General features: G+C 30.3%; 54 protein-coding genes and 3 tRNA genes (2 of these 57 cut by a window edge). 29 read left to right on the forward strand and 28 right to left on the reverse strand.

Going from position 1 to position 57,671, the window contains the following annotated elements; genetic code table 11:
* A protein-coding gene (locus CHB63_RS00315) for an acyl-CoA thioesterase (RefSeq protein WP_089376448.1) crosses the window boundary here: on the reverse strand, window positions 1–202 show its start. 206 nt of this gene lie to the left of the window's left edge; only the first 202 of its 408 coding nucleotides appear in the window; it begins with the start codon at window positions 200–202; its stop codon lies off the left edge, out of view.
* Between the two features lie 165 nt (window positions 203–367).
* Between CHB63_RS00315 and dnaA the strand changes: the two genes are divergently transcribed.
* From dnaA to CHB63_RS00330, 3 genes are read left to right on the forward strand one after another with little or no spacing between them, the layout of a single operon-like run.
* A complete protein-coding gene (gene dnaA, locus CHB63_RS00320) occupies window positions 368–1,795 on the forward strand; it encodes a chromosomal replication initiator protein DnaA (protein WP_089376449.1) in 1,428 nt (475 codons plus the stop codon).
* A 6-nt stretch (window positions 1,796–1,801) separates the two neighbouring features.
* Window positions 1,802–2,263, forward strand: a complete 462-nt coding sequence (locus tag CHB63_RS00325) for a low molecular weight protein-tyrosine-phosphatase (RefSeq protein ID WP_089376450.1) — start codon at window positions 1,802–1,804, stop codon at window positions 2,261–2,263.
* Entirely contained in the window at window positions 2,256–2,972 is a 717-nt protein-coding gene (locus tag CHB63_RS00330) for an SAM-dependent methyltransferase (protein WP_089376451.1), read from the forward strand. Before CHB63_RS00325 ends, CHB63_RS00330 begins: the two co-directional genes overlap by 8 nt.
* Before the next feature lie 54 nt (window positions 2,973–3,026).
* Here CHB63_RS00330 and CHB63_RS00335 read toward each other — a convergent pair whose 3' ends face one another.
* The 4 genes from CHB63_RS00335 to dapF form a co-directional block, all read right to left on the reverse strand.
* Window positions 3,027–3,644 (reverse strand): peptidoglycan-binding protein LysM, encoded by a 618-nt coding sequence (locus tag CHB63_RS00335; RefSeq protein ID WP_089376452.1) that lies wholly within the window; start codon window positions 3,642–3,644, stop codon window positions 3,027–3,029.
* Window positions 3,645–3,848: 204 nt separating this feature from the next.
* Window positions 3,849–4,883 carry an endolytic transglycosylase MltG gene (gene mltG, locus CHB63_RS00340; RefSeq protein ID WP_089376453.1) on the reverse strand — a complete coding sequence of 345 codons (1,035 nt, stop codon included), beginning with the start codon at window positions 4,881–4,883 and terminating at the stop codon, window positions 3,849–3,851.
* 4 nt (window positions 4,884–4,887) lie between these two features.
* On the reverse strand, window positions 4,888–5,406 hold the full coding sequence (locus CHB63_RS00345) for a GNAT family N-acetyltransferase (protein ID WP_089376454.1): 519 nt from the start codon (window positions 5,404–5,406) through the stop codon (window positions 4,888–4,890).
* Complete coding sequence (gene dapF, locus CHB63_RS00350; protein WP_089376455.1) at window positions 5,406–6,185, reverse strand: diaminopimelate epimerase; 780 nt, start codon at window positions 6,183–6,185, stop codon at window positions 5,406–5,408. The genes CHB63_RS00345 and dapF overlap by 1 nt, the downstream gene beginning before the upstream one ends.
* 166 nt (window positions 6,186–6,351) lie before the next feature.
* Between dapF and CHB63_RS00355 the strand changes: the two genes are divergently transcribed.
* Window positions 6,352–7,758, forward strand: coding sequence for a trypsin-like peptidase domain-containing protein (locus CHB63_RS00355; RefSeq protein ID WP_089376456.1), 1,407 nt, complete (start codon window positions 6,352–6,354; stop codon window positions 7,756–7,758).
* A 68-nt stretch (window positions 7,759–7,826) separates the two neighbouring features.
* Here CHB63_RS00355 and CHB63_RS00360 read toward each other — a convergent pair whose 3' ends face one another.
* The 3 genes from CHB63_RS00360 to sqr are packed head-to-tail and all read right to left on the reverse strand — an operon-like array spanning window position 7,827 to window position 9,978.
* A complete protein-coding gene (locus CHB63_RS00360; RefSeq protein WP_089376457.1) occupies window positions 7,827–8,327 on the reverse strand; it encodes a DsrE/DsrF/DrsH-like family protein in 501 nt (166 codons plus the stop codon).
* 43 nt (window positions 8,328–8,370) lie between these two features.
* A complete protein-coding gene (locus CHB63_RS00365) occupies window positions 8,371–8,682 on the reverse strand; it encodes a TusE/DsrC/DsvC family sulfur relay protein (protein ID WP_089376458.1) in 312 nt (103 codons plus the stop codon).
* Window positions 8,683–8,730: 48 nt separating this feature from the next.
* A complete protein-coding gene (sqr, locus tag CHB63_RS00370) occupies window positions 8,731–9,978 on the reverse strand; it encodes a type III sulfide quinone reductase, selenoprotein subtype (RefSeq protein WP_089376459.1) in 1,248 nt (415 codons plus the stop codon).
* A 190-nt stretch (window positions 9,979–10,168) separates the two neighbouring features.
* Here sqr and ligA point away from each other — a divergent pair, with 190 nt between their 5' ends.
* Window positions 10,169–12,202, forward strand: a complete 2,034-nt coding sequence (gene ligA, locus CHB63_RS00375) for an NAD-dependent DNA ligase LigA (protein WP_394335307.1) — start codon at window positions 10,169–10,171, stop codon at window positions 12,200–12,202.
* On the opposite strand, the gene CHB63_RS00380 is transcribed toward ligA, so the two are convergent.
* The 11 genes from CHB63_RS00380 to CHB63_RS00430 form a co-directional block, all read right to left on the reverse strand.
* Complete coding sequence (locus CHB63_RS00380) at window positions 12,199–12,852, reverse strand: Crp/Fnr family transcriptional regulator (protein WP_089376460.1); 654 nt, start codon at window positions 12,850–12,852, stop codon at window positions 12,199–12,201. The genes ligA and CHB63_RS00380 overlap by 4 nt on opposite strands.
* 101 nt (window positions 12,853–12,953) lie before the next feature.
* Entirely contained in the window at window positions 12,954–14,015 is a 1,062-nt protein-coding gene (locus tag CHB63_RS00385; RefSeq protein WP_089376461.1) for a porin, read from the reverse strand.
* A gap of 115 nt (window positions 14,016–14,130) precedes the next feature.
* Window positions 14,131–15,132 carry a rhodanese-like domain-containing protein gene (locus tag CHB63_RS00390; protein WP_089376462.1) on the reverse strand — a complete coding sequence of 334 codons (1,002 nt, stop codon included), beginning with the start codon at window positions 15,130–15,132 and terminating at the stop codon, window positions 14,131–14,133.
* 36 nt (window positions 15,133–15,168) lie between these two features.
* Window positions 15,169–16,158, reverse strand: a complete 990-nt coding sequence (locus CHB63_RS00395) for a rhodanese-like domain-containing protein (RefSeq protein WP_089376463.1) — start codon at window positions 16,156–16,158, stop codon at window positions 15,169–15,171.
* A 371-nt stretch (window positions 16,159–16,529) separates the two neighbouring features.
* Window positions 16,530–17,147, reverse strand: coding sequence for a rhodanese-like domain-containing protein (locus CHB63_RS00400; protein WP_089376464.1), 618 nt, complete (start codon window positions 17,145–17,147; stop codon window positions 16,530–16,532).
* A gap of 27 nt (window positions 17,148–17,174) precedes the next feature.
* Window positions 17,175–17,837, reverse strand: coding sequence for a rhodanese-like domain-containing protein (locus CHB63_RS00405; RefSeq protein ID WP_089376465.1), 663 nt, complete (start codon window positions 17,835–17,837; stop codon window positions 17,175–17,177).
* 17 nt (window positions 17,838–17,854) lie between these two features.
* Window positions 17,855–18,445: a YeeE/YedE thiosulfate transporter family protein gene (locus CHB63_RS00410; RefSeq protein ID WP_089376466.1), complete on the reverse strand. Its 591-nt coding sequence runs from the start codon at window positions 18,443–18,445 to the stop codon at window positions 17,855–17,857.
* Between the two features lie 20 nt (window positions 18,446–18,465).
* The gene (locus CHB63_RS00415) at window positions 18,466–18,996 is read right to left on the reverse strand and encodes a YeeE/YedE thiosulfate transporter family protein (protein ID WP_089377533.1); all 531 of its coding nucleotides are present in this window, start codon (window positions 18,994–18,996) and stop codon (window positions 18,466–18,468) included.
* A gap of 10 nt (window positions 18,997–19,006) precedes the next feature.
* Complete coding sequence (gene nrfD / locus CHB63_RS00420; RefSeq protein ID WP_089376467.1) at window positions 19,007–19,948, reverse strand: NrfD/PsrC family molybdoenzyme membrane anchor subunit; 942 nt, start codon at window positions 19,946–19,948, stop codon at window positions 19,007–19,009.
* A gap of 10 nt (window positions 19,949–19,958) precedes the next feature.
* Window positions 19,959–20,492: a 4Fe-4S dicluster domain-containing protein gene (locus tag CHB63_RS00425; protein WP_089376468.1), complete on the reverse strand. Its 534-nt coding sequence runs from the start codon at window positions 20,490–20,492 to the stop codon at window positions 19,959–19,961.
* Window positions 20,489–22,732, reverse strand: coding sequence for a molybdopterin-containing oxidoreductase family protein (locus tag CHB63_RS00430; RefSeq protein WP_089376469.1), 2,244 nt, complete (start codon window positions 22,730–22,732; stop codon window positions 20,489–20,491). The genes CHB63_RS00425 and CHB63_RS00430 overlap by 4 nt, the downstream gene beginning before the upstream one ends.
* Before the next feature lie 255 nt (window positions 22,733–22,987).
* On the opposite strand from CHB63_RS00430, the gene CHB63_RS00435 reads away from it, so the two are divergent.
* Entirely contained in the window at window positions 22,988–24,880 is a 1,893-nt protein-coding gene (locus tag CHB63_RS00435; RefSeq protein WP_089376470.1) for a hypothetical protein, read from the forward strand.
* Window positions 24,881–24,889: 9 nt separating this feature from the next.
* Complete coding sequence (locus tag CHB63_RS00440; protein ID WP_089376471.1) at window positions 24,890–25,543, forward strand: lysoplasmalogenase; 654 nt, start codon at window positions 24,890–24,892, stop codon at window positions 25,541–25,543.
* Here CHB63_RS00440 and CHB63_RS00445 read toward each other — a convergent pair.
* The 4 genes from CHB63_RS00445 to CHB63_RS00460 form a co-directional block, all read right to left on the reverse strand.
* On the reverse strand, window positions 25,540–25,923 hold the full coding sequence (locus tag CHB63_RS00445) for a DoxX family protein (RefSeq protein WP_089376472.1): 384 nt from the start codon (window positions 25,921–25,923) through the stop codon (window positions 25,540–25,542). The two genes, CHB63_RS00440 and CHB63_RS00445, sit on opposite strands and share 4 nt — an antisense overlap.
* Window positions 25,924–25,985: 62 nt before the next feature.
* Window positions 25,986–27,026 carry a GMP reductase gene (locus tag CHB63_RS00450; protein ID WP_089376473.1) on the reverse strand — a complete coding sequence of 347 codons (1,041 nt, stop codon included), beginning with the start codon at window positions 27,024–27,026 and terminating at the stop codon, window positions 25,986–25,988.
* A gap of 18 nt (window positions 27,027–27,044) precedes the next feature.
* Entirely contained in the window at window positions 27,045–27,959 is a 915-nt protein-coding gene (locus CHB63_RS00455; RefSeq protein ID WP_089376474.1) for a bifunctional metallophosphatase/5'-nucleotidase, read from the reverse strand.
* Window positions 27,960–27,965: 6 nt separating this feature from the next.
* Complete coding sequence (locus CHB63_RS00460) at window positions 27,966–28,718, reverse strand: 5'-nucleotidase C-terminal domain-containing protein (RefSeq protein ID WP_089376475.1); 753 nt, start codon at window positions 28,716–28,718, stop codon at window positions 27,966–27,968.
* Window positions 28,719–28,770: 52 nt separating this feature from the next.
* Between CHB63_RS00460 and CHB63_RS00465 the strand changes: the two genes are divergently transcribed.
* The 13 genes from CHB63_RS00465 to CHB63_RS00525 all read left to right on the forward strand — a co-directional run bounded on the left by CHB63_RS00465 (window position 28,771) and on the right by CHB63_RS00525 (window position 41,883).
* Window positions 28,771–29,292: a DUF6913 domain-containing protein gene (locus tag CHB63_RS00465; protein ID WP_089376476.1), complete on the forward strand. Its 522-nt coding sequence runs from the start codon at window positions 28,771–28,773 to the stop codon at window positions 29,290–29,292.
* On the forward strand, window positions 29,293–30,168 hold the full coding sequence (gene dapA, locus CHB63_RS00470) for a 4-hydroxy-tetrahydrodipicolinate synthase (RefSeq protein WP_089376477.1): 876 nt from the start codon (window positions 29,293–29,295) through the stop codon (window positions 30,166–30,168). It abuts the gene before it with no gap.
* Window positions 30,169–30,212: 44 nt separating this feature from the next.
* Entirely contained in the window at window positions 30,213–30,731 is a 519-nt protein-coding gene (locus CHB63_RS00475) for a ferritin (protein ID WP_089376478.1), read from the forward strand.
* 120 nt (window positions 30,732–30,851) lie between these two features.
* The gene (locus CHB63_RS00480; protein WP_089376479.1) at window positions 30,852–31,679 is read left to right on the forward strand and encodes an outer membrane protein assembly factor BamD; all 828 of its coding nucleotides are present in this window, start codon (window positions 30,852–30,854) and stop codon (window positions 31,677–31,679) included.
* Window positions 31,669–31,998 carry a DNA-directed RNA polymerase subunit omega gene (locus CHB63_RS00485; protein WP_089376480.1) on the forward strand — a complete coding sequence of 110 codons (330 nt, stop codon included), beginning with the start codon at window positions 31,669–31,671 and terminating at the stop codon, window positions 31,996–31,998. Before CHB63_RS00480 ends, CHB63_RS00485 begins: the two co-directional genes overlap by 11 nt.
* Before the next feature lies 1 nt (window position 31,999).
* Window positions 32,000–33,214 (forward strand): bifunctional phosphopantothenoylcysteine decarboxylase/phosphopantothenate--cysteine ligase CoaBC, encoded by a 1,215-nt coding sequence (gene coaBC, locus CHB63_RS00490; protein ID WP_089376481.1) that lies wholly within the window; start codon window positions 32,000–32,002, stop codon window positions 33,212–33,214.
* The gene (porD, locus tag CHB63_RS00495; RefSeq protein ID WP_089376482.1) at window positions 33,207–34,094 is read left to right on the forward strand and encodes a type IX secretion system protein PorD; all 888 of its coding nucleotides are present in this window, start codon (window positions 33,207–33,209) and stop codon (window positions 34,092–34,094) included. The genes coaBC and porD overlap by 8 nt, the downstream gene beginning before the upstream one ends.
* A 23-nt stretch (window positions 34,095–34,117) precedes the next feature.
* Window positions 34,118–35,770 (forward strand): DNA repair protein RecN, encoded by a 1,653-nt coding sequence (gene recN / locus CHB63_RS00500; RefSeq protein ID WP_089376483.1) that lies wholly within the window; start codon window positions 34,118–34,120, stop codon window positions 35,768–35,770.
* A gap of 53 nt (window positions 35,771–35,823) precedes the next feature.
* Entirely contained in the window at window positions 35,824–36,684 is an 861-nt protein-coding gene (locus CHB63_RS00505) for an enoyl-ACP reductase FabI (protein ID WP_089376484.1), read from the forward strand.
* A gap of 191 nt (window positions 36,685–36,875) precedes the next feature.
* Entirely contained in the window at window positions 36,876–37,751 is an 876-nt protein-coding gene (locus CHB63_RS00510) for an electron transfer flavoprotein subunit beta/FixA family protein (RefSeq protein WP_089376485.1), read from the forward strand.
* A gap of 24 nt (window positions 37,752–37,775) precedes the next feature.
* Window positions 37,776–38,795 carry an electron transfer flavoprotein subunit alpha/FixB family protein gene (locus CHB63_RS00515; RefSeq protein WP_089377534.1) on the forward strand — a complete coding sequence of 340 codons (1,020 nt, stop codon included), beginning with the start codon at window positions 37,776–37,778 and terminating at the stop codon, window positions 38,793–38,795.
* 54 nt (window positions 38,796–38,849) lie between these two features.
* Window positions 38,850–40,577: an acyl-CoA dehydrogenase family protein gene (locus tag CHB63_RS00520; RefSeq protein ID WP_089376486.1), complete on the forward strand. Its 1,728-nt coding sequence runs from the start codon at window positions 38,850–38,852 to the stop codon at window positions 40,575–40,577.
* A 331-nt stretch (window positions 40,578–40,908) separates the two neighbouring features.
* Window positions 40,909–41,883, forward strand: a complete 975-nt coding sequence (locus CHB63_RS00525) for a glycosyltransferase (RefSeq protein WP_245856721.1) — start codon at window positions 40,909–40,911, stop codon at window positions 41,881–41,883.
* Window positions 41,884–41,980: 97 nt separating this feature from the next.
* Here CHB63_RS00525 and CHB63_RS00530 read toward each other — a convergent pair whose 3' ends face one another.
* Window positions 41,981–42,346: a PLDc N-terminal domain-containing protein gene (locus CHB63_RS00530; protein ID WP_089376488.1), complete on the reverse strand. Its 366-nt coding sequence runs from the start codon at window positions 42,344–42,346 to the stop codon at window positions 41,981–41,983.
* 122 nt (window positions 42,347–42,468) lie between these two features.
* Window positions 42,469–45,006, reverse strand: a complete 2,538-nt coding sequence (locus tag CHB63_RS00535) for an ATP-dependent Clp protease ATP-binding subunit (protein ID WP_089376489.1) — start codon at window positions 45,004–45,006, stop codon at window positions 42,469–42,471.
* A gap of 258 nt (window positions 45,007–45,264) precedes the next feature.
* Here CHB63_RS00535 and gyrA point away from each other — a divergent pair, with 258 nt between their 5' ends.
* On the forward strand, window positions 45,265–47,778 hold the full coding sequence (gene gyrA, locus CHB63_RS00540) for a DNA gyrase subunit A (protein WP_089376490.1): 2,514 nt from the start codon (window positions 45,265–45,267) through the stop codon (window positions 47,776–47,778).
* A 21-nt stretch (window positions 47,779–47,799) separates the two neighbouring features.
* Window positions 47,800–49,077: a tetratricopeptide repeat protein gene (locus CHB63_RS00545; RefSeq protein ID WP_089376491.1), complete on the forward strand. Its 1,278-nt coding sequence runs from the start codon at window positions 47,800–47,802 to the stop codon at window positions 49,075–49,077.
* A 49-nt stretch (window positions 49,078–49,126) separates the two neighbouring features.
* Here CHB63_RS00545 and CHB63_RS00550 read toward each other — a convergent pair whose 3' ends face one another.
* Both CHB63_RS00550 and CHB63_RS00555 read right to left on the reverse strand, forming a co-directional pair.
* Window positions 49,127–49,897: a C40 family peptidase gene (locus CHB63_RS00550; protein WP_089376492.1), complete on the reverse strand. Its 771-nt coding sequence runs from the start codon at window positions 49,895–49,897 to the stop codon at window positions 49,127–49,129.
* Between the two features lie 9 nt (window positions 49,898–49,906).
* The gene (locus CHB63_RS00555; protein WP_089376493.1) at window positions 49,907–51,082 is read right to left on the reverse strand and encodes an acetyl-CoA C-acyltransferase; all 1,176 of its coding nucleotides are present in this window, start codon (window positions 51,080–51,082) and stop codon (window positions 49,907–49,909) included.
* Window positions 51,083–51,225: 143 nt separating this feature from the next.
* Between CHB63_RS00555 and CHB63_RS00560 the strand changes: the two genes are divergently transcribed.
* The 5 genes from CHB63_RS00560 (at window position 51,226) to CHB63_RS00580 (ending at window position 55,114) form a co-directional block, all read left to right on the forward strand.
* Window positions 51,226–52,602 (forward strand): hypothetical protein, encoded by a 1,377-nt coding sequence (locus CHB63_RS00560; protein WP_089376494.1) that lies wholly within the window; start codon window positions 51,226–51,228, stop codon window positions 52,600–52,602.
* A 61-nt stretch (window positions 52,603–52,663) separates the two neighbouring features.
* Window positions 52,664–54,718, forward strand: coding sequence for an HD family phosphohydrolase (locus CHB63_RS00565; protein ID WP_089376495.1), 2,055 nt, complete (start codon window positions 52,664–52,666; stop codon window positions 54,716–54,718).
* A 104-nt stretch (window positions 54,719–54,822) separates the two neighbouring features.
* Window positions 54,823–54,911 (forward strand) — tRNA-Ser (locus CHB63_RS00570).
* A 23-nt stretch (window positions 54,912–54,934) separates the two neighbouring features.
* Window positions 54,935–55,009 (forward strand) — tRNA-Pro (locus tag CHB63_RS00575).
* Window positions 55,010–55,040: 31 nt separating this feature from the next.
* Window positions 55,041–55,114 (forward strand) — tRNA-Arg (locus CHB63_RS00580).
* Between the two features lie 54 nt (window positions 55,115–55,168).
* Here CHB63_RS00580 and CHB63_RS00585 read toward each other — a convergent pair.
* Window positions 55,169–55,981 (reverse strand): SDR family oxidoreductase, encoded by an 813-nt coding sequence (locus CHB63_RS00585; protein WP_089376496.1) that lies wholly within the window; start codon window positions 55,979–55,981, stop codon window positions 55,169–55,171.
* Window positions 55,982–56,257: 276 nt separating this feature from the next.
* Here CHB63_RS00585 and kduI point away from each other — a divergent pair, with 276 nt between their 5' ends.
* Complete coding sequence (kduI, locus tag CHB63_RS00590; protein WP_089376497.1) at window positions 56,258–57,097, forward strand: 5-dehydro-4-deoxy-D-glucuronate isomerase; 840 nt, start codon at window positions 56,258–56,260, stop codon at window positions 57,095–57,097.
* 17 nt (window positions 57,098–57,114) lie between these two features.
* Window positions 57,115–57,671, forward strand: the 5' portion of a protein-coding gene (locus tag CHB63_RS00595) for a gluconate 5-dehydrogenase (protein WP_089376498.1). The gene runs 232 nt beyond the window's last position; only the first 557 of its 789 coding nucleotides appear in the window; its start codon is at window positions 57,115–57,117; the stop codon falls past the right edge of the window.

Consider the following 57,671-nt stretch of genomic DNA (forward strand, 5'->3'; position numbering starts at 1 on the left):
CAGGTTTAATGTAATTTGTATTTAGACTTATTACAGGTAACATGATACCTTCTTCCTCCATTTTTTTATAGGAAACGCCAAGTTTCCTTAACCATTCTGTACGGCCCATCTCAAAGTATGCAGCATAATTACCATGATATACATAGCTCATTTGATCTGTTTCGCCATAGCGAACTCTAAATTGTATTTTATCTGAAATCATTTTGTATATTTAGCATTGTTATTTACGCAAAAAAAAATTAATAATCAATAGATATTTTATTTTTTTATGAGAAAAAATATTCACATTTTTGTATAGCCAAAAAAGAGTAGAAGTTTTTCTATTTTTAATCGACTAATTATAACTTTTAATACTATTTAAACACAAATGACTAAAACTGCTTCATCAGTTTGGAAAGAATGTCTGTATTTTATACAAGATAATATTAAACAACAAGCTTACAAAACTTGGTTTGAGCCAATCAAACCTATAAAATTATCGGGTGAAGCGTTAACTATTCAAGTGCCAAGCAAATTTTTTTATGAATGGTTAGAAGAGCATTATATTAAATTATTAAGAGTTGCTTTGGTAAAGCAATTGGGTGAAGATGCTAAATTGATTTATGATGTAAGAATGGAAAATAATTACAGTAGTAATAATCCACATACTGTAAAATTCCCAAGCTCAAATAGAAACCCTATAAATCCACAAGGCGTAACTATGCCTTTAGATTTTAATAAACGAGAGTTGAAAAATCCGTTTGTTATCCCTGGTATTCAGAAAGTTAAAATCGAATCGCAATTAAACCCAAATTATAATTTTAAAAGTTTTATTGAAGGAGATTCAAACAGATTAGCACGTTCTGCGGGAATGGCAGTTGCTAATAAGCCTGGAGGAACTTCATTTAATCCATTATTAATTTATGGTGGAGTTGGTCTTGGTAAAACACATATAGCGCACGCTATTGGAGTTGAGATTAAGGATAAATATCCTGATAAAACAGTATTATATATTTCTTCGGAAAAATTCACACAACAATATATAGATTCTGTAAAAGGAAATACTAGAAATGATTTTATTCACTTTTATCAAATGATCGATGTGTTAATAATTGATGATGTTCAATTCTTGTCCGGTAAAACAGGGACACAGGATGTTTTCTTTCACATTTTCAACCATTTACATCAAAATGGAAAACAAGTGATTTTAACGTCAGATAAGGCGCCTGTAGATATGCAGGATATCGAGCAGCGTTTACTTTCTAGATTTAAATGGGGATTGTCTGCTGAGCTTCAAGCTCCGGATTATGAAACCAGAGTTTCTATATTAGAGAATAAGTTATATAGAGACGGTGTTGATATGCCTGCAGAAATTGTTGAGTATATTGCCAAACATATTAAATCAAACGTTCGTGAACTTGAAGGTGTGTTAATTTCAATGATTGCTCAGGCTTCTTTTAATAGAAAAGAGTTTACGCTTTCGTTAACAAAACAAATTGTAGATAAATTTGTTAAAAACACCAAAAGAGAAGTTTCTATAGACTACATTCAAAAAATTGTTTCAAATTATTTTGAATTGGATGTAGCTACCTTACAATCTAAAACACGAAAGCGCCATATTGTTCAAGCGCGTCAATTAGCAATGTATTTTGCTAAAAGAATGACAAAAGCTTCATTGGCAAGTATTGGTTCACAAATTGGTAAAAGAGACCATGCAACTGTATTACACGCTTGTAAAACTGTTGATAACTTAACAGAAACCGACAAGCAGTTTAGAAGATATGTTGATGATTTAACAAAAAAACTTACTTTTTAAATAACAATGACTAAAATACTAATGGTTTGTCTCGGCAATATCTGTCGTTCACCATTAGCAGAAGGTATATTGAAGTCTAAAGTATTTAGCTTTAAAACTTTTGTAGATTCTGCTGGAACTGGTGCATATCACGTTGGTGAAAAACCGGATAAGAGATCTATTGCAGTAGCAAAAGCAAACGGGATTGATATTTCTAGCCAAAAAGCAAGAAAATTTACAGTTGAAGATTATGATTTATTTGACATTATTTATGTGATGGATAATTCAAATTATTCAAATGTGATTTCTTTAGCTAGAAATGAAGCGGATAAATTAAAAGTTAAATTAATTTTAAATGAGGTTTTTCCAGATGAAAATTTGGATGTTCCAGATCCATATCATGGCGGTGATTTTGGCTTTAGAAATGTTTATAAAATGTTGGATGAGGCGTGTGATGTAATCGCAAAAAATATAAACCCAAATGGATAATCAAAAAGGTAAATTGTATTTAATTCCAACAACTTTAGGAGATAATGAACCTTTAGAGGTGCTTCCGTTATCTGTTAAAAAAGTAATTGAAGAACTAGATCATTTTATTGTAGAAAATGAGAAAACAGCCAGAAAGTTTATTAAACGAATAACTCCAAGAAAATCTCAACCATCGTTAATTATTTTAAAGTTAGATAAATATGCGGATCAATTAGAGGTGAGAACTTATTTAGATGTTTGTGAAACAGGAGTTTCGGTTGGATTGCTTTCTGAAGCAGGTGTTCCTGCAATTGCTGATCCAGGTGCTGAAATTGTTAAATTGGCTCATGAGAAAGGAATAAGAGTTGTGCCGTTGGTTGGACCATCTTCTATCATTTTAGCGATGATGGCTTCAGGGTTTAATGGTCAGCATTTTACATTTAATGGATATTTGCCAATTGATACTTCTGAAAGAAAAGCAGCAATAAAAAGCTTAGAAAGATTGTCTAAAGAAAAAAACCAGTCTCAAATTTTTATTGAAACTCCTTATCGTAATGAAAAAATGTTCACGGATTTAAAAAGTACATTAACTCCCGGTGCAAAACTTTGTATTGCTTGTAATATAACTTTAGAAGATGAGTACATAAGGACTCTTGAAATTAAAGATTGGAAAAACGAACATCCTGATTTGCATAAAAAACCAACAATATTTATAATTCATAAAGAATAAAAAAAGGCTTAAACAAATTGTTTAAGCCTTTTTAATTTAACCAACCAATATTTATTAAACTTCAGGTTTTTTATTTGCTTCAACAAATGAAGTGTCATACCCTGAAAATGTTTTTATGTAATGTTGAAGAGATGAACCATATGCATCTTTAAAAGTATTTTTTCCGTAGCTTCTTAAATACTTTTTAACGTTACCAGCTCCAGCCAAATGAGCAGCAGCTAATATACCTGATTCTGTGATTTTTACACCATTTATTCTTCTTCCAACACTTCTTTTAATATCTTTTCTTAGAATCCACTTATTTAAAGAGCAAAGTGCTAAAAATGCATCTTCTTGTAATTCAGGTGAGTTTAAGAATAATTGCGTGTTGTAAATTTTTAATCTATTTAAAGTTGATTTTCCAAATTGGTATTTTCCTAAATAGCCAAGTGTATTAACAATGTAATATCTGCCTTGAGATTCTTTAAAAGCTACAGCTTCTCTAAAACCATTATAGGAATTACCAATAAACGGAATGTTACAATTTAACAAATCACTTTCTTCTTTCGTAGGAACAGAGCTAATAACTTTGGTAAAACCGGTTGTCGTATTACTGTTGCTTTTGTCTTCAGAGAATGCTGAAGAGAAAATAACTAATAGAAGTAAACTTAAAAAAATTATTATTTTTCTCATAATTTAAAGGCATGGGTTCCTGTTAAATTTCGGGATGCAAATATAGTACATATTTTAATATACACAACAAATGTACGGTTATTTATTTTATTTAAGAAATATTTAACAATTGTTAGTGTTTTGTGCTAAAATTTAAATTTAACACTTAAAAAAGTTTAATTTGTTAAAAAAAATATAAAGTTGATTAAATGAGAAGGGTGTGATTTATCGATTTATACCTTGTTTACTTAGCCATATTTGATACTGAACTGCATTTTTGTTGTGTTGCGATAACGATTTCGCAAATTCATGTTTGCCAATTGTTGTAATACTCGCACACATATAATAGTACTCATGTTTGGCTGGATTTAAAACCGCTTCTAAAGACGAAATATCTGGCATTGCAATTGGACCAGGCGGTAAACCAGTATTTTTATATGTATTGTATGGAGAGGCAATTTCTAGATCTTTGGTTAAAACCCTTTTAATAATAGTATCTTCACCTAATCTTCTTTTTAGAGCAAATATTATTGTTGGATCTGCTTGTAAAGGCCATTTATCTCTTAATCTGTTTAAATACAATCCAGCAACCATTGGTCGCTCACTAACTGAAGCAGTTTCCTTTTGTACAATTGAAGCAAGGGTAATCACTTCATTTTTAGTTAAGTTTAATTTTTTTGCTTTTTCTAATCTTGAATTATTCCAAAATTTCTTATATTCATTAAGCATTTTTTTTCTGAAACTGTTTGCTGAGGTATTCCAATAAAACTCGTAAGTATTAGGAATAAACATTCCTATTGCTGTGTTTTTATTAAAACCATTAGCATTCATAAAAGATTCATCCTTAAAACTGGCTAATAAAGAAATTGAATCAGCTTCTATTTGTTCCGAAATTCTACCAGCTAATTTTTCAAAGGTATCCTGGTTATTGAATGATACTTTAACAGCAGTTTGTTTTCCACTTCTTAATAAATTAACCAAATCATTGTTGCTCATTCCCTGATCAATATGATATTTCCCCGGTTTGATTGTATTTGGGTAGTTTTTTTTATTTGCAACCCAAATAAATGGTTTTACCCTTTTTAAAAATGGACGAACCAAATTTTCAACTTCATTAAAGTTACTATTTGTTGGAATATATAAATAGCCTTCTTGGGTTGTATTGGGCTTGTATATTTTATTGTAGTAATTAAAAATTAAAACTCCTCCAATTATAAGTAAAAGGCTAATAATTAAAAGAATAAGTCTTTTTAAATTCATTTTGTTATTTTATTAATTGATATAAAATTTCATCTTTAAAAGTGGATTTTGAGTAAATCCAGTCTTTTTTAACTCCGGCCGGTTTAAAATTAAATTTTTCAAAAAGAGAAATGCTTTTAAAATTATCGGATGTAATATTTGCAAAAATTTGATGCACATTTAAATAGGAAAATGCATAATCTATAATTAATTCTAATGCCTCAACTCCATAGCCTTTATTTTGGTGTTTTGGAATTAATAAAATTCCAATTCCTATTCTTAGGTGCTGTGGATTAAAATCGAACAAATCAATCATTCCAACAGGAATATTTTCTGTATTGCAAATTACAAATCTGTATTGTTTAGCTTCATAAATATCCTGATGTGAGTTTTCAATATATTTTTCTAAAATATATTTGGAATAAGGAGTTTGAGTACTACTTATTTCCCAAAAAACTTCATTGTTCTCAGCAGTAAATAAAAAATTAAGATCCTCAGGTTCTAATGCTCTTAATACTATATTTTCACCTAATAATGTAGCCATTAAATTGAGATTTTTCCTTCAAATACAAATTGAGCAGGGCCAGTTAAAAAAACATTTGTATAATTATCGCCTTTTTTATCAAAAGAAACTTCCAAATTACCACCCAATACTTCAATTTTAATATGATTAGCAGTTGTTTTATTTGTTTTGTTAGCTGCAATTGCAACCGCCGTAACTCCAGTTCCACATGCTAAAGTTTCATCTTCAACACCACGTTCGTAGGTTCTAACTTTAAAGGAATTTTTAGCAACCTGTTCTGCAAAATTAACATTTGTTCCGGCTTCAAAATAGGGTGATCCATATCTTATTTTGGCACCTAATTCTTTTACATTTATGTTAGAAATAGTATCGCAAAAACTGATATGATGTGGTGATCCAGTGTTTAAAAATGAATGTGAATCTGAACCTTCAATTTCGTTTACATCAATCATTTTTAGACTTACAATACCATTTTTAATTGTTGCATAATGTAAACCATCAACAGCATCAAAAGTAGTTTCGTTTTTAATAATACCTAGCTGATTGGCAAATGCAACCAAACATCTTCCTCCATTACCGCACATACTTCCTTCATTACCATCGGCATTATAATAGACCATTGTAAAATCTTCATTTTCTGAAGGTTCTAATAAAATAAGTCCATCAGCACCAATGCCAAATCTCCTGTCGCATAATTTATTGATAAGTTTTACATCAGTTTTAGGAAAGAAAAGGGTTCTATTATCTATCATAATAAAATCGTTTCCTGTCCCTTGATATTTGTAAAATTGTAGTTTCATTGTTGCAAATGTAGTAAATTCAAAGTAGTTTTTATTGTTAAAAATTGTTCAGAAATTTGAAATTGTTAAAATGAGTTAAATGAGCGTTAAGAAAGCGTTAAAGGAATTTTTTTAATATAATATTGTTCTAATTTTGAGTGTTACTAAAAGAATAAATATTGAAACAATGAAAAAAATTATAAGTATTGTACTATTTGCTGCATTAGGTGGTGCTCTTACTTTGGGGGCTTATAAATTATTTATTGAAAAACCACAAATTGTTATAGAAAAAACCATTGAAACGAAACCCGATTCAATGCAAACCGACTATAGGGAATTAAATACCAGTGCCGTTGAAAATACGGATTTTACTGTAGCTGCTGAAAAAACATTAAATGCAGTTGTACACGTAAAGAATACCATGTATAAAACGGTTCGGGATCCATTTGCTGAATTTTTTTACGGTGAAGGTAGCGGTACAAAAAAGTATTCTCAAATAGGAACAGGTAGTGGTGTGGTGATTTCAGCTGATGGTTATATAATAACTAACAATCATGTTATAAAAAATGCCACAGATATTGAAGTTACTTTAAACAATAAAAAAGTTTATAAAGCTGAACTAATAGGAACAGATCCAATAAATGATATTGCATTATTAAAAGTAAATGCAAAAGATTTACATTATATTGTTTTTGGTGACTCTCAAAATTTAAAAGTGGGGGAATGGGTTTTAGCCGTTGGAAACCCATATAATTTAACATCTACTGTAACTGCTGGAATTATAAGTGCCAAAGGAAGAGATTTAGATGGAAACAGTGGAGTAGATTCATTTTTACAAACCGATGCCGCAGTTAATCCTGGAAATAGTGGAGGTGCTTTGGTAAATACCAGAGGGCAATTAGTTGGTATAAATACAGCTATTTCATCTATGACGGGGTCGTTTGTTGGTTATTCATTTGCTGTACCTTCAAATATTGCTAAAAAAGTTGTTGAAGATTTAATGGAGTATGGAAATGTTCAAAAAGCAGTTTTGGGTGTTAGAGGCGGTGAATTAAATAGTAAAGTTGCAGAAAATTTGAATATTGAAAATACAGAAGGGTTTTATATTTCTGAAGTAATTGAAGGATCAGGCTCTCAAAAAGCAGGACTTAGAAAAGATGATATTATTATTAAATTGGATGAGTTAAAAATAGCAACTTATGCTGATTTAACTGGTTTTATCAGAACTAAAAGGCCAAATGATAAAATAAAAGTTACCTTTTTAAGAAACGGTAAAGAAAAAGTGGCTTTGGTTACGCTAATTAAAAATGAAATTAGCATAATATCTTCAATTGGATTAGAATTGAAAAATCTAAATGCTAAGGAGTTAAAAAAATTAAAAATTTCTAATGGAGTAGAAATAACGGCTATTTCAAACGCAGAATTACAAGCTTATAACGTTAAAAAGGGATATGTTATCACTGCAATTAATGATATTAAGATTTACTCTGTAGATGACATAAATGATATTATTTCAAATAAGAAGAGTGATGAAGTTTTACGAATTGAAATGCTGAATTTAAACGGAGAGTTAGAACGATATATATTTAGATAGTTTGATTGATTATTTGTTTAAAAGGTCGTTTAAAATTACTTTAAACGACCTTTTATTTTTTTAAAAAATTAAGTAAATATAATTTGTGTTCTGTCTCCATCACACATTTCATAAAATTCACCTATTGTTATAATATCAGAAACTTCATCTGATAAATCTTCTTTTTTAAGTTTAAACATATCAATTGCTAATTTGCAAGCGTATATTTTACCTCCACCAGCTGTAATCATTTCTAAAAATTCGTCTACTGGTGGCATATCTAGTGCTTCCATTTGTTTACGCATCATACCTGAAACGGCAGATTCTACACCTGGCAGTCCACCAAGCATTGTAGGAAAAGGAAGTCCACCTGGCATACGCATTGCAGGGTTTCCTGTAGTTGCTGTATGTAAATGATTCATTGCTTTTTTTGTAATACCATCTAATCCAAAAAAAGTAAAGAACACGTTAGTTTCAATTCCTTCCATAACTGCACCATTTGCCATCACTAAACTTGCATAAACATCTTCTAAACTTCCTTTGGCACATATTAAGCAAACTTTCTCTAAAGGTTTTTTTTCTGTACTCATTTTTTTAATTTTAAATTATTGTGAATAATATTTGTTAAGGAATTTAAATACAGCTAGTTGGTTTAGGAATTCCTGCAATTTTTGATGAGAATTTTAATGGTCCTTTTGGGAACAATTTGTATAACTCTTTAATATCCACAATACCTGATTTACCAACACCTCTAATCGTTAAAGATTCTTTTGCTTTTGTTTTTTCACGTAAATAGTTTAATACTTCAAAATGCTTTGGTGTTAATTCAATTCCAATTTCACTTGCAATTTCTTTTGCAATTTCTTCATTCCATTGATTCATATCTTCAAGGTATCCATCTTCGGAAACATTTACTGCTACTCCTGCTATTGTTTTTACTGACATAATATTTAGTTATTTTTTAATTTAGTTTATAATTTAGTTTATAATTATTTATTTTTCTGGTTTTATATCAAAAACTTTACCCTTAAAGCTCATATTTCTTGATACAAAAGGAATTGCTATTCCTTTTAATAGCATATTCCAGTAAATCCATCTAAAGGCTAATTTTCCCCAATGATTGAAAACGCTTTCTTTTAATAATTTAAGTGGACCAATTTTTGAAAAAGGAAAAGTACCATGAACTGGTTCAGTTACATAATTAAAATCAATTAGTAAGGCTTTTTTATTTCCAGTTTCAATAAAGCAGTTTGCGTGCCCATCAAACTCTTTTTTTAATGGATAACCATCAATATATAAAAGGATGTTATCTGTTAATGTTTCTGCTTCAAAATGTGCTACTGAACCTGCTTTTGAAGCTGGAACATTAGTTGCATCTCCAATTACAAAAATATTTTCATGTGCTAAAGATTGTAAAGTGTTATGGTCTGTAGGGATAAAATTTAAATCATCACCTAAACCAGATTTTTCTATTACTGCATCACCCATATTTGTTGGAATGGTAACAAGTAAATCAAAAGGAATTCTTCTATCTTCATAATCTACAATTTCTTTTTTATCATTATCTACATGTTCAATTGCAAAATCAGATTCCATGTGAATACCTTTTTCTTTTAAAAGATAAGATAAAGCTGTTGAACAAGTCGGTTTTGTAAAAGCACCTGTAAGTGGTGTAACATAAGAAATTTCAACTTTGTCGCGCATTCCTTTTTCTCTAAAATATGAATCAGCTAAAAAAGCAAATTCTAAAGGAGCTACAGGGCATTTTATTGGCATTTCAGTAATATGAACTACTAATTTTCCACCTTCCCATTCTCTAAGTTTATTTCGTAATGCTAAAGAGCCTTCAAAAGTGTAAAAATCAAATATATCTTTTTTCCAAAGAGGTCCAATTAATCCTTCAGTTTCTTCAGGAGCAATTTTAGATCCTGTAGCTACAATTAGTATATCATAGTATAACGTTTCATCCTCTAATTGCACTTTATTTTCTTCAGGGTAAATTTGTTCAATTTTTTTTTGAATATAATTTACATCTTTAGGAATAAATTTCTTTCCAACTTTTTTTACTTGCTTTTCAGTATAAGTATCAAAAGGTAAAAATAAAAAACCAGGTTGATAATAATGTGTTTTATATTGATCAACAATGGTAATATTCCACTTGTCTTTATATAATTTATGTCTCAGGTGATTTGCCATCATCGTTCCTGCTGTTCCTGCACCTAATATTAGTAAGTTTTTCATTTTAAGTAATTTATTAAATTTATTAATAGCTTTTAGTTTTTTTGTTTTGCTTTTACTATGATGTAAAGTTACTTTAGTTACATTTTTATATTTATGATAAATGTCACTTTACTATGTCACATTAGTTACATCAATAAATTTTTTAAAAAATAATTTGAAGCAATGTTTCTAAGTCCATATTAATAAAATAATGATTATTTTAGCTTTGAAAATAAAGAATATGCCAATAAATATTGAACAAAAAATAAATAAGCTAAGAGAAGAATTAAGAATGCATAATTATAACTATTATGTATTAGATAATGCAACAATTTCTGATTATGAGTTTGATTTGAAACTAAAAGAGTTAGAAAAACTTGAAGCCGAAAATCCACAATTTTTCGATCCAAATTCTCCAACACAAAGAGTAGGAGGAGAAATCACCAAAAATTTTAAAACAGTTGAGCATAAAAACAGAATGTATTCTTTAGATAATTCATATTCAAAAGAGGATTTACAGGATTGGGAAAAACGGATTAAAAAAATATTAGAAACCGAAGACGTAAGTTATACTTGTGAATTAAAATACGATGGAGCGTCTATAAATTTAAGTTATGAAAACGGTGTTTTGGTGAGTGCGGTAACTAGGGGTGATGGTTTTCAGGGCGATGAAGTTACTGCAAATATTAAAACCATTAAATCTATTCCTTTGGTTTTAAAGGAGGCTTTTTTAGAAAATTTTGAAATTAGAGGGGAAATAATTTTGCCTTTTGATGGATTTAATAAAATGAATGAAGAGCGGATTGATATAGGTGAAGAACCCTATAAAAACCCTAGAAATACTGCAAGTGGGAGCTTGAAATTACAAGATAGTTCAGAAGTTGCTAAAAGACCTTTAGATTGTTTGTTATATCATATAGTAGCTAATAAAAATCCAAAAGCAACGCATTTTGAAACTCTTGAGAAAGCTAGAGAACTTGGATTTAAAGTGCCTAATGCAATTGAGGTTTGTAAATCTATGGAAGAAGTTTTTACTTTTATTGAAAACTGGAACACAAAACGATTTGATTTACCTTATGAAACTGATGGAGTAGTTGTAAAAGTTAATTCGTTAGCGCAACAAGATGAGTTAGGTTATACTGCAAAATCTCCAAGATGGGCAATTGCCTATAAGTTTAAAACCGAGCAAGAAAGCACTGTATTAAATGAAATTACCTATCAGGTTGGTAGAACCGGAGCCATAACACCTGTTGCAAATTTAGAACCTGTTCAATTGGCTGGTACCACAGTAAAAAGAGCTTCATTACACAATGCAGATCAAATTGAAAAATTAGATATTAGAGTAGGGGATACTGTTTTTGTTGAGAAAGGTGGAGAAATAATTCCTAAAGTAGTTGGAGTAGATTTAAGTAAAAGACCATCAAATTCTGAACCAACTGTTTATATAACACATTGCCCGGATTGTAATACAGAGTTAGTAAGAAAAGAAGGTGATGCCAAACATTATTGTCCAAACGAATACGGGTGCCCAACTCAAATTACCAGTAGGATTCAGCATTTTATTAGCCGAAAAGCAATGGATATTGACGGTATTGGGGCTGAAACTATTGAGTTATTGTTTAAGGAAGGTTTAGTTCAAAATTACGCAGATTTATACGAATTAAAAGAAGAAGAAATTATTCCATTAGAACGAATGGCAGAAAAATCTGCCCAAAATATGATTGTAGGAATTGAAAAATCCAAAAAAATTCCTTTTGAAAAAGTCCTTTTTGCAATAGGAATTAGATTTGTAGGTGAAACTGTTGCTAAAAAACTGGCAAATCATTATAAAAATATAGATGCATTAAAACAGGCAACTTTTGAAGATCTGGTTAATGTTGATGAGATTGGTGAGAAAATTGCTAAAAGTGTACTTAGTTTTTTTAAAATTGATTTAAATAATCAATTGGTAGAAAGATTAAAAGAATATGGATTGCAATTAGAACTATCTGAAGAATCGCAAGAGGGTAAAACAGAAATTCTTAATGGAAAAATATTTGTAGTATCTGGCGTATTCAAAATTTTTAATAGAAACGACCTAAAAAAATCAATTGAAGATAATGGAGGTAAAGTAGCGAGTTCAATTTCTAAAAAAACCAATTTTATTATTGCCGGAGATAATATGGGACCAAGCAAACTTGCTAAAGCTGAAAGCTTAGAGATACCAATAATTACCGAGACGGATTATATTAAAATGTTGAATTAAATATGATCAATTATAATTCTATTTCTTCTAATTTTAATTTTTCCTTCGTTTTCGAGTAATTTAAGTAGTCTGGAAACAACAACTCTGGAAGTGTTTATATCATTAGCAATTTCCTGGTGGGTTATAATTAAAGTATTATTTTTCATAACTTTAACTTTTTCTACAAGGTATTTATGTAATCTATCGTCTAATTTTGTGAATGCAAGGCTATCAATAGATTCTACCATTTCAATTAAGCGCAAATGGTAACTATCAATAATAAAATGCCTCCAAGATTCATATTTAACTAACCAGTTATCCACAAACTCTACTGGAATAAATATACCTTCAGTTTCTCTTTCTGTAACCCCTCTAAATATACTTTTAGTTTTATGTATACAGTTAACAAATGAAATGGCACAAGTATCACCTTTTTCTAAAAAATAAAGCGCAATTTCTTCACCATTATTGTCTTCTCTAATTATTTTAACAGCTCCATGTAAAATAAGTGGGATATGTGACATTTTATCGCCAATATCAATTAGAATATCACCACTATCAATAGTTCTAAACATTCCTATTTTAATAATTTCATTGATTAATTCTTCTTCAAAGATAGACGCATAATGGTCATTTAATTTTTCTCTTAAAAAGTCTTTATCATTTGTCATAATTAGCAATGTTTTGATTTTGTATACAAATATAAAATATATCTATAAAAAAACTCCTGATTTTTATCAGGAGTTTAATAATTCAAATAATAGTAACTGCTTTAAAACTTAACTTGCAGTTGCATCAAAAGTGCGTCATTATCCACACTTAATCCAGTTTCAATTTTATTTTGATAATTAACTTGTAATCTTGTGTTTTTATTTATAAAATAATTTGCTCCAATAGTCATCATTTCTTGATATCCAATTTTTTTAATGTCTAAATCCTGGTCAAAATATTCATATTTAAATACAGGTTGAAATTTTTCATTTACATCATAAGTTGCCATAAAATAAGCACCTTCTCTTTTTTCACCTAATTCTAATGGAACGGATCCACATCCACCTTCAGCAGCTCTATTATAGTCACCTTCATCATAAATATATTCTCCTTGAACTTTAAATCCTCCATAATTTAGTACTATTTCACCACCATAAGTAGTTCTGTCCTTATCATTATTGTTTGGATAGCCATATCTAAAGCTACCACCAAGTGTCATAAAATCAAATAATTTATAAGAAGCTCTACCAATAATGTCTTTTTTAGTGTTATTGTCTTTATAAGAATTTGAATCACCACGTAGCCCAAATCCATTCATAATGGCAACTGAATATCTGAATTTAGTTTTACTGGATCCTCCCAATAGCATTAAACCATAATCTCTTTGGGGTGCAACTAATTGATCAGAAACTATCGCTCTGTCTATAGTTGTTAAACTATGACAAGCTGTTGCAACCTCTAATCCAAATGGTTGTTTAAATGATCCTAAAGAAATTTTAGCCCATTCGTTTTTGTCGTAGGTCACAAATGCATCTAGTAAATAAGCATCTCCACCACTCATAAATGCACTAGTTTCCATTACAAAGTAATAAGAGAAAGAACGATTTACTCTTCCACGAACACCGAATCGAGCTCTTTTGAAATTAAAAGTATTTTCGCCTGGATCTGTAAAGTAGGTGTTATACTGTGGTTGTATGTAACCAAAAATTGTCATACTACTTGTTGAAGGAACTCCAGAAACAGCTCCTGTAGGGGCAGCATCATCTTCACATCCTTGGGCGAATGAAGTATTAAAATTTAATGCAAATATTAATGCAAATAGGATAATTATTTTTGTTCTCATATTATAAATTTTTGAAAAGCCCTAAAAAGATTACTTATTGGATTTTAAAACACTTTTATGAACTAATAAGTTGTTTTAAATTTTTCAGGGCTTTTGTTTTATTAAATGGTTTTAATTATTGAGCTAATGGTAAATCTTTTGGATTGCTATCTCCTCCCCATTGGTTTGAAGCCCAAGCTGTATTAGTATTGTATAAGCCATTCATACCATAAGTTAAACTGTAAGCGTCATACCCTAATACGTTTAAACATGCAGTTACAACTGCAGAAGTTTGACCTGTATAGCAGTATGTTACAACTTTCGCATTTGAAGCAGGGTCTAAACCTTTGTAACTATTGTCAGCCAATTTTAAAGGAAGAATTCTGTAAGAACCGTCGACATGTCCAAAGCTTGAGTAATCTGTTGCATTAAAATAGTTGTTAATAAAATAGTTATTTGGGTTGTTTAATACATCTGTTCCACTTGCAGTTTTAAATCCTGTAGCTACAGCTTTTTCAACTTGGTTTTTAAATATTGTTGCTCCATCTGTAGATAAAGTAGAAAATACTGGGTCTGCAAATGTTAAATTTGTAGGTGCACTTTCTGTAGTCCAATTTGCATGTCCTTTTGCTTCTTCAGCTCCAATCTTTGCATTCCAACCACTGGCTAAAGCAGAATTCCAACCAGACATACCCCATTTTAAAGCTTTTGTATGTGAATATCCATACATACGCATTAATGCTGTAGCATAACAAGCAGTTTGCCCTGAATAGCACACCATTAATACAGGTTTTGCAGCTGCAGCACCTTCAGTTAAAATATTAGAAAAAGAAATATTTTTTGCACCTTCTATATGTCCAGCTGCAAAAGCTTCAGCACTTCTAATATCTAAAATGGTATATTTTGCAATATAAGCAGGCACATCTTCTGCAGTTGCTGGTGGTCCAACTACAAATTTTTCACCATCTGTATTTGTAATTATTTTATCAATATCTAAATTGTTATTAATAACATAATCTTTCATTAATGTAAAAGCTGGTGTTGCATCTACACCTGTATCATCACCTTTATCACAAGATGTTAAGAACAATGTTGGTACTAAAAATAGAGCGATTAATAAATACGATATTTTTTTCATAATTTGTTTGTTTTTATTTATATAGTTTGGATTTGTTTATTCAACTACTGGATAATTTTGTATTTCAACTGGTGAAAACCCTTCCCAACCTTTTTCGGTTAAAAGTGTATTCATATAACTATTAGAACCATATCCTAAATTTGCAACGTCATAACCCAATACATTTAGATAAGCTACTGTATATGCAGCAGATTGACCTGTTAAACAGTTAACTAATACTTTTTTGTTTGTTGGTAAAGTATATAGATTTGATGTAGTAGTTAATGAAGTTCTAGGTTGGTAATTTATAGCTCCTTTTATATGGCCTAAGTTGTATTTTTCTTCGTCCATATAGTTTACAATATAATAGTCAGATGGATTTGTAAACGCATCCTCAGCTTTTACAATAAATTCCTTATAAGGTTTTGCAAAAGCTTCTTTAATGCGTTCTGTTAAGATTTCTTTTCCATTAATCTTCCCTGTTAATATAGTTGGAGTTTCACCTTTTTCAGCTATTGGGTTAGAGATAGTTTCTAATTGATCTGTAAAATTATTTGTTGAATTTTTAACCCAAATATTAGTTGCAAATTCATCTCCCCATGAACTCATACCCCATTTTAGGCTGTAAGCATTGTTGTAGCCAGACAATCTTAATAAACTGGCATAATATGCAGCAGATTGTCCAGAATAACAAACAACAGTTATTTTATCAAATGTTGCTGGATCAATTTCATTTTCGAAATAATTTAATAATTCTGGACCTTTTACGTTTTTAGCATTTTTAATATGTCCATAGTCAAACCAACTTTCACTTCTAATATCTAGAACTAAGTATTTGTTGTTTTTTACATTTTCTTTAATTTCAGAAGCAGTAATAATAGCAGGAGCTAACTCACTGTTTATAAAGTTTCCATTTTCTTCTAAATATTGAACTAATAATTCAAATTCTGAAGGATAAGTTTCAATTTTTTGTTCATTTTTTTTAAAGCTGCTTAATATTGTAACAGCTATAAAAAGTATAACTAAATAGGGTGCGAATTTTTTCATTCTTTAAATAAATTTAAATTAATATTTGGTTACAATTGTTGCGTTAATTTGCCATAATTGTTACATCAAAATTACTTACGAAAACGTATTAGTTTTATGACTTTTATCATTAAATTCTAATATATATTTGTTCTCTTTAGATACTTAAGTTACACATTTAAATAATTGTAAATCAATTATTTACGTGTTTATTTTATAAATAAAAAAACATATTTTTTCTGGAAGGTAATATTTTAGAAAAAGAATGTGATTTTTTATAAATAATTGTTGATTTTTTAAAGGGGAAAACTCTTATTTTGTAAAAAAACGCAAAAAAAAGCTGCCTTTTTTAATATAAAAAAGCAGCTTTAACTAAAAATAATTATAACTAACTAACAACCACCTTCAACAGGTAGTTTTTTCTTCTTTTTAATAGGAATAATTTTTTTTGGAGTTTTTACAACTTCCGGTTTTGGTTTAGCTTTAATTGAAGCCTTTTTTATTGATTCTTGTATAAACCCATTTATATCATATTTAGATTTTTCAATCTCAACATCTTTTGAAATTACCTTATTTTTAGAATACGTAATTTCTGCTGTTAGGATTTTTATATTTTTATAACCTAATTGATATAAAAGCATATAAGGAGCAATTACTTCATTTGGTGTATTACCATATAAAATTACTGAATTATTGTTCTTCTTAAGTTCATCAAAAAATTTAGAATTTGTATCATTTAGAATCTCAGGAGCATAAATATTAACGGCATTTTCTAAGTGACCTTTTTCAAAATCAAACTGACTTCTAACATCTATAAGAACAACATTAGTATCCTTTAATTCAGTTAAATTTGTAAAATAATTTTCTGTTGTTATCTTCTCTAGAGTACTTTTAGTGTTTTCACTATATAGGTGTTTAGGCCGTTTGTATGCTAAAAGTGCAATAAGTATTACTAATATAAATAACACTGAGGCTATTGATATTCTTTTAGTTTTTTCTAGTTCTTTCATTTTATAAAATTTATAACAATTGTACAATTAGCATCCACCTTCAACAGGTAACTTCTTTTTCTTTTTAATAGGCACAACCTTTCTAGGAGTTACTTTTTTAACTACTACAGGTTTCTTTTTAACTTGTTCTGGATAAGCAACCCCAAAAAACATACTTGCCGCTTTTCTATTAGAATATAATTGAAAGTCTATAGAAGCCATATTTTCATTGGGTTTTGCAGGATTTATAATAGTATTAAACCAGTTGTTTATACCGCCTTTTAACACATGTAAATTTTTATATCCTAATCTATTACATAAAACCCAAGCTTGATCGGCATATAAATTATCGTTTGAAAGGAATACGACATCAAACTGGCTTTGGTTTATATATCCTTCAAAATCTTCTTTTAAAAGATTTTTTAAAGGAATATTTATGGCATTTGGTAAACTATATTTTTTGAAATTTTCTTCATCACGCACATCAATCAATAAAAATGAAGGATCTTGATTTATAATTTTATGTGCCAATTCATCTGAAGTTATATATCTTTCTGGACTAATAACATTGCTTAAAAGTTCTTCAGGATTTATACCTTCATGTTTTTCATATTTTGGAAGTAATACTAATCCAGCTGCTAAGAGTACCAATATTGCTGCTAATATTGTATATCTAAATTTTAATACTTTTGCTAATTTTCTATTAACCATGTTGCTTTATCTTATAATTAATAAAATATTTTTTTCTGTTTTTTTCTAATTATATCTGCAATAACAAATACTACAATTGCTATAATTGTAAAAATGAATACAAACCAATAGCGATTTACACCAAATGAATCCATTAAAGTAATATTTCCTAAAAAGGATCCATCATATATTGGCTGAAAAATGAAATATAATTCGGAAAAAATAAATATCCCAATCATAATACCAATTACATAAATTATTGCATCTATTTTACCAATAGCAACGGCGCATAAACTTGTTCCAGGGCAAAAACCACCTGCAACAAATCCAACTCCCATTATAGCTCCACCAATAATAGCTCCCCACAAATAAGTTGGGTGTACATATAATTGACTAATATCTACATAGCCTAAATAATCCATATATAAAATACCGATTAATGAAACTAAAGCTGCTGTAAAAAATACTTTTAATACTGCAAAGTCGTATCCGTAAAATACACCTGCTAATTTTCTCGAGGATGAAAATCCTGATGCTTCTAAAACAAATCCAAAAGCAATACCAATTAGTATGGCGATAATACTATTCCATTCGTAAGGAATTACACCATTAGGAATTAAAGGTCCCATATATTTTTATTTTTTTTAAGTTAAATCCAATTTTTTCTAAAGAAATACGCTACTAAAAATCCGGTGCCAAAAATGGCAAACATCGTAATAAAACCACCTGTTGAAAGTACAGCCATTCCACTAAGTGCTGCACCACTTGTGCAACCACGTGCAATTTGCGCACCTAAACCAAATAAAATACCTCCACCTAGTGCAAATACCAATCTGCGTTTTCTTGTTATTTTTGGTGAATGTTGGGTTCTCCAACCAATTCTTCCAGATAATCCACCAGAAAGAAAAGCTCCAATTAGAACACCTATTGCTTCAAAAACTAACCAAGTATTTAAAGGTGAATCATCTTCACTAATAAATTTACTATAATATGCATTTTTTTCGGCGTGTGAAGGAGTAACAGTATCCACAAGCGCAACAACTCCACTTTTCATAGCACCACTTGCTCCCAAGCCTCTTCCAGTCATATAAAATGTAAATAATATTATTATTCCAAGTAGAAACCCTCCAAAATAAGGATTCCAATACATATGACTATTTTTTTGTGTATCTATTTTCATTTTGTTCATTTTAATATAGGTATCGAGTTATTTGCCCTGCTTCAACCATTACAAACCTAAGTACTAATCCACCTATTAATATAAGTATCGCTGGAATTGCAACAGGGATTTTATAGCCAACAATTTCGGTTAGTTCTAAAGTTGCAGGAACAATTAATCCTAGAATTATTACAAAGCCAAAAAACATTACAGTAAATTCTCCACCAACTAATAATTGCATTGCTTCTAATTGAACTTCAGATCCAGCTGCCATTCCCATTAACATATGGACTATTAATCCTAATTCTATAACTACTAATGCTAAATCTATTTTACTAAATAAATGTCTTTCTTTTTTGCTTTTAGCTAATAAAATAATTAATGCTGCTCCCGTTGAAAGTCCTGATACTAAAAATAACGGACCTAATATTGCATTATTCCAAAGAGGTCTTGCATTAAAAGCAGATAATAAAATTCCAGTATAAATTCCTAAAATAACTGACAATGGAATTAAAACATATGCCATATATATTCTATTCTTTGTTAGAATTTTTTCAAACGTATTTAAAAATTCGAATTTTAATTTCCATTTCGGAAATAATTCTGAATAATAACTCATCACCCATAGAAAAGAAATAGGAGTAATTATTAATAATACCCAAGCTCCCCAACTCATTGGAGATTCAATCCTAATTGTTGTATACAATCTCCAAAAGTATAGCTTATGTGTTAAGTCATAAAATAACGCTAATAAACCTAACGTTAATGCTATTGGAGATACTATGGCTGCAAATTTTACAGTTGTTGGATATTCTTTGTCTTTACCTAAAACTGTAATTAAACCTGCAAAAAATAACAAACCTGCGGCTAAACCTCCTAAAAATAAATATACTGATATTGGCCAGTGCCATATTTCTAGTGAAGGATCTATATGTGGTAAGTTTCTTCCACTTGTAAATAATTCTTCTTGCATAATTATATTTTTATATTAAATAATAAACTTTAGGTTTAGTTCCGGCTTCTGGAGCTAAGGTTTTATGTTTTCTGTTTTTTAGTAATCTGGAAACTTCACTATTAGGATTGTCTAAATCTCCAAAATACATGCACTTTGTTGGACAAACTGAAACACAGGCAGGTAATTGTCCTTTTTCTAATCTATGATGACAAAAAGTACACTTATCTACATATCCATCAGGATGTTGGAAACGAGCATCATAAGGACAAGATTCTATACAAGCACCACAACCAATACATTCATCACCCGTAACTAATACAATTCCATTGTCTAATTGATGACTTGCACCTGTTGGACAACATCTTACACATGGTGCGTTATCACAATGATTACATCTTTCAGATTTTAATTCGAGTTCAATTGTTGGATACGCTCCACTAACAGTTTCAGTAATCCAATCTCTACAATACCCAATAGGTACGTCATTTTCAGTTTGACAAGCAACTACACAATCGCTACATCCAACACATTTTAATGTGTCAATTACCATTGCATATCTCATATTTCAGTATTTTTATGTGGGTTTTCAGTTAAAATTTCAACAAAATTTCCTCTCATCCCTGTACCACCCATTATTGGGTCTACAGCTACTTTTGAAACTAGTTGTGTATCATTAATACCTTTAGCATAAGCTCTTGTTAATTTTTTGTTATCGTGTCCAAAACCATGAACCATATAAACAGAATCCCAACGAACTCTTTCAGTAACTCTCACTTTTATTGAGAACGTTGAAGTAATTTCATCTTGATTTCTTAACCAAACTCTTTGGCCAGTTTTTAAGCCTATTATTCTTGCAACTTTAGGATTTACCCAAAGATCATTTTCCTTTTTTAAATCATTTAAATTAGGATTGTTTGCAGTTCTGCTAAAAGTATGCATTGGAGCTCTACCATAGTTTAATCTATAAAAACCTTGAGGCGGTTCTGGATGAGCAGTATATTTTGGCATAGGATCAAATCCTAATTCTTTTAACTCTTTTGAATAAAACTCTATTTTTCCACTCATTGTTGGAAATTCATATTTTTCATCCTCTTTTAAATATAGAGATCTAGATTTACGAGGAAAGTTTTTTACGCCTATTTTTTCCATTTCTTCTAATGAAGTCCCCATCTTTTCTAATTGCCATTCTATTACTTCTTTGTAATCGTCATAAGCAAAATAGTCGCCTACTCCTAAACGTTCACCAAGTTGTTTTGCTATCCACCAAGATGGTTTTGAATCATATTTTGGTTTAACAGCTGGCATTCTTAATGCTATAGAAGGTTCTCTGTTTGTTGCAGATCTAATTCCATCAAAACGCTCTAAATATGTACATTCCGGTAAAACAACATCAGCATAACCTGTTACATCCATTGGCATCGTGTCAACCACAACCATAAATTCTAATTCATCCATGGCAGCTTCAAGTAATTTTCTGTCAGGAATGGATTTGGTTATGTTTGTTCCTGCTACTAACCATGCTTTTACAGGATATTTATTATCTGGGCTCGGTATTGAAGCTTTTATTACTTCAGTAGTAATTCCCATTTGTGCTAATGGATATTTTTCTCCAATTTCTTTCCAGCCCCATTTTGGATGATTATATGCAGGATGTGGATATTTTGGCACTTTAATACTTTCTTTAAAATAGAAACCACCTCTTCGTCCCCAAGAACCTAACAAGCCATTTAAAATAGCCATTGCTCTTGCACGTTGTGTATCATCTCCATACCAACTTACGTGTCTACCAGGATGAATAATTACAGAAGGTGCTGCATTACCCATTTCTCTTGCAGTTTCTCTAATAAGTTCAGGCTTAATTGTTGTTATTCCATAAGCCCATTCAGGAGTGAACGTACTTACATATTCTTTTAATTCATTAAAACCTAAGCCATATTTTTCTACATATTCTTTATCATATAAACCTTCTTCAATGATAACATTCATCCAAGCCAACATTAAGGCAATATCTGTAGCTGGTTTAATTGCTAACCAGTGTTTTGATTTACTTGCTGCTGTTGATAATCTTGGATCTACTGTAATTATTGTAGCTCCATTATCAATTGCGTCAGACATTTCCTGAACTTGAGAGTTATGCATATTTTCTCCAATATGAGAACCTATTAATACCAAACATTTGGTATCTCTAATATCTGTTGGTTCTGGAGAACCTATCCAAGATCCAAAAGTTGCATTAAAACCTGCTTCTCTTGCTCCTCTGCATTGTGCATAAGCTGGTTCAGCTATTGTGTCAGAACCTAAAGCTTTATATAAATGTTCAAAATGTTTTCCTGGTGCACCATGTTTCAATAATGCTAAAGATTCAGCTCCGTATTTGTCTTTTACAGCTTTAAATTTAGCAGCAATTAAATCGAGGGCTTCTTCCCAACTTGCTTTTCTAAAAGTGTCTTCGCCATTAACAGTAGTTCTAATTAAAGGTGTTTTAAGTCTGTCCTCGTCATTGTACATTCCAACACCACCAGTGCCTCTTGGACATAAACGACCATAACAATGTGGATCATTGTCATTTCCAATAATTTTTTTAATCTCACCATTTTCATTGGTGTAAGTCCAAGCTGCACATTTCCAAAAGCAAACTTCGCAATAAGTAGGTGTTCTTTTAAATTTTTTGGCAACGTTTTCTTTCACAAGTTCATCTAAATAGGGATTTGCTCCAAACATTTTTATAGCACTTGTTGTTGCTGCAACACCTCCCAAACCTAAAGCAGAAATTTTTATAAATTTTCTTCTTGAAGTAGTCATAAGTTTAATTATTTTAATCAGGTGTAAAGGTATTTACAGATAGAAGTTTAGAGTATGACAAAAGTCATACAAATCTAAATGAGATGGTAACAATGGTTACAATAAGTTATTGAAAATCAACAGTATATGTGTAACCAAAGTAACTTAATTGATGTAATGACCTGTATTGAAATACATTACTAAAACGCTTGTATTTTAATGTAATTATTATTAGAAATTAAATTGGTGTAAATTTGTATTGAATTACTTGTTGAAATGAAAAATAATAAGATTTGGTATTTTTTAGGAGCTGTTTTATTGATATCAATTTTCTTTTTTTTTATGAAATTAGGAAACCCTAATTCAAGAATTATAGAAAATAAGGAATATATTAAAATAGAAGATACTTCAAAAGAATCGTGTTTGCAATGTCATCAAAATACGAAAGGATATTCTAATTATCATAATCCGGATTTGATTGGTTGTGCAAGTTGTCATTTAGGAAATATAGTTTCAATGGATAAAGAGGAATCTCATAAAGGAATGATTTTAATTCCCGGGAATTTATCGGATGCCAAAGAAACGTGTGGTAAATGTCATCCAAATGAATTAAACAAAATTGAAAATTCCTTAATGACCACAAACAGTGGTTTGGTTGCTGTAGATAAATATATTTTTGGAGAAGCTGATTCTCCAAATTCCCAATATCACATTCAATTAATAGGGAATTCGGCTTCAGATAAACATATAAGGGATTTATGTGCTAATTGTCATTTAGGTGCTGAAAAAAAGGAATTTGGAGCAATTACACAACTAAGTAGAGGAGGAGGTTGCAATGCCTGTCATTTAAATTATTCAGAAGAAGCCAAAAAGGAATTAGAAACTTATTTGTCATCGAATAAAAAGGAGTTGCCTAAAATGCATCCAGCGACTAATATTTATGTAAAAAATGAGCATTGTTTTGGATGTCATAGTCGTTCAAGCAGAATTTCAACAAATTATGAAGGGTGGCAAGAAACAATGTTGGATGAAATTGATGTAGTTGGTAAAGAAGGGTTTAGAGTTTTAGAAGATAAGCGAGTTTATAAATATATTGAAGAGGATTTACACCATACGAAAGGGATGCTATGTATTGATTGTCATTCTTCACATGAAGTAATGGGTGATGGTAAACAATATACTCATGAAGAGCAAGCTGTAAAACTGCAATGTACCGATTGTCATTTTAATGAAAAACCCAATACAATGCCTTACGATTCTTTAGATGCAGAAAGCTTGTTGGTTTTTCTTCATAGAGATTATAAACATTATGATAAACAGATTATTGCTGTTAAAAAAGACAATCATCCTTTAGTAAATACTTTTGTAGATTCCCTTGGAAATGCATTTTTAATAGGTAAAAAAGATGGGAAACTCCATGATTTAAAACCTCAACCTGAGATTTGCTCTAGAGATAATGCACACCAAAATGTGAGTTGTTCAACTTGTCATTCTTCTTGGACATCACGTTGTATAGGTTGTCATAATGAGTTTGATAAAGATGAACCAAGAGCTTTCGATTTATTAGATAAAAAATATGGAAAAGGTCAGTGGAAAGAATATGTTGCTGAGTTTTCTTCATCATTACCGGCAATGGGAGTTAGGGAAAGTGAAAATGAGAAACATATTGAGCCAGCCGTGCCAGGTATGATTTTAACCATTGATAAAGGAAGTTATGCAGGAAAAGAATTAGGAGAAGATGTATCTTTTCATCGGTTGTATGCGCCAAACTCACCACATACAACAACTTCAAAAGTTAGAGATTGTAAAAGTTGTCACGCAAATCCGACAACAATTGGTTATGGAAAAGGTGATTTAAATTACGAAATTAAAAATGGAATAGGAGTGTGGAGGTTCACCCCAGAATATGCATTAAATCCAAATGATAATTTACCAGAAGATGCTTGGATTCCTTTTTTGAAAGAAGTTGAAAAAGGTGTTGTAAACTCTACTAGATTAGATTTTAGGCCATTTACAGTTAAAGAACAGCAGCAATTATTATTGGTTGGTGCTTGTTTACAATGTCATACAGATGATTCTAAAATTATGCAACAAAGTTTAATTGATGGAATAAAACCATTATTGAAAAAATTAGACAAAATTTGTATATTGCCTACTTGGAATAATTAGCTATGAATTATGATTAAAAAAATTGCCCTTTTTGTATTTATCCTTGTTTCAGTTATAGATATTGTTGGAATTGTTTTTAAGGAACCGAGTTTAATATTTTTGTTTAAACCATTTATTCTTTTATCATTATTATTTTTGTATTCAAGCTCTGTTTTAATTAGAAACAAGTGGTATGTAATGGCATTGATATTTTCATTTTTTGGAGATGTTTTTTTATTGTATCCGGGAGAATTATTTTTTATGATGGGTCTGGTTTCTTTTTTATTGGCTCATTTTATATATATAAAAATTGTTGTTGGAAGAATTAATAAAACCTCATTTACAAAAATAATTACGTCAATTATTCCATTTTTTATTGTGTTTAGTTTGTTGATTCTTTCTTTAAAAGATTCTTTAAATGAAATGCTGCTACCAGTAATAATTTATGGCTTAACAATTTCAATATTTGGTGTAGTTTCATTAATTGATTTTCAAAATACAAAGTCTAAGAAATCGTTATTAATGTTAATTGGAGCAATAGTATTTATGATCTCAGACTCGGTTTTAGCAATTAACAAATTTTATAATTCAACGCATTTATTTGAAGTTGTTATTATGGTAACTTATATATTGGCACAGTATTTAATTTACCGATCTATGATTTTAAAAACCGAAGAAAGTTAAAGTTTATAACCAATTAGTGGTATTTTTTTACGTTGTTTCCATAAAATTAGAATACTTAAAATTAGTACTATAAATGCCATATAAAATAATTTTCCACCATCATTATTAATTTCAATTCCAAGTTGAGTTAAATGCATTAGAACGGCACCACTTATAATTCCGATTGTTAATAAGGCTCCAGCCCAAATAGTTTTTGGAATTAAAATTAAAATTGCTGCAATTAATTCTAATACGCCAATTCCAATTCTTCCAAAAGGCTCTAATCCAACCTTTGTAAAAATGTAAATACTATCAGGATGTGCTGTAAATTTATATAGAAGTGTTTGCAGTAAAATAAAGGCAACTATAATTCTAAAAATCAAATAAACTTTAGTATTCATAATAAAAAAAACTTTCTCGTTTAGACGAAAAAGTTTTTAATTATTACATATTTCACTGTTTTTTAATTCGAAAAAACTTCATTATGTTGTTCCTGAACTCTAATAAAAGTAGTTCTTTTTGTTAGTTCTTTTAACCTATTTGCACCTACATATGTGCAAGTTGATCGTAAGCTTCCTAAAATATCCTGAACCGTATTTTCAACTGCACCTCTATATGGAATTTCAACCGTCTTTCCTTCAGAAGCTCTGTAATTAGCAACACCGCCAACATGTTTATTCATAGCGGTTTCTGAGCTCATACCATAAAATTGTTTGTGTTTTTTACCATTGATTTCAATGGTTTTACCTCCACTTTCTGTATGACCAGCAAGCATTCCCCCTAACATAACAAAATCCGCACCTCCTCCAAAAGCTTTTGCAATATCACCAGGGACTTTACACCCACCATCAGATACAATTTGTCCGCCTAATCCGTGGGCAGCATCCGCACATTCAATAATTGCAGAAAGTTGTGGATATCCAACACCTGTTTTTACACGGGTTGTGCATACGGATCCCGGACCAATTCCAACTTTAATAATGTCTGCTCCAGCTAGTAAAAGTTCTTCAACCATTTCGCCAGTGACAACATTTCCTGCCATAATTACTTTATCAGGGTATTGTTTGCGTGTTTGTTTTACAAAGTTTACAAAGTGCTCTGAATATCCATTTGCAACATCTATACAAATAAATTTTATTTGAGGATGATTATTAATAATTGTAGCTAGTTTTTTTGAATCTGGAGCGCCAGTTCCTGTGCTAACTGCAAAAAAGTCGGTTAAATCATCACTTATAGATTCCATAAATTCTTTCCACTGCTCAAGAGAATAATGCTTGTGTATTGCAGTAAATATTTTGTTTTTTCCTAACTCTTTAGCCATTTCAAAAGTACCAACGGTATCCATATTAGCGGCCATAATTGGAACGCCATTCCATTTGTATTTGCTATGTAAAAAGGTGAAATTTCTATCTAATGTTACTTGTCCTCTAGAACTTAAAGTTGACCTTTTTGGTCTAATCATTACATCTTTAAATCCTAATTTCAATCCAGTTTCTATTCTCATTCGATCTTCTTAAACTATTTATACTATTATACTTTTTCCTTTACTTGTTATATTTTTATCACTATCGAAATAAAAATCAATTCGCCCAATATTTATTCCATAACAGCCAACTTGATTCACTAATACATTTTCACCAACGCTATTTTTAGTTACAGTTGGTTTTGGTAAAAAAGTATGCGTATGACCTCCAATTATTAAGTCAATATCTTTAGTTTTTGAAGCTAAATTTAAATCGCAAATTTTAGATGGAGCGCTTTTATAGTAATAACCTAAATGAGATAAACAGATTACCAAATCGCATTGTTCTTCTTCTTTTAAAATTCTACTCATATCCTGAGCAATTTCTACAGGGTCTAAATAGTTGGTTTCTTTATACATTCTAGGATCTACTAATCCAGCAAGTTCAATGCCCAAACCAAAAACCCCTATTTTAATTTCATCTTTTACAAAAACCTTATAAGGTTTAATGTTTGTGTCTAAAACGGTGTTTTTAAAATCGTAATTAGCTGAAACAAAGTCAAATTTAGCATTGGGTAGTTGAGCAAATAAACCGTCAATCCCATTATCGAAATCGTGATTTCCAATTGTAGCAGCATCATATTTTAGCATACTCATTAATTTAAACTCAATTTCTCCTCCATAAAAGTTAAAATAAGGAGTTCCTTGAAAAATATCACCAGCATCTAATAATAATGTATTTGGATTTTCTTTACGAATATTTTCAACTAAAGTAGCTCTTCTGGCTACACCACCTTGATTTGGGGTTTTGTAATGATCTTCAGGAAATGGATCTATATGACTATGAACATCATTTGTATGTAAAATAGTAATGTGTTTTGATGTTTTTTTAGCAAATGATTCTAAAGATAAACCTCCTAAAGTTAGAAAGGCCGCTCCAGCTGACGATTTTTGTATAAAATTTCTTCTTTTCATAATTCTCTATTTTTCAGCACGAAATCTTCCGTCTAGTTTAACATTAATGGTGTCTTTATCTTTAAAATAATCAATAATAGCGTTTCTTACTTTGTAATTCAGGTTTTGAATTGAAACCGGATTTTTAAAGAAGTCCATTTTGTCGCCGCCATTTTGTAAATAATCTGATGTTAACACAAAATACGTTTTTGAATCGTTAAGTGGTAGGTTGTTTATTTTTAAATTATAACCTTTTTTGGTAATTTCTAAATTAATGTGTTTGGATAATGGGTGAGCTCTGTTGTTAGCAATTAGATAATTAACAAGTTCTTTAATTTTTTCTGAAGTTAATTCTACCACTACCAAATTATTTTCAAACGGCATTAATTGAAACGCATTTTCAGTTTTAATGTCACCTTTAGTAATTCCAGCTCGTATTCCTCCATAATTAAATAGTGCAAAATCAATGTTATTAGTTGTTCTGGATTTAAAAACAGGATTTGCCATATCAAAACACAAATCTGCCATTAAATTTCCAAGTGAACTTTCTAATTCACCATCAGTTCTAACTAAATCTTTTTCAGTATAGGAAAGAACAGTATTCATTTCAGCTTCAACTTTTTCTCTATAAGGTTGAATAAAATCTTCAATCTCCTTTTTAGATTGAATTTCTTCTGTTATTGGTAGTAGTTTTCCTTCAACTTTCACCAAAACTTGTGGTTCATTTTTACAACTTAATAATAGTAAAATTGTAAAAATTGAAATAATAATTTTTTTCATTGTTAGAATACTATCGATTTTATTTAATTTTGTCACTCAACCGTAAATATAGATGATTTTTACAGGAATAAAACGAAAAAGCAATCAAATATTTTTTAACAAAAGATTACCGGAATTACTTAATAATATTAATGAAGTTTCTTCAAAAAATTTAACTAATATACTGGTTATAGCAGATGATATTTCTGTAAAAGATGGTATATTAGCTAACTTGATTGATGTTTTAAAAATTTCGGAAAGTAATATTGAATTTGTAATTTTTCAACAAAAAATTCCGAAAGAAAACGAATTGAGTTATGTTTATTCTTTCAAAGATTTTGGATGGTATGGGAAAGTAAATTCAGCAGCGTTGAAAAATATTTTAACAAAAAAATATGATTTGTTAATAAACTATAGCAAAGTTGATAATTTATATAACAACCTATTAATATTGCAATGTGAAGCTGGATTTAAGGTGGGATTTGCGAGTTTAGACAATCGTTTATACGATTTGCTGATAGATTGTAAACCAACTGAAATTAGTTTGTTTAATAAGGAGTTAAAAAAATATTTAGAGATTTTAAATAAAATATAAATGAAGGAATTGTTAGGGACTGGAGTAGCGTTAGTAACGCCTTTTAATGAAGATAAATCGGTAGATTTCGTTGGGTTAGAACGTTTGGTTAACTTTCAAATTGAAAATGGTGTTAACTATTTGGTTGTTTTAGGTACAACTGGAGAACCTGCAACATTAACGGCAGCTGAAAAGGATCAAGTTAAGGCAACAATTATTAGAGTTAATAATGGGAGGCTTCCTTTAGTTATTGGTATTGGAGGTAATAATACAATGGCTGTAATTGACGAAATTAAAAACTCTGATTTAAGCGCATTTGCTGCAATTTTATCGGTTTCTCCATATTATAATAAACCAACTCAAGAGGGTATTTATCAGCATTTCAAAGCAATTGCAGGGGTAAGTCCAAAACCAATTATATTATACAATGTTCCGGGAAGAACAGGTAAGAATATTGAGCCAAACACTGTTTTACGATTGGCCAATGAATTTAAAAATATTGTAGCTGTAAAAGAAGCAGCAGGAGATTTAGTTCAGGCAATGCGTTTAATTGAAGGTAAACCTTCTAATTTTATGGTTATTTCTGGTGATGATATGATTGCACTGCCAATGGTTTTAGCAGGTGGATCGGGTGTAATTTCTGTAATTGGACAGGGCTTACCAAAGGATTTTTCGAGAATGATACAACATGGATTAAAAGGAGATGTTAAAAATGCAAATTTTTTACATTATAAAATTATGGATAGTATCGATTATATTTTTGAAGAATGTAACCCGTCTGGAATAAAAGTATTGTTAGCCAAAGTTGGTATTTGCAGCTCAGAAGTGCGTTTGCCATTGGTAAAAGCATCAGAAATATTAAAAGGAAAAATAAATAATTTTATTGATAATTATTAGTAATTTTACAGTTGTAATTTATCATTATTAAAAATTCGAACATTATGTTATCAGAAAATATGCAGGCAGCTTTAAATAAGCAAATTAGAATTGAAGCTGAATCTTCACAAATATATTTAGCAATGGCATCATATGCCGAAGGTAAGGGGCTTGAAGGAGCTTCTCAATTTATGTACGATGCTTCAGATGAAGAACGTCAACATATGTTAAAAATGTTTAAATATATTAATGAGCGTGGAGGATTTGCAAAAGTTTCTGAATTAAGTCAGCCAGCTTTAGAGTTTGGTTCAATTAAAGAAATGTTTGAAACATTATTTAAACATGAAGTTTTTGTTTCTCAAAGCATTAATGATTTGGTTCATATTTCATTAGAAGAAAAGGATTACGCAACTCATAACTTTTTACAATGGTATGTTGCTGAACAAATAGAGGAAGAGGCCCAGGCCAGAACTATTTTAGATAAAATTAATTTAATTGGGGACGATAAAGGAGGTTTATACTTGTTTGACAATGACATTAAACAATTAAACGTTGTAAGTTCAGTTGGGCCAACAACCGCGTAACAATTAACAAAGAATTAGGATTATTAGGCAATATATATTGCAAAAGCAAGTTATTTTTGTGGTTTACTAATGAATAAAAAATCATTTTAATAATCCATAATATTTAACTATTTTTGCCAAATGCTTAAAAATAAAATTTATATACTCATTTTATTAGTTGCTGTTGGTGTTTCATCATGTAGTGAGTACCAAAAAGTATTGAATAAAGGTTCTGTTGAGGAACAATATACAACAGCTACTAAATTATACGAAGATCAAAAGTATAATAAAGCCATTCAGTTATTTGAAAAAATAACTCCATCATATAGAGGGAAACCTCAAATGGAACGTATTCAGTTTATGATTGCACAATCGCATTATAACACCAAACTTTATACCCTTGCAGCATATTATTTTGATAAATTTGTAAAAAATTACCCAAAGAGTTCTAAGTTAGAAGAATCAGCCTACCTTTCTGCTCACAGTCATTTTTTAGCATCGCCAGTATATAGTTTAGATCAAAAAGATACAAAAGAGGCTATTACTGCTTTGCAAAATTTTTTATATATGTATCCAAACTCAGACAAGGTAGCTGAGGCAAATGACAACATTAAAATACTTACCAATAAATTAGAAAAAAAATCATTTGAAATAGCGAAACAATATTATCAAACTGAAGATTATATAGCGGCAATTGTTGCTTTTGATAATTTATTAGGTGAATTTTTAGGTACTTCGTATAAAGAAGAAGCCATGTACATTAAATTTAAATCTGCTTATGAATTAGGTATTAATAGTTATTTCATAAAAAAGGAAACCAGACTTGTTGATGCTAAAAAAGCACATGAAAGATTTAAACGAAGTTACCCAAAATCAGAATATTTAGAAGAAACTGAAAAGTTAGTATTAAACTTAGATAAAGAGTTGAATTCTTTAATTGCATTAAAAACAGAAAAAAATGGATTATAAAAACACCAAGGCAGCTGCAACAACAGTAACTTACGATAAGAATAAAATTGAAGCTCCTACAGAAAATATTTATGAAGCTATTACAATTATAGCTAAAAGAGCTGAACAAATTAGCGGTGATTTAAAAAGTGAACTTATTGAGAAATTAGAAGAGTTTGCAACTTATACTGATAGTTTAGATGAAGTTTTTGAAAACAAAGAACAAATTGAAGTTTCTAAGTTTTATGAAAAATTACCAAAACCAACTGCACTTGCTGTTGAAGAATGGTTAGAAGGGAAAATTTATCATAGAAATCCAGAAGTAGATACCAAACAATAAAATGTCTATTTTAAGCGGTAAAAATATACTTTTAGGTGTAACTGCCGGTATTGCTGCTTATAAAACGGCACATTTAGTGCGACTTTTTATAAAAGCAGGTGCACAGGTTAAAGTAGTCATGACACCTGCTTCTAAAGATTTTGTTACACCACTAACACTTTCTACACTTTCACAAAATCCAGTTTACTCAACCTTTTTTGATAAAGGAAATGAAGAAAATGAGGAGTGGAATAGCCACGTTGAATTAGGCCTATGGGCCGATTACATGGTTGTTGCACCAGCTACAGCAAATACATTGTCTAAAATGGCAAATGGCATTTGTGATAATTTATTAATGGCGACTTATTTATCGGCTAAATGTAAGGTGTTTTTTGCTCCTGCGATGGACTTGGATATGTATAAGCATCCAACCACAACTGAGAGTATTGAAAAATTACAAAATTTTGGAAATGTTTTTATACCCCCATCAACTGGTTTTTTAGCGAGTGGTTTAGAGGGAGAAGGCAGAATGGAAGAGCCAGAAAATATTGTTTCTTTTATTGAAAAAGATGTCATTAACGGATTGCCATTATACAATAAAAAAGTATTAATTACTGCTGGTCCAACTTATGAAGCTATTGATCCGGTTCGTTTTATTGGAAATCATTCTTCAGGTAAAATGGGATTTGAATTGGCAAAAGCTGCAGCCAATTTAGGAGGACATGTTTTTTTAATTACTGGACCTTCAAATGAGCAAATTTCAAATTCATTGATTCAAAGAATTGATGTTGTGAGTGCAGATGAGATGTACAATGAAGTTCATAAGTATTATAAATCTATTGATATTGCAATACTTTCTGCTGCAGTAGCAGATTATAAACCAAAAAATATTGCGGATAAAAAAATTAAGAAATCTACAGATTCCTTATCGATTGAGCTGATAAAAACACAAGATATTTTAGCTTCATTAGGTAAAGAAAAAACAACTCAATTTTTAGTTGGCTTTGCATTAGAAACAAATAATGAGCTGGAAAATGCAAAAAAGAAACTAAATAGTAAGAATTTAGATTTAATAGTTTTAAATTCACTGCAAGATGCAGGAGCAGGGTTTAAAACACCAACAAATAAAGTTACAATTATAGATAAATCTGAAAATATTTTGGAATTTAATCTAAAATCTAAAGCTCATGTAGCACAAGATATATTTAATGAAATATTGAGAACTATTTATGCGTAAGATTATATATATATTATTAACTTTTTTTGCTGTTGTTCAGTTAAATGCGCAAGAATTAAATTGTACTATTACTGTTAATGCTGATAAAATACCAGGTTCAAACAAACAGATATTTTCAACATTAGAAAGTGCGTTAAATGAATTTGTTAATCAAAAACGTTGGACAAATTTTAATTATAAACCACAGGAATTAATTAATTGTAATTTAACAATTACTGTTTTAGACCAAACAGGAAATGATTTTAGAGGGCATATTCAAATTCAATCTTCGCGTCCTGTTTATAACTCGACTTATTTAACTCCAGTTTTCAATTTTAAGGACGATAATTTTTCGTTTCAATATACAGAGTTTGAACCATTACAATTTAATGAAAACTCATTTGAGTCCAATTTAGTTTCGGTAGTTACCTTTTATGTTTATACAATTTTAGGAATGGATGCCGATACTTTTTCATTAAATGGTGGAACTCCTTTTTATACAAAAGCTCAAGATATTGTTGTTCAAGCACAACAAAGTGGTTATATAGGTTGGAATCAAAATGACGGTTCAAAAACTAGATTTACATTGATTGACAATCTTTTGTCGCCTACTTATGGTATGTACAGAAAAGCAATGTTTGAGTATCATTTAAAGGGGCTGGATATGATGAACAAGGATAAAAAAATGGCGAAAAAATCAATTTTTGAAGCTGTTACAACCTTAAAGTCAGTTTACGATGCACGACCAAACGCCTTTTTATTGCGTGTTTTTATGGATTCCAAAGCAGATGAAATTGTTGATGTATTTTCAGATGGTCCAAGATTTGATACTAGTAAATTAAAAGACGATTTATTGAGAATTTCCCCTATAAATGCTGCAAAGTGGAATGAAATAGAGTAAATTCTTAACAAAAAAACTCAAGAATGCTTACAAACCTTTCCATAAAAAATTATGCCCTAATAGAAGAATTATCTGTTAGTTTTAAAGATAACTTATCTATTATTACTGGAGAAACTGGTGCGGGTAAATCAATTTTACTTGGAGCACTTGGATTAGTTCTTGGTAAGCGTGCTGATTCTACTACATTAAAAAATACCAAAATTAAATGTGTTATTGAAGCTAAGTTTTCAATTGGAAATTATAAGTTGCATGAATTTTTTGAAGAAAATGATTTAGATTTTGAAGCTGACACAATTATTAGAAGAGAGATTTTGCCAAGTGGAAAATCAAGAGCTTTTATTAATGATACACCAACAACAAACCAAGTTTTACAATTATTAAGTCTAAAGTTAATTGATGTGCATTCTCAGCATCAAACATTGCAATTATCCGATACTAAATTTCAGTTTGAAATAATTGATGCACTCGCAAATAATTCGGCAAAAATAGCATCATATAAAAGAGGATTAAGTTTATACAATCAACTTAATAGTGATTTAGAAAAACTTAAAAAAAATCAAGAAGTTGCTCAGGATCAATACGCGTATAATTTGCATTTATTTGAGGAATTAGAAAAGGCTAACTTAAAAAGTGATGAGCAACAAGTTTTAGAGCAAGAATTAGATAAAGTTAATAATGTTGAAGAAATAAAATTAAATCTTACTGAGGCACAAGCTTCAGTATTTGATGAAGAAGTTGGATTACAAGCCTTATTAGCAAAATTTTCATTGAATTTAAATAAAATCAAGTCATATTCTAAAGAGTATAATGATTTGTTTGAAAGAGCATCAAGTTTAAAAATCGAGTTAGATGACATTGCAAATGAGATAGAAAATTTGAATGAGAATGTAGAATTTAATCCTTCAGAATTAGAAAATTTAAATGATAGATTGCAATTGATTTACAATTTGCAAAAAAAGCATAGTGTGAGTTCAATTGCAGAATTACTAGTTATAAAGGAAGAACTTTCTGTTAAAGTGGATGCGGTTGAAAATTCATCAGCACAAATTAAAGCAAAGGAGAATGAAGTAAAGGAAGTTGCTCAAAAAATTGATGAACTTGCAAAATCAATTTATACTGCAAGAAAAAAAGCGATTCCAGTTTTAATAAAAAAATTAGAAAGCATTCTTTCAATTTTGGGAATGGAAAACACCAGATTTCAATTTAATTTAGAACATACAAATCAGTATTTTTCAAACGGTAAAGATGAATTACAATTATTAATTTCGGCAAACAAAGGCGCTAATTTTGGGGAATTAAAAAAGGTAGCATCGGGTGGTGAACTTTCACGAATTATGTTATCGGTAAAGTCTATTTTATCGGAATATTCAAAATTGCCAACTATTATTTTTGATGAAATTGATACTGGTGTATCCGGTGATGTTTCTCAAAGAATGGCAGATATTATGCAAAAAATGAGTGCTAATATGCAAGTTATTACAATTACGCATTTACCTCAAATTGCAGCAAAAGGACAACAACATTATAAGGTTTATAAGCAAGATTTAAATAACAACATTGTTACTCAGCTAAAAAAATTGAGTAAAAATGAACGTATTAATGAAATTGCTGAAATGTTAAGTGGTAAAAACATTTCTAGTACAGCTATAGAGCATGCAAAAGAGCTCTTAAATTAAGAAATTACTATATTTGCAGCCAATTAAAATAAAATCAAAAACAAAATACAATTATGTATAACTTATTAAAAGGTAAAAAAGGAATTATTTTTGGAGCATTAGATTCAAAGTCAATTGCTTGGAAAGTAGCTGAAAGAGCGCATGAAGAAGGAGCAACATTTGTTTTAACAAATGCACCGGTAGCATTGCGTCTTGGAACGATTTCAGAATTAGCTGAAAAAACGGGATCTACAGTTATACCAGCAGATGCCACATCTATGATGGATTTAGAAAATTTAATTGATAAATCTGTGGAAATTTTAGGTGGTAAAATTGATTTTGTATTACATTCAATAGGAATGTCTGTTAATGTGCGTAGAGGGAATCATTATACAAACCAAGATTATAATTTTACAAAAACTGGTTTTGATGTTTCAGCTTTGTCTTTTCATAGAGTTATGAGTATGTTGTATAAAAAAGACGCTATGAATGAATGGGGAAGCGTTGTTGCCTTATCTTATATGGCAGCGCAACGTGTTTTCCCGGATTATAATGATATGGCAGATAATAAAGCATATTTAGAATCTGTTGCTCGTAGTTTTGGATATTTCTTTGGGCGTGATAAAAAAGTAAGAGTAAATACAATTTCTCAATCTCCAACCCCAACTACGGCAGGTAGTGGTGTAAAAGGTTTTGATGGTTTTATTGCTTATGCTGAAAAAATGTCTCCACTTGGTAATGCTACAGCTTTAGAGTGTGCAGATTATACCATTACACTATTTTCAGATTTAACAAGAAAAGTAACACTTCAAAATTTATTTCATGATGGTGGGTTTTCAAATATGGGTGTAAGTACAGCTATTATGGAAAACTTCATGGAAGATTTTAAATCTGATGAAGTAGTAGAAGAACCAAAAAAGAAAGAAAAAAAATAGGATTTATTCCATTTATATAGAAAGCGATAATTTTATAATTATCGCTTTTTTTTTTTGCTTAAAATTAAAATGATTTATGAATAATTATCTGGATTAAATCTAAATTTTAGAAGTATGAGTATTGTCACGTTTTTAGCCAAATAATTGCTTTAATTTTGATAGTATCAAATATATACCAGTAATATTATTCTATGAGACCACTTAAAATTGTAGTACTTGCAAAGCAAGTGCCGGACACACGTCATGTGGGTCCAGATGCCATGAAACCAGATGGCACCGTAAATAGAGGTAAACTTGCAACAGTATTTAATCCAGATGATTTACACGCTCTGGAACTAGCATTAAATATAAAAGATCGTATCCCGGGAACTCACGTTACTATATTAACAATGGGGCCACAAAAAGCAGCTGATATTATCCGCGAAGGGTATTATCGTGGTGTAGATGATGGAATTATGATTTCTGATAGACGTTTTGGAGGGGCAGATACGTTGGCAACTAGTTATACTATTGTTCAAGCAATAAAAAAAATAGCCGATTATGACTTAATAGTTGGAGGAAGACAAGCCATTGATGGGGATACAGCGCAAGTTGGCCCACAATGTGCTGATAAATTAAACATCCCTCAAATAACTTATGTTGAAGAAGTTTTAACTATTGAAGAAGACAAAATAATTGCAAGAAGAAGGTTAGAAAATGGTGTTGAGGTAGTTTCTTCCCCATATCCTTGCTTAATGACCGTTCATGGTTCTTCTCCAGAGTGTAGATCAAGACATGCCAAAAATGTTATGAAATACAAATATGCAAGAACAAAAACAGAGATGAGAAAAGGAGATCCTATTCTAGAGGAATTGCATAAAAAAAGACCTTATTTGGTGATTCCAGAATGGAGTGTTGAAGATATTGTTGCAGATGAAGCAAAAATTGGATTAGCAGGTTCACCAACTAAAGTTAAAAGTGTTTCCAGCATTGTATTAACTGCAAATGAATCTAAAGTATTAACTGATTCAGATAGTGATATAGAAGGAATGATTAAAGAATTAATTAAACATCACACCATTGGGTAGTTGATATAACTTAAAATGAATAAAATGAAAAGTGTATTTGTTTATTGCGAAGTAGAAAATAAAGAAGTAGCAGAAATAAGTCAGGAGTTATTATCAGCAGGAAAAAGATTAGCTCAAAAGTTGGGATGTCAGCTAGACGCAATGCTTTTTGGAAAAGACTTAGACGGAATTGAAAATCAAATTTCACCTTATGGAGTTGATAAATTATTTATTTCTGACGATTCAAGACTTGAACCTTACAGAACTTTGCCTCATGCAGCTTTAGCTCATAAAGTATTAAAAGAACAAGATCCTCAAATTGTATTGTTTGGAGCAACTTCTGTTGGTAGAGATTTAGCACCACGTTTGGCTTCAAAATTAAACTGTGGATTAACAGCCGATACTACCATATTAGATATTGGCGATCATTTTGTAAAAAAAGAAAAGAAAGAATATACCGATTTGTTGTATGCAATTCGTCCAGCATTTGGAGGAAGTATTATGGCGAACATTATAAACTGGGATATGCACCCTCAGATGGCGACTGTTAGGGAAGGTGTAATGAAAAAAGAAATTTTCGATGCAAATTATAAGTCAGAAATAATTAAGTTAAATGCAACTGAAGTTTTAAATGATGAAGATTTTGTTGTTGAAGTTATTGAACGTCATATTGAAGAGTCAAGTGTAAATTTAAAAGATGCACCTATTATTGTTGCTGGTGGATATGGAGTAGGGTCAAAAGAAAATTTCGACTTGCTTAGAAATTTAGCAAATATTTTGGGAGGTGAAGTTGGAGGTTCAAGAGCTGCTGTAGATGCCGGATTTATTGATCACAATAGACAAATTGGACAAACCGGAACTACGGTAAGACCAAAATTATATATAGCAGCAGGTATTTCAGGGGCCATTCAACATACTGCAGGTATGCAAGATGCTTCTATGATTATCTCTATAAATAATGATCCGGACGCGCCAATTAATGCAATTGCAGATTATGTAATTACAGGAGATTTAGGAGTTGTTCTTCCAAAAATGATTAAATTTTACAAGGAGAACGCTAAATAGATTAAAATAAAATTAAGAGTTTATTAGAAAACTCTATTAATAAAATAGAAAAAAATGGATAATTTTTTCAAAGATACTCCGGATTTTAAATTTCATTTAAAAGATCCAATATTAAAAAAAGTTGTAAAGTTAAAAGAAGATAATTTTGAACAATCTGAAAAGTTTGATTATGCGCCATTGAATCATGAAGATGCAATTGATTCATATGAAAAAATTCTTGAAATAGTAGGTGATATTTGTGCCAATACAATTTCGCCAAATGCAGAAGGTGTTGATTTAGAAGGACCGCATATTGAGAATAATGAAGTAATTTATGCAAAGGGTACAACAGAAGATTATAAAGCTTTGTATGAAGCTGGTTTAATTGGAATGTCTTTACCTAGAAGATATGGAGGTTTAAATTTCCCTTTATTGCCTTATGTTATGGCTGCGGAAATGGTAGCTCGGGCAGATGCAGGTTTTGCAAATATTTGGGGACTACAAGATTGTGCCGAAACTATTTATGAATTTGGGTCAGAGGAACAAAAAGATAAGTTTTTACCACGCTTTAACCGAGATGGAGCTACTGCTGCAATGGTTTTAACAGAGCCAGATGCAGGTTCAGATTTACAAGCTGTAAAATTAAAAGCTGTCTTTAATGAAGAAAAAAATACTTGGATTTTAAACGGTGTAAAACGTTTTATTACCAATGGTGATGCTGATATTTCATTGGTATTGGCTCGTTCAGAAGATGGAACAAGTGATGCTCGTGGTTTATCCATGTTTATTTACGATAGAAACGACCATGCTGTTGAAGTGCGTCATTTAGAAAAAAAATTAGGAATTAAAGGATCACCAACCTGTGAATTAGTATTTAAAGATGCTCCTGCTGAATTGGTAGGGAAAGAGCGCTTTGGGTTGATTAAGTATGTTATGTCTTTAATGAATTCTGCACGGTTAGGTGTTGGTGCTCAGTCGGTTGGTATTGCGGATGCTGCGTATAGAGAGGCGTTGAAATATGCTGAGGAAAGAGCACAATTTGGAAAAGTAATTGTGAATTTCCCGGCCGTTTATGAAATGTTAACGAATATGAAACTTCGCATAGATGCACTTCGTTCATTATTATATGAAACTACTCGTTTTGTGGATATTTTCAAAGCTTATGAAGAAGTAATGAAAGATAGAAAGTTAGAAAAGGAAGAACGTATGGAAATGAAACATTACGGGAAACTTTCTAATGTTTTTACACCGCTAATTAAATTAACTGCAAGTGAAGCATGTAATAAAATAGCGTACGATTCTTTACAAATTCATGGTGGTACTGGGTTTATGAAAGATTTTCCAATAGAACGGATTTATAGAGATGCACGTATTACTTCAATTTATGAAGGCACATCTCAGTTGCAGGCTGTTGCAGCTATAAAAGGCGTTACAACTGGAGTTTACTTTGAGCAAATTAAAGCCTATGATGCTGAAGTTTCAGATAAAAATTGTGAAATTAGAACTAAGCTTCACAAAATGACAGAAGAATATCAATCCATATCTCAAAGCGTTATAGAACTAAAAAATAATGAGTTGATTGATTTCCATTCAACAAGACTTGTAGAAATGGCAGGGAATATAATTATGGGTTACTTGTTGGTATTAAATAGCCAAAAAGATGATAAATTTATAAAAACCGCAAGGTTATATGTGAATTTAGTGAGATCTGAAAACAAGGAAAGATTTGATTATATGACTGGATTTAGCGTTGAGAATTTAGAAATGTACAAAAATGTAGATTTAGAAGCTTTACAGCAATAATCATAAATTTTAAAAATTAAATAATACCAAAGTAATTTTAAAATGTTGTATAAATAATTTGAATTGTTTTGTATTCAGATAAGATAGAAAATATAAGCATAGCATTCGTTACGGTTCTATTTTATATTGAAATATGGATGAAAAAGAAACATAATTATATGCGGCATTTTGATGTTATTTTGGTATAAAAACCTATTTTGAATAACAGTTTATACGTCATGCTGAACTTGATTCAGCATCTCATAATTTTTAGAAATTAACATCATAAAAACCTACTTTGTATAAATTCAAAGTAGGTTTTTTCTATATAGTTCTTATAAAAACTGTAATTTTGGATTTCTTAAAGAAATTATTAGTGGAGTTACAATTTTCAATTATCGTTCCTGTTTATAATCGACCTCAAGAAATTGAAGAGTTGTTGGCGAGTTTAACCAAGCAAACGTATCAAAAGAATTTTGAGATTGTTATTGTTGAAGATGGCTCGGAAAATATTTCAAAGGAAATTGTTGATAGTTATTCGAAAGAGCTGAGCATTAAATATTTCTTAAAAGAAAACACAGGAGCAGGAGCAAGCAGAAATTTTGGAATGCAACATGCAACGGGTAATTACTTTATAATTTTTGATTCGGATTGTTTAATCCCTGAAAATTATTTAGTGGAAGTTGAAAAAGCATTAACTACAAATTATACCGATGCTTTTGGTGGAGCCGATGCTGCACACGAATCTTTTACCACAGTTCAAAAAGCTATAAATTATAGTATGACTTCCTTTTTTACTACTGGCGGAATTCGTGGAAGTAAAAAAGCAGTTGATAAATTTCAACCAAGAAGTTTTAATTTGGGAATTTCTAAAAAAGCTTTTGAAGCAACCAAAGGTTTTAGTAAAATGAAAATAGGGGAAGATATTGACCTAACTTTTAGATTGTGGGAACATAATTTTGAAACACAGTTTATTGAGAATGCCTTTGTATATCATAAAAGAAGATCTACGTTTCAACAATTTTTTAAACAGACTTTTGCATTTGGAAATGGGCGTCCATTTTTAAATAAAAAATATCCAAATACAGCTAAAATCACTTATTGGTTTCCTTCTTTGTTTATTACTTCTTTATTTAGTGCAATCTTGTTTTATATGTTAGGAATAAAGTTATTTTTAGGTTTTTTTGCGATTTATTTTATAGTGATATTTTTAGATTCACTAATTAAAAACAAAAATTTATCCGTTGCTTTCTACAGTATAATTACAACTTTAATTCAGTTTTTTGGCTACGGTTTAGGATTTATAAAAGGATTACTGACAGAGTAAAATACTTCGTTTAAACAATAAATGGCTTTTATTTCTTTATTCGTAATATTGAACAAAATGCTTCTGAACAAACGCATGAAAGAAAAACTTTTGAATTTTATTCTTTATTCAAGGTTTTTAAAGGAATAATTTCAATAAAATAATAAATAATTGTTCCAACTATTCCAGTAAATATGAGTATTAAGGTCCACATTACTTTTTTGTTGGTATCATTTTCAGGATTATTATTTGTGTGCACTATGTAATATATTTTTATTCCTAAGCCTACAATTGCCATTAAAATTGCTAACAGAATAAACCACAATAATGATTGCATAAATTCTAAAGGAAATTCACCTTGACTGTGTTCTAATTCTATAATATTCTCAAAGAAAACAGTAAAAAAGAACATTAAAAATAAGGCAAGTAGAACTAGTGGTAAAAAAGTAAAAATTGATAACCAAAACTTTGTAGAAGATTTCATAATTATATAATTAAAATTACTTCAATAAATTTACTAAATAATTACTTATAAATTATGGCAAAAAAAATCCAGATATTTTTTTTAAAATATCTGGATAAATTATTTCCTAAAAAAGATTGCCGTTATTCCTCAATCTTCTTTTTTCCTTTAGTAATTTTTATTGTTAACTCTTTTGTTTTTTTATCTAAATCCATAAAAATAGAGTCTCCTTCAGTAAGTTTAGAATTTACAATTTCTTCTGCTAAAGCATCTTCAATATATTTTTGAATAGCACGTTTTAAAGGACGTGCTCCATATTGCTTATCAAAACCTTTATCTGCAATATAATCTTTTGCTTCATCAGTAAGTTTAAGGTTGTAACCTAAACCTTCAATTCGTTTTACTAATTTACTTAATTCAATGTCAATAATTGAATGAATATCTTCACGTTCTAATGCGTTGAAAACAATTACATCATCAATTCTATTTAAAAATTCAGGAGCAAAAGATTTTTTAAGTGCATTTTCAATCACTTTTTTAGCATTTGCATCTTCTTGTTCTTTTTTAGATGAAGTTCCAAAGCCAACTCCTGTTCCAAAGTCTTTTAATTGACGTGAACCAATGTTAGAAGTCATAATAATTATGGTATTTCTAAAGTCAATTTTTCTACCAAGACTGTCGGTTATATGTCCGTCATCTAAAATTTGTAAAAGCATATTAAATACATCAGGATGTGCTTTTTCAATTTCATCTAACAATACAACAGCATATGGTTTACGTCTAATTTTCTCGGTTAATTGCCCGCCTTCTTCATAACCAACATAACCTGGAGGAGCACCAATTAAACGAGAAATAGCGAATTTCTCCATATACTCACTCATATCAATTCTAACCAAAGCATCTTCATTATCAAATAATTCCGTTGCTAAAACTTTCGCAAGCTGTGTTTTACCAACCCCAGTTTGACCTAAAAATATAAATGAACCAATTGGCTTATTTGGATCTTTTAATCCAACACGGTTTCTCTGAATAGCCTTAACTACTTTGGCAACCGCTTCGTCTTGACCAATAACTTTCCCTTTTATAAGATTTGGTAAATCATGCAATCTGTGACTTTCAGCTTCTGCAACTCTGTTAACTGGAATTCCAGTCATCATAGAAACTACTTCGGCAACATTATCTTCAGTTACAATTTCACGATTTAATTTAGAGGCTTCTTCCCATTTTTGTTGTTCAATTTTTAAAGAACTCTCAATTCTCTTTTCATCATCACGAAGTCTAGCTGCTTCTTCATATTTTTGACCATTAACAGCAGCAGTTTTATCTGTTTTAATTTTTTCTAATTGTTTCTCCAGTTGAAGTACTTCTTTTGGAACAACAATATTTGTAATGTGAATACGAGAACCTGCCTCATCCATTGCGTCAATAGCTTTGTCAGGAAGAAACCGATCCGTCATATATCTATTGGTTAAATTTACACAAGCTTTAATGGCATCGTTTGTATAAGTTACCAAATGATGATCTTCATATTTATCTTTAATATTTTCTAATATTTGAATTGTTTCTTCAACCGAGGTTGGTTCTACTATTACTTTTTGAAATCTTCTTTCTAAAGCACCGTCTTTTTCAATATTGGTTCTAAATTCATCTAACGTTGTGGCTCCAATACATTGAATTTCACCTCTTGCTAAAGCAGGTTTTAACATATTTGAAGCATCTAAAGAACCAGTTGCACCACCTGCGCCTACAATGGTATGAATTTCGTCAATAAATAAAATTATATCATCATTTTTCTCAAGTTCATTCATTAAAGCTTTCATTCGCTCTTCAAACTGACCTCTATATTTTGTTCCGGCAACTAAACTTGCTAAATCTAAGGAAACAATACGTTTATTAAATAAAATTCGAGAAACTTTTCGTTGATGAATTCGTAAAGCCAAACCTTCAGCTATTGCAGATTTACCTACTCCTGGTTCCCCAATTAACATTGGATTGTTCTTTTTTCTTCGGCTTAAAATTTGAGAAACGCGTTCTATTTCTTTTTTTCTACCAACAACAGGATCTAGACCACCTTCTTCGGCCAAACGAGTTAAATCACGTCCAAAATTATCTAAAACAGGAGTTTTTGATTTCTTTTGAGGAGCTTGTTCTCCTTTGGATTGCTCAAATGGATTTGATTTTGGTGATTCAAAATCATCATTAGAGCTATTTTCAGCTTTAGGTAAATCTATTTCTTCATCTAAATACAATTGCTTAAATATGGTTTTAACATCTTCATAGCTAGCATCAAAGTTATGTAATAACTTTGTAGTAGGATCATTCTCATTTCGTAAAATACATAACAATAAATGCGCTGTATTTACGGATTCACTTTGATATAATTTCGCTTCTAAAAAAGTTGTTTTTAAGGCTTTTTCAGCTTGTTTGGTTAAGCGTAAACTTTTCTTTTCATTGGATATCTCAATGCTAGGATTTATTGGGCTTAAGCTTTCAATTTTTTTACGTAAATGATCAAGATTTATATCTAGAGTATTTAATATATCGATTGCTTTACCATTCCCTTTTCTAATTAGGCCTAACATTAGGTGTTCTGTTCCAATAAAATCATGACCCAATCTTAACGCTTCTTCCTTGCTGTATGCAATTACATCTTTTACTTTTGGTGAAAAATTATCGTCCATTATATTATGTTTATATTGTAAAATTAACTGATTTTTTTCTTTTTTTAATACAAAAACAACACCACTTTTTTATTAATTATTTTTTGAATGTAATTTTACGAATTAAAAACGCTGTAAATCAAGTACTTAAATACTAATTTTTTCAACTATTTATTGTTGATAAATATTATAAAAACAAGGTGGGTTTTAAGTTGTAAAAAAGTGAAAAATTGTATATTGCTTTGTTAAAATATGACACTAAAATAAATTAAAAAACATATGGCAGACGGAGAAAAACTGATACCAATAAATATTGAAGATGAAATGAAATCTGCTTACATTGATTATTCAATGTCAGTAATAGTTTCAAGAGCACTTCCAGATGTGCGAGATGGTTTAAAACCTGTACACAGAAGGGTATTATTTGGTATGCATGAATTAGGAATTAAAGCAACCGGATCTTATAAAAAATCAGCAAGAATAGTTGGGGAAGTATTAGGGAAGTATCACCCGCATGGAGATACATCTGTATACGACTCTATGGTACGGATGGCTCAAAATTGGAGCGTACGTTATATGATGGTTGATGGTCAAGGTAACTTTGGGTCTGTAGATGGTGATAGCCCGGCGGCAATGCGTTATACTGAAGTACGCATGCAAAAAATTTCTGAAGAAATGCTTGCAGATATCGAGAAGGATACGGTTGATCATAAACTAAACTTTGATGATACTTTAAATGAGCCAACAGTATTACCTACAAGAATTCCTAACTTGTTAGTAAATGGAGCATCAGGTATTGCAGTGGGTATGGCTACAAATATGGCTCCGCACAATTTAACAGAAGTTATTAATGGAACCCTTGCATATATTGATAATAGAGAGATTGAAATCTCTGAATTAATGCAGCATATTAAAGCTCCTGATTTTCCTACAGGTGGTATAATTTATGGTTACGAGGGCGTTAAAGAAGCTTTTGAAACAGGTAGAGGGAGAATTGTAATGCGTGCAAAAGCTACTATTGAAGAGGTTCAGGGTAGGGAATGTATTATTGTTACTGAAATTCCATATCAGGTTAACAAAGCAGATATGATTAAAAAAACTGCTGATTTAGTTAACGAAAAGAAATTAGAAGGAATCGCTAATATTAGAGATGAATCTGATAGAAATGGAATGCGTATTGTTTATATTTTAAAACGTGATGCAATTCCTAACATTGTTTTAAATAAATTATATAAATATACAGGTTTACAAACTTCATTTAGTGTTAATAACATTGCATTAGTAAACGGACGACCAGAACAATTAAACTTAAAGCAATTAATTCATTATTTTGTTGAACATAGACATGAAGTTATTGTTAGACGAACTGAATTTGAACTTAAAAAAGCGGAAGCTAGAGCTCATATTTTAGAAGGATTAATTATTGCAAGTGATAATATTGATGAAGTAATCAAGATTATTAGAGCTTCTTCAAATGCAGATGAAGCAAGAGAAAGTTTAATAGAACGTTTTGAATTATCTGAAATTCAAGCTAAGGCAATTGTTGAAATGCGTTTGCGTCAATTAACTGGTTTAGAGCAAGATAAATTACGTGCTGAATATGATGGAATTATAAAGTTAATTGCAGATTTAAAAGATATTTTAGGGAACGAAGTTAGACGTTACGAAATAATTAAAGAAGAACTTACTACAATTAGAGATAAATATGGTGATGATAGAAGATCTGTAATTGAATATGCAGGTGGTGATTTATCAATTGAAGATATGATTCCTAATTCTAAAGTAATTGTTACTATTTCACATGCAGGTTATGTGAAAAGAACAAACTTGGAAGAATATAAAGTTCAGAACAGAGGTGGTAGAGGTCAAAAAGGTGTATCTACAAGAAATGAAGATTTCTTAGAGCATTTATTTGTTGGTACCAACCATCAATATATGTTGTTCTTTACTCAAAAAGGTAAAGTATTTTGGATGCGTGTTTATGAAATTCCAGAGGGAGGTAAAACCTCAAAAGGTAGAGCGCTTCAAAATTTAATAAATATTGAACAAGACGATAAAGTAAAAGCATTCTTAGTTACTGAAGATTTAAAGAATGAAGATTATGTAAATAGTCATTATATAATAATGGCAACTAAAAAAGGTCAAGTAAAAAAGACTTCTTTAGAACAATATTCTCGTCCAAGAACAAATGGTATTAATGCAATTACAATTAGAGAAGATGATGAATTGTTAGAAGCAAAATTAACAACTGGAGATAGTCAAGTAATGATTGCGCTAAAATCTGGTAAATCAATTCGATTTGAGGAAGAGAAAACACGTCCAATGGGTAGAAATGCATCGGGTGTTCGTGGTATTACTTTGTCAAATGATAAGGATGAAGTTGTTGGAATGATTGCTGTTAATAATCAAGAAAGCAACATTCTTGTTGTTTCAGAAAATGGATATGGAAAAAGATCTAGCCTTGAAGATTATAGAATAACAAATAGAGGTGGTAAAGGAGTTAAAACTATTAATGTAACTGAAAAAACAGGTGGTTTAGTTGCCATAAAAGAAGTAACAGATGATGATGATTTAATGATTATAAATAAATCAGGTATTACTATTAGACTTGCTGTTTCGGATTTACGTGTTATGGGAAGAGCTACACAAGGTGTTAAATTAATTAATATAAAAGATAACGATTCAATTGCAGCAGTGGCAAAAGTAATGCATGAAGACGATGAAGAAATAGATGTTGATGAAAATGGCACGGAAATTGAAAACAACAATGAAGAGAGTACAAATCAAGAATAAATTAAGAATAAATCAATTAAAATGAAGAAACAATTAATAATTCTGTCTGCTTTTTTAATTAGTATGACAGTGTTCGGACAAAAAAATGAAATAAAAACGGCTGAAAAGGCAATTAAATCTAGTGATTTTTCAACAGCAATTTCTGCCTTAAATCAAGCTGAAGGTTTAATAGGTGAAGCAGATCAAAAAACCAAGGCTAAATTTTACTATTTAAAAGGGATGGCTTTATATCAAAATGGAGCAAATACAAATGTAGAAGAAGTAGGCGCCGCATTTAACCAATTGCTTGATTATGAAAAAGAGTCAAAGAAGTTTAAATACACTACTGAAGTAGGAGGATTAATAAACACATTGGTTCAAAATATTGCAGGTAAAGCGAGTACAGATTATGAGGTTGCAGTTGCATCTAAATCTCCTGAAGATTATTTAAAAGCAGCCAAAGGATTTTCACAAGTTTATGCTTTAAGCCCTGCTGATACAACGTTTTTAGACAATGCTGCCTTGGTTTATTTTTATGGGGAAGATTACAATACTTCAAAAGACATTTATGAAAAATTGTTGGATCTAAATTATACAGGAATTACAACTGTTTATATTGCTACAAATAAAGTAAATGGTGAAGAAGTAACTTATCCAGACAAAAAAAGAATGGATTTAGATGTTAAATTGGGTGTTTCTGAGAATCCAAGAGTTGAAGCCAAAGAATCAAGACGTGAAATGATTTTTAAAAATTTAGCACAAAATTATGCAATGCTTGAGAATCCTGAAAAAGCTTTAGAAGTTATAGCAGAGGGAAGAAAAGAATTCCCAACAAGTTATTCTTTATTAATTGATGAAGCAAATATGTACTATAAAGCAGGTGATAATGTTAAATTTAAGGAAAAATTAGAAGAAGCAATTAGTCTTAATCCAACAGAGCCAACTTTATATTATAATGTAGGTGTTATGAATATGGATCAAGGAAATATTGATGAAGCTATAAAGTATTTTGAAAAAGCAATTGAGTTAAAGCCTGATTATTCAGATGCTTATAATAATATTGGAGCCGCAATAATAGAAAAGGCAGCACCAATAATTGAGGAAATGAACAAGAGTTTATCAGATTTTGCAAAGTATGATAAATTACAAGCGCAACAATTTGAAATTTATAAAGAGGCATTGCCATCTTATGAAAAAGCTTATGAATACAATCCAAAGAGTTTAAATGTAATTCAAACATTAATGGGTTTATATGAAAATCTTGAAATGACAGATAAACTGAATGAGATTAAAGTAGTTTATAATGAATTAAAAGGATAATCTTTTAAAAATAATATAAAAAAACCTTTCAAATATTTGAAAGGTTTTTTTATATTATTTTTTTAATGACTCTTAGTTTGTGAGTATGTTTTTGGTCGTCTAAATTAAATATGCCACTATGGTCAATCATATCTATTCTAACTTTACCATGTGCATGTATTATATAGTTATCTTTCATAATGATTCCTACGTGTGTAATAATCCCTTCATTATTGTCAAAAAAAGCCAAATCTCCTGGCTCACTTTCTTCAATAAAACTTAACACTTCTCCTTGGGTTGCTTGTTGTGAAGCATCACGTAATAAATTATATCCACATAGTTTATAAACCATTTGTGTTAAACCGGAACAATCAATTCCAAAAGGTGTTTTTCCTCCCCATAGATAGGGTGAATTTATATATTTGAATGCAATTTCAACAATTGATTCTTTAGGTAATTTTGTGTTAAAAATTTGACCTTCATAATGAAATTTGCTATTATTTATTAGAAGGTTTTGATTTTTGAAAAAGGGCAAGCTAGAACCCATTGTAATCATTGAAAAATTTTTATTTTCATCAGTTGCAAAATCAATTAATTCACCAGTAAAACAATTTTTTGAGTTTCTAATTTCATCATATATTTCTTCAGTAATTTCTTCATATTGCTTATTATCTATCCAGCCTTCATAGTTGTCAAAGGCAATTCTAATTTTACTCCATTTTTTTCTTGATTCTAATACCTTAAAATGTTCCCCAAATAACAATTGTGATACCATTTCACTAGCATCGTTTGGTTCAATTCTTAAAGGAATAATACTTAAATTACAAATACCGTACTGCATAAAATTAAATTACATTCTTTCAATTATAATTGCACTTGCACCACCACCACCATTACATATTCCAGCAGCGCCAATTTTTGCGTTATTTTGTTCTAATATAGAAGTAAGAGCAATTACTATTCTTGCTCCAGACATACCAAGAGGATGGCCTAATGATACAGCACCACCATTTACATTTACCTTCTTAGCATCTATGTCTAAAATTTTAGTATTGGCTAAACCTACAACTGCAAAAGCTTCGTTGAGTTCAAAATAATCAACATCATTTATTTCAATTCCAGCTTTTGCTAATGCTTTTGGTAACGCTTTTGCGGGCGCTGTAGTAAACCATTTTGGTTCTTGTGCAGCATCAGCATACCCTTTAATTCTAGCAATAGGTTTTAAATTTAAATCAGCAGCTTTTTCCGCACTCATTAAAATTAACGCAGCCGCACCATCATTTAAGGTAGAAGCATTTGCCGCAGTTACAGTTCCATCTTTACTAAAAACAGGTCTTAAAGTTGGTATTTTATCTTTATTAATATTTTTGTATTCTTCATCTTCAGAAAATAAAACAGGATCTCCTTTTCTTTGTGGAATTTCTACTGGAACAACTTCATTTTTAAAATTTCCATTTTCCCAGGCTTTTGCAGATCGATTATACGATTCTATAGCAAAATTATCTTGGTCTTCCCTTGTGAAGTTGTATTCTTTTGCACATAAATCTCCACAAGTACCCATATGTTTTTGATCGTATACATCAGTTAAACCATCCAATAATAACCCATCAACAACATTTATGTTTCCAAGTTTTGTAGCTTTTCTACCTGAAATATAATGAGGGATACTACTCATATTTTCCATACCTCCAGCAACAATAATCTCTGCATCACCAGTTTTAATTGCTTGAGCTGCAAGCATAATTGATTTCATTCCAGAAGAACAAACTTTGTTAATTGTAGTACAAGGAACGGTTTCTGGGATTCCTGCAAAAAGAGCAGCCTGTCTTGCTGGAGCCTGACCAAGTCCTGCAGAAATAACATTTCCCATAAAAACTTCATCAACCAAATTAGGATCTAATTTTATTTTATTTAAAGCTCCTTTTATGGCAATAGCACCTAATTTAGTAGCAGAAATATCTGCTAAACTACCTAAAAAGCTTCCAATTGGTGTTCTTGCTACAGCAACAATTACAACGTCTTTCATAATTAACTTATTTTCAATTGCGAATTTAATCAAATTTAAGGAATCTTTTTGTTTTTGGTATAGAGTTTATAACTGTAATAATTATTACTTATTATTAAATTAAGTTTTATAATTTACCTGAATAATTAATAACCCAAATATGTATGACTACAAAAACAGCCTATAAAAAGCATTATGTTGCAATAATTGGAGGTTCAATTTCCGGTTCTGAAGCCGCAAAAATTCTTGCGGAAAATGGATTTAGAGTGGTAGTTTTTGAAATGAATAAATTGCCCTATGGCAAAATTGAAGATGGATTACCAAATTGGCATATAAATTTAAGGAATCGACAAATTAAAGAAATAGACTCCAAGCTAGATCATCCAAATATAAAATTTGTTCCAAATACCAAAATAGGAAAGGAAATTGACTTTTTAGATTTAGCAACTAACTGGGGTTTTTCAGCAATTATTTTGGCAAATGGAGCTTGGCAAGATAGAAATATGCCAATTTTAAATATTGAAAAGTTTATTGATAAAGAGTTAATATACCAAAACTCTTTTATTTATTGGTTTAACCATAAACATGAACCAGATTATTCTGGAATAAATTACGTTGTAAAAAATAATACGGTTGTTATTGGCGGAGGATTGGCATCTTTGGATGTAGTAAAAGTAGTAATGATTGAATTGGTTAAAAAGCAACTGCTTATTAAAAAAGGGATTGATGTTGATTTATTTACATTGGAAAAAGACGGAATTAATAAAATTTTAGAATTATACAACGTTAATTTTGAGGAGCTTGAAATTGAAAAAGCAAGCCTAGTTTATAGAAGAACGGCTATGGATATGCCTTTAAAATCTCCGAAAGATGAAACTAAAGAGCGTATTGAAACGGCAAGATTAGTTTCAGAAAAATTATTAAATAAATATTTGGAGAAGTATTTATTTGAGTTCGTACCATTAAGTGTTCCTTCTGGTTTTATTGAAAATAATGGCAAGTTAACTGAACTGGTTTTTCAAAATGTTTTAATTGAAAACGGAAAAGTTAAACCAATTGAAAATAGTTTTTTTAATATAAAAACAGAAATGTTAATTTCTTCAATTGGAAGCATTCCTGAAAAAATCGAAGGTTTGCATTATGAATATTCATCATTGAAAATGAGAGAAAAGGCAGATTATCATGTATTTGGATTTGAAAATGTTTTTGCAATTGGAAATGCGGTAACGGGTAGAGGAAATATTCAGGAATCTAAGCAGCACGGTAGACAAATGACAGAAAAAATAATGGATAAGCATTTAACTGAAGAGGCATTTGAATTGTGGTTAATACATCATAATAATCAGATTAAGTCTAAGGTTGCAGAACAATTAGATGGTATAATAAAAGAAATATCAGGCGCTAAAATACAACCAGAATCAATTCTAAATGAAATTATAAATAAAACCGATTCCATTCACAAAAAAATAGGATTTACAACCTATCAGAATTGGGTAAATCAAAATATGCCAATAAGGTTAGAGGAGATCTTAAAAAAATAAAAGCGATTGCAAATGCAATTATAATTATTATTGCTATTTTTGACTTGCAAACGGATACTTCGTGAAAAAAATTATTAATAAATTACTTGTAAATCATTCATTAATATATAAACTGTTTTTATATATAGCCACAGTAGTTTTAGTGGTTTATTTATTCCCAAAAGGTGGGCAATTTAAATATGAATTTCAAAAAGGAAAACCTTGGGAATATGAAAATTATTATGCCCCATTTGATTTTGCCATTCAAAAAACTAATGAAGAAATTGAAATTGAAAAACAACAAATAAAAGAATCATCTAAGCAATTTTATGAATATGATGAAAATGTTGTTTTAAAAGTTAAAAAATCAATTGAAGAAAAGACTGCAGAAGTTTTATCTAATTCAGAACTGAGTGAAATAGAAATTCTAAATCTTAATGAAAAAATTGATGAGATTGTTAAAGATGTTTATGAATTTGGCTATTTAGAAGCTTCCAACGACCATAAAAATAATGTTTCAGTAATTACGTTAAGAAAAGGGAATAGGAGTCAGGATGTTGAGTATGATAAGTTGTTTGAATCTTCAGAAATATTGAGTTTTATCAATTCAAAGATTGGAATTCAACCAACTACCCAAGTAGAGAATATTATCTTAAATATTATTTATGAAAGTTTAATGCCAAACGTGGCATTTGATCCTGATTTTACGGATCGGGTTTTACAAGAAAATTTAAATAAAATATCATACACGAAAGGTTTAGTTTCTGAAAATGAGCGAATAATATTTAAAGGAGATATTGTTGAGGGCGATAAATTAATAATTCTAAATTCAATAAAAGGAGAATTTGAATCTCAGGTTTGGAGTAAATCAAATTATAATTGGATTGTATTTGGATATACTATTTTAGTAGCATTGGCTTTTTTGATGTTATTGCTTTTTTTAAAGAAATACAGGCAAGATATATTTGAGAATAACACAAAAATAACCTTCATATTTTTTAACATTGTTTTAGTGGTTCTATTAATTACTTTAATTGTAAAATATGATGCAGAGTACATTTATATTGCACCAATTGTAATTTTACCACTAGTTTTAAAAGCTTTTTTTGATGCAAGGTTAGGATTGTTTTCTCATGTATTAACAGTTTTATTATTAGGGTTTATTGTTCCTAATAGTTTTGAATTTATTTTTTTACAAATAATAGCTGGGATAGTTACTATTTTAACAATTTCAGAACTTTATAAAAGAGCTAATTTATTTATATCTGTAATTCAAATTACGTTTGTGTATTTTGTTGCATATTTTGCTTTTTCAATAATTCAGGAAGGAAATGCACAAAATTTAGATTGGCAAAAATTTGTTTATTTTTCAATTAATGGAGGAGCAACATTGTTTGTTTTACCATTAATATATGTTTTTGAAAAGCTTTTTGGCTTGGTCTCAGATGAATCTTTAAAAGAGTTATCTAATACCAACTCTAAATTGTTAAGAGAGCTGGCAGAGAAGGCTCCAGGGACTTTTCAGCATTCTTTACAAGTTGCAAATTTGGCAGAAGCTTCGGCAAATGAGATTAATGCAAATTCAATGCTTGTTCGTACAGGAGCTTTGTATCATGATATTGGTAAAATGTTAAATCCAATGTATTATACAGAGAATCAATCAACCAATGTAAATCCTCATAATGAGTTAACTCCAAAAGATAGTGCCCAAATAATTATCAATCATATTATTAATGGAGTTGAATTAGCAAAAAAACATCGATTACCCGATAGGATTATCGATTTTATTAGAACACACCATGGAACAACACTTGTATATTATTTTTATAAAAAGGAAGAAGAACTTAGCGGAGGAGATGTAGATATACAACATTTTCAATATCCGGGACCAATACCTTTTTCAAAAGAAACTGCCATTTTAATGATGTGTGATTCAGTAGAAGCAGCGTCTAAAAGTATAAAAGAACCTAGTGCGCAGGCATTTGATAATTTGGTAGAGAAAATTGTAAACAAACAAATGGAGGATGGACAATTTATGAATGCAGATATTACTTTTAAGGAATTACAAACTATTAAAAAGGTATTAAAAAAGAAGCTAAAGAATATTTATCACCTTAGAATTGAATATCCAGAATAAATAAGTTTAAATTTTAAGTAAAAAAAGTAAAAAAATGTTGTGTAAATGTAATTCTAATGCTACATTTGCACTCGCAAAAATAAGTTCATAAACATATTTTTTTAGGAGAGGTGCCTGAGTGGCCGAAAGGAGCGGTTTGCTAAATCGTCGTAGGTGGAAACACTTACCCAGGGTTCGAATCCCTGTCTCTCCGCAAAATATTAAGATAACCATTTTCGGGGTGTAGCGTAGCCCGGTTATCGCGCCTCGTTTGGGACGAGGAGGTCGCAGGTTCGAATCCTGCCACCCCGACAATTAACTATTTGGATTATTTAATCCTAATGGTGGCATAGCTCAGCTGGATAGAGCACCTGCCTTCTAAGCAGGCGGTCCTAGGTTCGAATCCTAGTGCCATCACAAGATAACCTACTGATTTTCAGTAGGTTTTTTTTTGTTTTAAGAGGGTTGTAGTTAAACTCCAGAAAATGCACTGAATCCGCCATCTACAGGAACTACAATTCCATTTACAAAACTTGATGCATCGCTACATAACCATAATAATGTACTTACTAACTCTTCGGGTTTACCAAAACGTTTCATTGGTGTGTTTTTTACAATTGTTTTTCCTCTTTCTGTAAGAGAGCCATCATTATTTAATAATAAGCTTTTATTTTGGTTGCCAATAAAAAAACCTGGAGCAATAGCATTTACTCTTGTGTTATTATTATGTTTTAGTGTCATTTCAATCGCTAGCCATTTTGTGAAATTTTCAATAGCAGCTTTAGCAGCGGAATACCCAACTACTCTTGTTAAAACATGTTGAGCAGTTATAGAAGAGATGTTTATAATATTTCCGTTTTTTTGTTTTGCAATTTCACTGCCAAAAACAATTGTAGGTAATAGAGTTCCGTTAAGGTTTAAATCTGTAACAGAATTAAAATCATTCAAATTAATGTCAAAAAAATTATCTTCGGGCATTATTGTAGCGCCTTTTAAATTACCACCAGCTGCATTGACAAGAATATCAATTCCTCCCCATTTATCAAGAATAGCTTTTCTTACATCTTCCAATTTTTTTAGGTCTAAAACATCTGCTGTCATTGCTATTGCTTGTCCACCTAAATTGTTAATGTCTTCGGTTTTAATTTGAAGTGAACTTAAAGTTCTTCCAATTAATACAACCTTAATGCCTTCAAGCGCAAGTCCTTTTGCCATTGCACCGCCTAATGAGCCACCTCCGCCAGTAATTATTGCTACTTTGTTTTTATAGTTATGTTCAATCATGTTTTAAATTTAATCCTAATATTAGATAACAAAAGTAAAATTAAAAAATAGAGAGTAAAAGAAGTTTAAGGAAAAAGGTAAGGTTGATTTCATATTTTTATTTAAAAAATAGTAATTTTCTATTACAAGCATTATTTATAAGTATTTTATTAATATCTTCTTGAAGTTTTGATTTATTTTTTATCTTGAATAGGAAATCTATTTAGATAAAAAATTTGCATTTAAAATAATTTCCACTACATTTGTGTAATCGATTACATTAATTATAAAAACACTATGTCAACTAATTACGAATCACGTTACGCATCAAGTCCTGATGCAGTTAAAAAATACGATACAACTCAATTAAGAGAAGAATTTTTAATTGATAACTTAATGGAAGAGGGGAAAGTAAATCTTACTTATTCTCATTACGATAGATATATTGCAGGTTCTGCAGTTCCATTACAACCATTAAAGTTGGAAACTATTGACCCATTAAAGGCGGATTATTTTTTAGAAAGAAGAGAAATAGGAATTATAAATGTTGGTGGAGATGGTTCTGTTGAAGTAGACGGAACGGTTTATGAATTGGGCTTTAAAGACGCTTTATATATTGGTAGTGGAAATAAAGAAGTTATTTTTACAAGTAATGACGCAAAGAATCCTGCACAGTATTATTTAAATGCTGCACCAGCCCATAAAAATTACCCTACAAAAAAAGTAAGCAAAGCTGAAGCTAATAAAATTGAATTAGGATCTTTAGAAACAGCAAATCATAGAACTGTAAACCAAATGATTATTGGCGGTATTGTAACCACTTGCCAGTTACAAATGGGAATGACTGAATTAAAAACGGGAAGTGTTTGGAACACGATGCCAGCACACGTTCACGATCGCAGAATGGAAGTTTATTTTTATTTAGACATTCCGGAAAATCAGGCTGTTTGTCACTTTATGGGACAACCAGAAGAAACACGTCATATTTGGATGAACAATCATCAGGCAGTTATTTCACCACCTTGGTCAATTCACTGTGGATCAGGAACGTCAAATTACACATTTATATGGGGAATGGCAGGTGAAAACCTAGATTATAACGATATGGATGTAGCAAAAATAACTGACTTACGATAAAAAACAGCATAAATACAATGAGAAATTTATTTGATTTAACAGGTAAAAGAGCCTTAATTACTGGAGGTGTTCACGGTTTAGGAATGGCCATGGCAAAAGGCTTAGGTCATGCAGGAGCAGAACTAATCGTAAATAACTATTCCTCTGATATGCTTGAAGAAGCAAAAAAGGAATATGAAAGTGAAGGTCTAAAAGTACACACTTATGTTTTTGATGTTACCAACGACAAAGAAGTTGAAAAATATATTGACATTATAGAAAAAGAAGTTGGCCCAATAGATATTCTAATTAACAATGCAGGTATTATTAAAAGAGTACCAATGGAAGATATGGAAACAGAAGATTACAGAGCTGTAATTGATGTAAATTTAACAGGGCCATTTATTGTTTCAAAATATGTTGGAAGAAAAATGATAGCGCGTCGTGCAGGAAAAATCATTAACATAAATTCAATGATGAGTGAATTAGGAAGAAACACCGTTTCGGCTTATGCAGCATCAAAAGGAGGATTAAAAATGTTAACGAAGAATATGGCAACAGAATGGGCTAAATACAATATTCAAACCAATGGTAT

The sequence above is a fragment of the Lutibacter flavus genome (genome assembly GCF_900188355.1).
In the GTDB taxonomy this organism is placed as follows: domain Bacteria; phylum Bacteroidota; class Bacteroidia; order Flavobacteriales; family Flavobacteriaceae; genus Lutibacter; species Lutibacter flavus.

What these genes read in the sequence shown, in the direction of transcription:
- dnaA (WP_089376449.1), top strand. Translation starts at nt 368, where the DNA reads ATGACTAAAACTGCTTCATCAGTTTGGAAAGAATGTCTGTATTTTATA.
- CHB63_RS00325 (WP_089376450.1), top strand. Translation starts at nt 1,802, where the DNA reads ATGACTAAAATACTAATGGTTTGTCTCGGCAATATCTGTCGTTCACCA.
- CHB63_RS00330 (WP_089376451.1), top strand. Translation starts at nt 2,256, where the DNA reads ATGGATAATCAAAAAGGTAAATTGTATTTAATTCCAACAACTTTAGGA.
- CHB63_RS00335 (WP_089376452.1), bottom strand. Translation starts at nt 3,644, where the DNA reads ATGAGAAAAATAATAATTTTTTTAAGTTTACTTCTATTAGTTATTTTC.
- mltG (WP_089376453.1), bottom strand. Translation starts at nt 4,883, where the DNA reads ATGAATTTAAAAAGACTTATTCTTTTAATTATTAGCCTTTTACTTATA.
- CHB63_RS00345 (WP_089376454.1), bottom strand. Translation starts at nt 5,406, where the DNA reads ATGGCTACATTATTAGGTGAAAATATAGTATTAAGAGCATTAGAACCT.
- dapF (WP_089376455.1), bottom strand. Translation starts at nt 6,185, where the DNA reads ATGAAACTACAATTTTACAAATATCAAGGGACAGGAAACGATTTTATT.
- CHB63_RS00355 (WP_089376456.1), top strand. Translation starts at nt 6,352, where the DNA reads ATGAAAAAAATTATAAGTATTGTACTATTTGCTGCATTAGGTGGTGCT.
- CHB63_RS00360 (WP_089376457.1), bottom strand. Translation starts at nt 8,327, where the DNA reads ATGAGTACAGAAAAAAAACCTTTAGAGAAAGTTTGCTTAATATGTGCC.
- CHB63_RS00365 (WP_089376458.1), bottom strand. Translation starts at nt 8,682, where the DNA reads ATGTCAGTAAAAACAATAGCAGGAGTAGCAGTAAATGTTTCCGAAGAT.
- sqr (WP_089376459.1), bottom strand. Translation starts at nt 9,978, where the DNA reads ATGAAAAACTTACTAATATTAGGTGCAGGAACAGCAGGAACGATGATG.
- ligA (WP_394335307.1), top strand. Translation starts at nt 10,169, where the DNA reads ATGATTATTTTAGCTTTGAAAATAAAGAATATGCCAATAAATATTGAA.
- CHB63_RS00380 (WP_089376460.1), bottom strand. Translation starts at nt 12,852, where the DNA reads ATGACAAATGATAAAGACTTTTTAAGAGAAAAATTAAATGACCATTAT.
- CHB63_RS00385 (WP_089376461.1), bottom strand. Translation starts at nt 14,015, where the DNA reads ATGAGAACAAAAATAATTATCCTATTTGCATTAATATTTGCATTAAAT.
- CHB63_RS00390 (WP_089376462.1), bottom strand. Translation starts at nt 15,132, where the DNA reads ATGAAAAAAATATCGTATTTATTAATCGCTCTATTTTTAGTACCAACA.
- CHB63_RS00395 (WP_089376463.1), bottom strand. Translation starts at nt 16,158, where the DNA reads ATGAAAAAATTCGCACCCTATTTAGTTATACTTTTTATAGCTGTTACA.
- CHB63_RS00400 (WP_089376464.1), bottom strand. Translation starts at nt 17,147, where the DNA reads ATGAAAGAACTAGAAAAAACTAAAAGAATATCAATAGCCTCAGTGTTA.
- CHB63_RS00405 (WP_089376465.1), bottom strand. Translation starts at nt 17,837, where the DNA reads ATGGTTAATAGAAAATTAGCAAAAGTATTAAAATTTAGATATACAATA.
- CHB63_RS00410 (WP_089376466.1), bottom strand. Translation starts at nt 18,445, where the DNA reads ATGGGACCTTTAATTCCTAATGGTGTAATTCCTTACGAATGGAATAGT.
- CHB63_RS00415 (WP_089377533.1), bottom strand. Translation starts at nt 18,996, where the DNA reads ATGAAAATAGATACACAAAAAAATAGTCATATGTATTGGAATCCTTAT.
- nrfD (WP_089376467.1), bottom strand. Translation starts at nt 19,948, where the DNA reads ATGCAAGAAGAATTATTTACAAGTGGAAGAAACTTACCACATATAGAT.
- CHB63_RS00425 (WP_089376468.1), bottom strand. Translation starts at nt 20,492, where the DNA reads ATGAGATATGCAATGGTAATTGACACATTAAAATGTGTTGGATGTAGC.
- CHB63_RS00430 (WP_089376469.1), bottom strand. Translation starts at nt 22,732, where the DNA reads ATGACTACTTCAAGAAGAAAATTTATAAAAATTTCTGCTTTAGGTTTG.
- CHB63_RS00435 (WP_089376470.1), top strand. Translation starts at nt 22,988, where the DNA reads ATGAAAAATAATAAGATTTGGTATTTTTTAGGAGCTGTTTTATTGATA.
- CHB63_RS00440 (WP_089376471.1), top strand. Translation starts at nt 24,890, where the DNA reads ATGATTAAAAAAATTGCCCTTTTTGTATTTATCCTTGTTTCAGTTATA.
- CHB63_RS00445 (WP_089376472.1), bottom strand. Translation starts at nt 25,923, where the DNA reads ATGAATACTAAAGTTTATTTGATTTTTAGAATTATAGTTGCCTTTATT.
- CHB63_RS00450 (WP_089376473.1), bottom strand. Translation starts at nt 27,026, where the DNA reads ATGAGAATAGAAACTGGATTGAAATTAGGATTTAAAGATGTAATGATT.
- CHB63_RS00455 (WP_089376474.1), bottom strand. Translation starts at nt 27,959, where the DNA reads ATGAAAAGAAGAAATTTTATACAAAAATCGTCAGCTGGAGCGGCCTTT.
- CHB63_RS00460 (WP_089376475.1), bottom strand. Translation starts at nt 28,718, where the DNA reads ATGAAAAAAATTATTATTTCAATTTTTACAATTTTACTATTATTAAGT.
- CHB63_RS00465 (WP_089376476.1), top strand. Translation starts at nt 28,771, where the DNA reads ATGATTTTTACAGGAATAAAACGAAAAAGCAATCAAATATTTTTTAAC.
- dapA (WP_089376477.1), top strand. Translation starts at nt 29,293, where the DNA reads ATGAAGGAATTGTTAGGGACTGGAGTAGCGTTAGTAACGCCTTTTAAT.
- CHB63_RS00475 (WP_089376478.1), top strand. Translation starts at nt 30,213, where the DNA reads ATGTTATCAGAAAATATGCAGGCAGCTTTAAATAAGCAAATTAGAATT.
- CHB63_RS00480 (WP_089376479.1), top strand. Translation starts at nt 30,852, where the DNA reads ATGCTTAAAAATAAAATTTATATACTCATTTTATTAGTTGCTGTTGGT.
- CHB63_RS00485 (WP_089376480.1), top strand. Translation starts at nt 31,669, where the DNA reads ATGGATTATAAAAACACCAAGGCAGCTGCAACAACAGTAACTTACGAT.
- coaBC (WP_089376481.1), top strand. Translation starts at nt 32,000, where the DNA reads ATGTCTATTTTAAGCGGTAAAAATATACTTTTAGGTGTAACTGCCGGT.
- porD (WP_089376482.1), top strand. Translation starts at nt 33,207, where the DNA reads ATGCGTAAGATTATATATATATTATTAACTTTTTTTGCTGTTGTTCAG.
- recN (WP_089376483.1), top strand. Translation starts at nt 34,118, where the DNA reads ATGCTTACAAACCTTTCCATAAAAAATTATGCCCTAATAGAAGAATTA.
- CHB63_RS00505 (WP_089376484.1), top strand. Translation starts at nt 35,824, where the DNA reads ATGTATAACTTATTAAAAGGTAAAAAAGGAATTATTTTTGGAGCATTA.
- CHB63_RS00510 (WP_089376485.1), top strand. Translation starts at nt 36,876, where the DNA reads ATGAGACCACTTAAAATTGTAGTACTTGCAAAGCAAGTGCCGGACACA.
- CHB63_RS00515 (WP_089377534.1), top strand. Translation starts at nt 37,776, where the DNA reads ATGAAAAGTGTATTTGTTTATTGCGAAGTAGAAAATAAAGAAGTAGCA.
- CHB63_RS00520 (WP_089376486.1), top strand. Translation starts at nt 38,850, where the DNA reads ATGGATAATTTTTTCAAAGATACTCCGGATTTTAAATTTCATTTAAAA.
- CHB63_RS00530 (WP_089376488.1), bottom strand. Translation starts at nt 42,346, where the DNA reads ATGAAATCTTCTACAAAGTTTTGGTTATCAATTTTTACTTTTTTACCA.
- CHB63_RS00535 (WP_089376489.1), bottom strand. Translation starts at nt 45,006, where the DNA reads ATGGACGATAATTTTTCACCAAAAGTAAAAGATGTAATTGCATACAGC.
- gyrA (WP_089376490.1), top strand. Translation starts at nt 45,265, where the DNA reads ATGGCAGACGGAGAAAAACTGATACCAATAAATATTGAAGATGAAATG.
- CHB63_RS00545 (WP_089376491.1), top strand. Translation starts at nt 47,800, where the DNA reads ATGAAGAAACAATTAATAATTCTGTCTGCTTTTTTAATTAGTATGACA.
- CHB63_RS00550 (WP_089376492.1), bottom strand. Translation starts at nt 49,897, where the DNA reads ATGCAGTACGGTATTTGTAATTTAAGTATTATTCCTTTAAGAATTGAA.
- CHB63_RS00555 (WP_089376493.1), bottom strand. Translation starts at nt 51,082, where the DNA reads ATGAAAGACGTTGTAATTGTTGCTGTAGCAAGAACACCAATTGGAAGC.
- CHB63_RS00560 (WP_089376494.1), top strand. Translation starts at nt 51,226, where the DNA reads ATGACTACAAAAACAGCCTATAAAAAGCATTATGTTGCAATAATTGGA.
- CHB63_RS00585 (WP_089376496.1), bottom strand. Translation starts at nt 55,981, where the DNA reads ATGATTGAACATAACTATAAAAACAAAGTAGCAATAATTACTGGCGGA.
- kduI (WP_089376497.1), top strand. Translation starts at nt 56,258, where the DNA reads ATGTCAACTAATTACGAATCACGTTACGCATCAAGTCCTGATGCAGTT.